General features: G+C 62.3%; 59 protein-coding genes, 1 tRNA gene and 1 other RNA gene (2 of these 61 running past the window's edge). 21 read left to right on the forward strand and 40 right to left on the reverse strand.

The genetic code is table 11. The features are described from left to right. From QMA15_RS32785 to ctaD, 4 genes are all read right to left on the reverse strand, one after another. Nucleotides 1-465, reverse strand: partial view of a membrane protein gene (locus tag QMA15_RS32785; protein WP_341464805.1) — the 5' portion only. It extends 330 nt beyond the left edge of the window; 465 of the gene's 795 nt are visible here — the first part of the coding sequence; it begins with the start codon at nucleotides 463-465; its stop codon lies off the left edge, out of view. Nucleotides 466-502: 37 nt separating this feature from the next. After that, entirely contained in the window at nucleotides 503-1,270 is a 768-nt protein-coding gene (locus QMA15_RS14900) for a peptidyl-tRNA hydrolase (RefSeq protein ID WP_195791150.1), read from the reverse strand. After that, complete coding sequence (serB, locus tag QMA15_RS14905; RefSeq protein WP_020969288.1) at nucleotides 1,267-2,487, reverse strand: phosphoserine phosphatase SerB; 1,221 nt, start codon at nucleotides 2,485-2,487, stop codon at nucleotides 1,267-1,269. The genes QMA15_RS14900 and serB overlap by 4 nt, the downstream gene beginning before the upstream one ends. A gap of 116 nt (nucleotides 2,488-2,603) precedes the next feature. Further along, nucleotides 2,604-4,394 (reverse strand): cytochrome c oxidase subunit I, encoded by a 1,791-nt coding sequence (ctaD, locus tag QMA15_RS14910; protein ID WP_020907234.1) that lies wholly within the window; start codon nucleotides 4,392-4,394, stop codon nucleotides 2,604-2,606. A gap of 349 nt (nucleotides 4,395-4,743) precedes the next feature. Between ctaD and QMA15_RS14915 the strand changes: the two genes are divergently transcribed. The 3 genes from QMA15_RS14915 (at nucleotide 4,744) to QMA15_RS14925 (ending at nucleotide 7,423) form a co-directional block, all read left to right on the forward strand. Beyond that, a complete protein-coding gene (locus QMA15_RS14915) occupies nucleotides 4,744-5,739 on the forward strand; it encodes an iron-siderophore ABC transporter substrate-binding protein (protein ID WP_279163828.1) in 996 nt (331 codons plus the stop codon). A 49-nt stretch (nucleotides 5,740-5,788) separates the two neighbouring features. Continuing rightward, entirely contained in the window at nucleotides 5,789-6,883 is a 1,095-nt protein-coding gene (locus tag QMA15_RS14920; RefSeq protein WP_279163829.1) for an iron-siderophore ABC transporter substrate-binding protein, read from the forward strand. Nucleotides 6,884-6,949: 66 nt separating this feature from the next. Further along, complete coding sequence (locus tag QMA15_RS14925) at nucleotides 6,950-7,423, forward strand: NUDIX domain-containing protein (protein WP_019747889.1); 474 nt, start codon at nucleotides 6,950-6,952, stop codon at nucleotides 7,421-7,423. Between the two features lie 98 nt (nucleotides 7,424-7,521). On the opposite strand, the gene nrdF is transcribed toward QMA15_RS14925, so the two are convergent. Beyond that, a complete protein-coding gene (gene nrdF / locus QMA15_RS14930) occupies nucleotides 7,522-8,487 on the reverse strand; it encodes a class 1b ribonucleoside-diphosphate reductase subunit beta (protein WP_003944744.1) in 966 nt (321 codons plus the stop codon). Nucleotides 8,488-8,657: 170 nt separating this feature from the next. Here nrdF and QMA15_RS14935 point away from each other — a divergent pair, with 170 nt between their 5' ends. The 3 genes from QMA15_RS14935 to QMA15_RS14945 all read left to right on the forward strand — a co-directional run bounded on the left by QMA15_RS14935 (nucleotide 8,658) and on the right by QMA15_RS14945 (nucleotide 10,118). Beyond that, nucleotides 8,658-9,575: an SPFH domain-containing protein gene (locus tag QMA15_RS14935; protein WP_003944699.1), complete on the forward strand. Its 918-nt coding sequence runs from the start codon at nucleotides 8,658-8,660 to the stop codon at nucleotides 9,573-9,575. 12 nt (nucleotides 9,576-9,587) lie between these two features. Further along, nucleotides 9,588-9,800, forward strand: coding sequence for a hypothetical protein (locus tag QMA15_RS14940; RefSeq protein WP_020969285.1), 213 nt, complete (start codon nucleotides 9,588-9,590; stop codon nucleotides 9,798-9,800). A 144-nt stretch (nucleotides 9,801-9,944) separates the two neighbouring features. Then, nucleotides 9,945-10,118 (forward strand): hypothetical protein, encoded by a 174-nt coding sequence (locus tag QMA15_RS14945; protein ID WP_279163830.1) that lies wholly within the window; start codon nucleotides 9,945-9,947, stop codon nucleotides 10,116-10,118. 182 nt (nucleotides 10,119-10,300) lie between these two features. Here the strand turns inward: QMA15_RS14945 and nrdE are convergent, their stop codons facing one another. From nrdE to nrdH, 3 genes are all read right to left on the reverse strand, one after another. Next, on the reverse strand, nucleotides 10,301-12,382 hold the full coding sequence (gene nrdE / locus QMA15_RS14950) for a class 1b ribonucleoside-diphosphate reductase subunit alpha (RefSeq protein ID WP_007736057.1): 2,082 nt from the start codon (nucleotides 12,380-12,382) through the stop codon (nucleotides 10,301-10,303). Nucleotides 12,383-12,441: 59 nt separating this feature from the next. After that, nucleotides 12,442-12,921, reverse strand: a complete 480-nt coding sequence (nrdI, locus tag QMA15_RS14955; RefSeq protein WP_003944767.1) for a class Ib ribonucleoside-diphosphate reductase assembly flavoprotein NrdI — start codon at nucleotides 12,919-12,921, stop codon at nucleotides 12,442-12,444. Nucleotides 12,922-13,003: 82 nt separating this feature from the next. Then, nucleotides 13,004-13,234 (reverse strand): glutaredoxin-like protein NrdH, encoded by a 231-nt coding sequence (gene nrdH / locus QMA15_RS14960; RefSeq protein WP_019747886.1) that lies wholly within the window; start codon nucleotides 13,232-13,234, stop codon nucleotides 13,004-13,006. A gap of 291 nt (nucleotides 13,235-13,525) precedes the next feature. Here nrdH and QMA15_RS14965 point away from each other — a divergent pair, with 291 nt between their 5' ends. Beyond that, entirely contained in the window at nucleotides 13,526-14,353 is an 828-nt protein-coding gene (locus tag QMA15_RS14965) for a siderophore-interacting protein (RefSeq protein WP_279163831.1), read from the forward strand. A gap of 72 nt (nucleotides 14,354-14,425) precedes the next feature. On the opposite strand, the gene QMA15_RS14970 is transcribed toward QMA15_RS14965, so the two are convergent. Further along, on the reverse strand, nucleotides 14,426-14,992 hold the full coding sequence (locus QMA15_RS14970; RefSeq protein WP_019747884.1) for an NAD(P)H-dependent oxidoreductase: 567 nt from the start codon (nucleotides 14,990-14,992) through the stop codon (nucleotides 14,426-14,428). 106 nt (nucleotides 14,993-15,098) lie between these two features. Here QMA15_RS14970 and QMA15_RS14975 point away from each other — a divergent pair, with 106 nt between their 5' ends. Then, a complete protein-coding gene (locus tag QMA15_RS14975; RefSeq protein WP_019747883.1) occupies nucleotides 15,099-15,698 on the forward strand; it encodes a TetR/AcrR family transcriptional regulator in 600 nt (199 codons plus the stop codon). Nucleotides 15,699-15,733: 35 nt separating this feature from the next. Next, the gene (locus QMA15_RS14980; protein ID WP_279163832.1) at nucleotides 15,734-16,513 is read left to right on the forward strand and encodes an META domain-containing protein; all 780 of its coding nucleotides are present in this window, start codon (nucleotides 15,734-15,736) and stop codon (nucleotides 16,511-16,513) included. A 19-nt stretch (nucleotides 16,514-16,532) separates the two neighbouring features. Here the strand turns inward: QMA15_RS14980 and QMA15_RS14985 are convergent, their stop codons facing one another. Then, nucleotides 16,533-17,087 (reverse strand): nucleosidase, encoded by a 555-nt coding sequence (locus QMA15_RS14985; RefSeq protein WP_019747881.1) that lies wholly within the window; start codon nucleotides 17,085-17,087, stop codon nucleotides 16,533-16,535. A 68-nt stretch (nucleotides 17,088-17,155) separates the two neighbouring features. On the opposite strand from QMA15_RS14985, the gene nadE reads away from it, so the two are divergent. After that, nucleotides 17,156-17,980, forward strand: a complete 825-nt coding sequence (gene nadE, locus QMA15_RS14990; protein ID WP_042951470.1) for an ammonia-dependent NAD(+) synthetase — start codon at nucleotides 17,156-17,158, stop codon at nucleotides 17,978-17,980. Between the two features lie 13 nt (nucleotides 17,981-17,993). On the opposite strand, the gene QMA15_RS14995 is transcribed toward nadE, so the two are convergent. From QMA15_RS14995 to moaA, 3 genes are all read right to left on the reverse strand, one after another. Next, the gene (locus QMA15_RS14995) at nucleotides 17,994-18,749 is read right to left on the reverse strand and encodes a hypothetical protein (protein WP_290285182.1); all 756 of its coding nucleotides are present in this window, start codon (nucleotides 18,747-18,749) and stop codon (nucleotides 17,994-17,996) included. Between the two features lie 314 nt (nucleotides 18,750-19,063). Then, a complete protein-coding gene (locus QMA15_RS15000; RefSeq protein WP_003944706.1) occupies nucleotides 19,064-19,321 on the reverse strand; it encodes a MoaD/ThiS family protein in 258 nt (85 codons plus the stop codon). Beyond that, entirely contained in the window at nucleotides 19,314-20,372 is a 1,059-nt protein-coding gene (gene moaA / locus QMA15_RS15005) for a GTP 3',8-cyclase MoaA (protein ID WP_019747878.1), read from the reverse strand. The genes QMA15_RS15000 and moaA overlap by 8 nt, the downstream gene beginning before the upstream one ends. 111 nt (nucleotides 20,373-20,483) lie before the next feature. On the opposite strand from moaA, the gene glp reads away from it, so the two are divergent. The 4 genes from glp (at nucleotide 20,484) to QMA15_RS15025 (ending at nucleotide 24,775) form a co-directional block, all read left to right on the forward strand. Beyond that, the gene (gene glp / locus QMA15_RS15010) at nucleotides 20,484-21,686 is read left to right on the forward strand and encodes a gephyrin-like molybdotransferase Glp (RefSeq protein ID WP_019747877.1); all 1,203 of its coding nucleotides are present in this window, start codon (nucleotides 20,484-20,486) and stop codon (nucleotides 21,684-21,686) included. A gap of 28 nt (nucleotides 21,687-21,714) precedes the next feature. Then, nucleotides 21,715-22,701 (forward strand): bifunctional molybdenum cofactor biosynthesis protein MoaC/MoaB, encoded by a 987-nt coding sequence (moaCB, locus tag QMA15_RS15015; protein ID WP_279163833.1) that lies wholly within the window; start codon nucleotides 21,715-21,717, stop codon nucleotides 22,699-22,701. After that, nucleotides 22,694-23,107, forward strand: coding sequence for a molybdenum cofactor biosynthesis protein MoaE (locus QMA15_RS15020; protein ID WP_003944730.1), 414 nt, complete (start codon nucleotides 22,694-22,696; stop codon nucleotides 23,105-23,107). Before moaCB ends, QMA15_RS15020 begins: the two co-directional genes overlap by 8 nt. Nucleotides 23,108-23,335: 228 nt before the next feature. Beyond that, the gene (locus QMA15_RS15025) at nucleotides 23,336-24,775 is read left to right on the forward strand and encodes a DEAD/DEAH box helicase (protein WP_019747875.1); all 1,440 of its coding nucleotides are present in this window, start codon (nucleotides 23,336-23,338) and stop codon (nucleotides 24,773-24,775) included. Between the two features lie 15 nt (nucleotides 24,776-24,790). Here the strand turns inward: QMA15_RS15025 and bluB are convergent, their stop codons facing one another. The 3 genes from bluB to QMA15_RS15040 all read right to left on the reverse strand — a co-directional run bounded on the left by bluB (nucleotide 24,791) and on the right by QMA15_RS15040 (nucleotide 27,153). Continuing rightward, nucleotides 24,791-25,420 (reverse strand): 5,6-dimethylbenzimidazole synthase, encoded by a 630-nt coding sequence (gene bluB / locus QMA15_RS15030; protein WP_019747874.1) that lies wholly within the window; start codon nucleotides 25,418-25,420, stop codon nucleotides 24,791-24,793. Next, nucleotides 25,417-26,469: a GTP-binding protein gene (locus QMA15_RS15035; RefSeq protein ID WP_029255081.1), complete on the reverse strand. Its 1,053-nt coding sequence runs from the start codon at nucleotides 26,467-26,469 to the stop codon at nucleotides 25,417-25,419. The genes bluB and QMA15_RS15035 overlap by 4 nt, the downstream gene beginning before the upstream one ends. A gap of 81 nt (nucleotides 26,470-26,550) precedes the next feature. Continuing rightward, complete coding sequence (locus QMA15_RS15040) at nucleotides 26,551-27,153, reverse strand: lipocalin family protein (RefSeq protein WP_259118689.1); 603 nt, start codon at nucleotides 27,151-27,153, stop codon at nucleotides 26,551-26,553. A 178-nt stretch (nucleotides 27,154-27,331) separates the two neighbouring features. On the opposite strand from QMA15_RS15040, the gene QMA15_RS15045 reads away from it, so the two are divergent. Then, nucleotides 27,332-29,866 carry an AMP-binding protein gene (locus QMA15_RS15045; RefSeq protein ID WP_290285192.1) on the forward strand — a complete coding sequence of 845 codons (2,535 nt, stop codon included), beginning with the start codon at nucleotides 27,332-27,334 and terminating at the stop codon, nucleotides 29,864-29,866. A gap of 11 nt (nucleotides 29,867-29,877) precedes the next feature. Here QMA15_RS15045 and QMA15_RS15050 read toward each other — a convergent pair whose 3' ends face one another. From QMA15_RS15050 to QMA15_RS15115, 14 genes are all read right to left on the reverse strand, one after another. Beyond that, complete coding sequence (locus QMA15_RS15050; protein WP_279163775.1) at nucleotides 29,878-30,852, reverse strand: FAD-dependent oxidoreductase; 975 nt, start codon at nucleotides 30,850-30,852, stop codon at nucleotides 29,878-29,880. A 295-nt stretch (nucleotides 30,853-31,147) separates the two neighbouring features. After that, nucleotides 31,148-31,220: transfer RNA gene (locus QMA15_RS15055), tRNA-Ala, on the reverse strand. Nucleotides 31,221-31,365: 145 nt separating this feature from the next. Continuing rightward, a complete protein-coding gene (locus tag QMA15_RS15060) occupies nucleotides 31,366-32,109 on the reverse strand; it encodes a DsbA family protein (RefSeq protein WP_007731305.1) in 744 nt (247 codons plus the stop codon). A 42-nt stretch (nucleotides 32,110-32,151) separates the two neighbouring features. Further along, nucleotides 32,152-32,640 carry a MauE/DoxX family redox-associated membrane protein gene (locus QMA15_RS15065; protein WP_019747868.1) on the reverse strand — a complete coding sequence of 163 codons (489 nt, stop codon included), beginning with the start codon at nucleotides 32,638-32,640 and terminating at the stop codon, nucleotides 32,152-32,154. Between the two features lie 25 nt (nucleotides 32,641-32,665). Further along, nucleotides 32,666-33,919 carry an MFS transporter gene (locus QMA15_RS15070; RefSeq protein ID WP_084326404.1) on the reverse strand — a complete coding sequence of 418 codons (1,254 nt, stop codon included), beginning with the start codon at nucleotides 33,917-33,919 and terminating at the stop codon, nucleotides 32,666-32,668. Nucleotides 33,920-33,961: 42 nt separating this feature from the next. Further along, nucleotides 33,962-35,599 (reverse strand): phosphoglucomutase (alpha-D-glucose-1,6-bisphosphate-dependent), encoded by a 1,638-nt coding sequence (pgm, locus tag QMA15_RS15075; RefSeq protein WP_046378364.1) that lies wholly within the window; start codon nucleotides 35,597-35,599, stop codon nucleotides 33,962-33,964. 97 nt (nucleotides 35,600-35,696) lie between these two features. Continuing rightward, on the reverse strand, nucleotides 35,697-36,041 hold the full coding sequence (gene crcB / locus QMA15_RS15080; protein ID WP_019747865.1) for a fluoride efflux transporter CrcB: 345 nt from the start codon (nucleotides 36,039-36,041) through the stop codon (nucleotides 35,697-35,699). Next, complete coding sequence (locus tag QMA15_RS15085) at nucleotides 36,038-36,415, reverse strand: CrcB family protein (RefSeq protein WP_019747864.1); 378 nt, start codon at nucleotides 36,413-36,415, stop codon at nucleotides 36,038-36,040. Before QMA15_RS15085 ends, crcB begins: the two co-directional genes overlap by 4 nt. 23 nt (nucleotides 36,416-36,438) lie before the next feature. Continuing rightward, nucleotides 36,439-37,242 (reverse strand): DUF1295 domain-containing protein, encoded by an 804-nt coding sequence (locus QMA15_RS15090; RefSeq protein ID WP_037130102.1) that lies wholly within the window; start codon nucleotides 37,240-37,242, stop codon nucleotides 36,439-36,441. Further along, complete coding sequence (locus QMA15_RS15095; protein ID WP_133728470.1) at nucleotides 37,239-38,555, reverse strand: cyclopropane-fatty-acyl-phospholipid synthase family protein; 1,317 nt, start codon at nucleotides 38,553-38,555, stop codon at nucleotides 37,239-37,241. Before QMA15_RS15095 ends, QMA15_RS15090 begins: the two co-directional genes overlap by 4 nt. Beyond that, on the reverse strand, nucleotides 38,552-39,841 hold the full coding sequence (locus QMA15_RS15100) for a cyclopropane-fatty-acyl-phospholipid synthase family protein (protein WP_019747861.1): 1,290 nt from the start codon (nucleotides 39,839-39,841) through the stop codon (nucleotides 38,552-38,554). The genes QMA15_RS15095 and QMA15_RS15100 overlap by 4 nt, the downstream gene beginning before the upstream one ends. After that, nucleotides 39,838-40,581: a DUF1365 domain-containing protein gene (locus QMA15_RS15105; protein ID WP_047889485.1), complete on the reverse strand. Its 744-nt coding sequence runs from the start codon at nucleotides 40,579-40,581 to the stop codon at nucleotides 39,838-39,840. The genes QMA15_RS15100 and QMA15_RS15105 overlap by 4 nt, the downstream gene beginning before the upstream one ends. Then, nucleotides 40,572-41,852: an FAD-dependent oxidoreductase gene (locus tag QMA15_RS15110; RefSeq protein ID WP_019747859.1), complete on the reverse strand. Its 1,281-nt coding sequence runs from the start codon at nucleotides 41,850-41,852 to the stop codon at nucleotides 40,572-40,574. Before QMA15_RS15110 ends, QMA15_RS15105 begins: the two co-directional genes overlap by 10 nt. After that, nucleotides 41,849-42,481 carry an alpha/beta hydrolase gene (locus QMA15_RS15115; protein WP_041814884.1) on the reverse strand — a complete coding sequence of 211 codons (633 nt, stop codon included), beginning with the start codon at nucleotides 42,479-42,481 and terminating at the stop codon, nucleotides 41,849-41,851. Before QMA15_RS15115 ends, QMA15_RS15110 begins: the two co-directional genes overlap by 4 nt. 53 nt (nucleotides 42,482-42,534) lie before the next feature. On the opposite strand from QMA15_RS15115, the gene QMA15_RS15120 reads away from it, so the two are divergent. The 3 genes from QMA15_RS15120 to QMA15_RS15130 all read left to right on the forward strand — a co-directional run bounded on the left by QMA15_RS15120 (nucleotide 42,535) and on the right by QMA15_RS15130 (nucleotide 45,824). Then, nucleotides 42,535-43,350, forward strand: coding sequence for a GNAT family N-acetyltransferase (locus QMA15_RS15120; protein ID WP_279163773.1), 816 nt, complete (start codon nucleotides 42,535-42,537; stop codon nucleotides 43,348-43,350). 108 nt (nucleotides 43,351-43,458) lie between these two features. After that, complete coding sequence (locus tag QMA15_RS15125; RefSeq protein WP_279163772.1) at nucleotides 43,459-44,742, forward strand: HNH endonuclease signature motif containing protein; 1,284 nt, start codon at nucleotides 43,459-43,461, stop codon at nucleotides 44,740-44,742. Between the two features lie 101 nt (nucleotides 44,743-44,843). Continuing rightward, nucleotides 44,844-45,824, forward strand: coding sequence for an alkaline phosphatase family protein (locus tag QMA15_RS15130; RefSeq protein ID WP_279163771.1), 981 nt, complete (start codon nucleotides 44,844-44,846; stop codon nucleotides 45,822-45,824). Between the two features lie 89 nt (nucleotides 45,825-45,913). Here QMA15_RS15130 and ssrA read toward each other — a convergent pair. The 3 genes from ssrA to QMA15_RS15145 form a co-directional block, all read right to left on the reverse strand. Then, nucleotides 45,914-46,284, reverse strand: a transfer-messenger RNA (tmRNA) gene (ssrA, locus tag QMA15_RS15135). A gap of 66 nt (nucleotides 46,285-46,350) precedes the next feature. Then, entirely contained in the window at nucleotides 46,351-47,889 is a 1,539-nt protein-coding gene (locus tag QMA15_RS15140; RefSeq protein ID WP_279163770.1) for an SDR family oxidoreductase, read from the reverse strand. A gap of 20 nt (nucleotides 47,890-47,909) precedes the next feature. Beyond that, nucleotides 47,910-48,857 carry an NAD(P)/FAD-dependent oxidoreductase gene (locus tag QMA15_RS15145; RefSeq protein WP_060938676.1) on the reverse strand — a complete coding sequence of 316 codons (948 nt, stop codon included), beginning with the start codon at nucleotides 48,855-48,857 and terminating at the stop codon, nucleotides 47,910-47,912. 65 nt (nucleotides 48,858-48,922) lie between these two features. Here QMA15_RS15145 and QMA15_RS15150 point away from each other — a divergent pair, with 65 nt between their 5' ends. Beyond that, entirely contained in the window at nucleotides 48,923-49,507 is a 585-nt protein-coding gene (locus QMA15_RS15150) for an XRE family transcriptional regulator (RefSeq protein ID WP_020969259.1), read from the forward strand. Nucleotides 49,508-49,543: 36 nt separating this feature from the next. On the opposite strand, the gene QMA15_RS15155 is transcribed toward QMA15_RS15150, so the two are convergent. The 7 genes from QMA15_RS15155 to prfB form a co-directional block, all read right to left on the reverse strand. After that, nucleotides 49,544-50,401: a DMT family transporter gene (locus tag QMA15_RS15155; RefSeq protein ID WP_075832889.1), complete on the reverse strand. Its 858-nt coding sequence runs from the start codon at nucleotides 50,399-50,401 to the stop codon at nucleotides 49,544-49,546. A gap of 8 nt (nucleotides 50,402-50,409) precedes the next feature. Continuing rightward, nucleotides 50,410-50,883, reverse strand: a complete 474-nt coding sequence (gene smpB, locus QMA15_RS15160) for an SsrA-binding protein SmpB (RefSeq protein WP_003942330.1) — start codon at nucleotides 50,881-50,883, stop codon at nucleotides 50,410-50,412. Between the two features lie 76 nt (nucleotides 50,884-50,959). After that, complete coding sequence (ftsX, locus tag QMA15_RS15165) at nucleotides 50,960-51,865, reverse strand: permease-like cell division protein FtsX (RefSeq protein WP_003942367.1); 906 nt, start codon at nucleotides 51,863-51,865, stop codon at nucleotides 50,960-50,962. 81 nt (nucleotides 51,866-51,946) lie between these two features. Beyond that, nucleotides 51,947-52,636 (reverse strand): cell division ATP-binding protein FtsE, encoded by a 690-nt coding sequence (ftsE, locus tag QMA15_RS15170; protein ID WP_003942294.1) that lies wholly within the window; start codon nucleotides 52,634-52,636, stop codon nucleotides 51,947-51,949. A 62-nt stretch (nucleotides 52,637-52,698) separates the two neighbouring features. Beyond that, on the reverse strand, nucleotides 52,699-53,184 hold the full coding sequence (locus QMA15_RS15175; protein ID WP_020907206.1) for a hypothetical protein: 486 nt from the start codon (nucleotides 53,182-53,184) through the stop codon (nucleotides 52,699-52,701). Then, nucleotides 53,181-54,065 (reverse strand): mechanosensitive ion channel family protein, encoded by an 885-nt coding sequence (locus QMA15_RS15180; protein ID WP_019747849.1) that lies wholly within the window; start codon nucleotides 54,063-54,065, stop codon nucleotides 53,181-53,183. The genes QMA15_RS15175 and QMA15_RS15180 overlap by 4 nt, the downstream gene beginning before the upstream one ends. 22 nt (nucleotides 54,066-54,087) lie before the next feature. Next, nucleotides 54,088-55,194 (reverse strand): peptide chain release factor 2, encoded by a 1,107-nt coding sequence (gene prfB / locus QMA15_RS15185; protein WP_003942364.1) that lies wholly within the window; start codon nucleotides 55,192-55,194, stop codon nucleotides 54,088-54,090. A 133-nt stretch (nucleotides 55,195-55,327) separates the two neighbouring features. Between prfB and QMA15_RS15190 the strand changes: the two genes are divergently transcribed. Then, nucleotides 55,328-55,822 carry a carbonic anhydrase gene (locus QMA15_RS15190; protein ID WP_019747848.1) on the forward strand — a complete coding sequence of 165 codons (495 nt, stop codon included), beginning with the start codon at nucleotides 55,328-55,330 and terminating at the stop codon, nucleotides 55,820-55,822. A gap of 19 nt (nucleotides 55,823-55,841) precedes the next feature. Beyond that, nucleotides 55,842-56,151, forward strand: partial view of a histidinol-phosphatase gene (hisN, locus tag QMA15_RS15195; RefSeq protein ID WP_019747847.1) — the beginning only. Its footprint extends 473 nt past the window's final position; 310 of the gene's 783 nt are visible here — the first part of the coding sequence; its start codon is at nucleotides 55,842-55,844; the stop codon falls past the right edge of the window.

Below are 56,151 nucleotides of genomic sequence, written 5' to 3' on the forward strand. Positions count from 1 at the left end.
CGACAAGCCGGTGCGCGCCACCAGTCCTGTCATCAACCCGTCGCGGGGACCGGGCCCCATGCCTGCCCCGATGTAGAGAACGCTGGCCAGTCCGTTGAGGAGGATTCCCGCGACCATGATCGCGGCGCGAACTGGCATGGAATTAAAGACCGGTAAGAAGGCCAGTGAAGTATCCACCGAGATTGCAATGACCACGACATTGGCGACCGTGCCGAACCCTGGCCGCTGACGGATCGGAATCCAGAGCAGCAGGACCACCGCACCGGTAATCGCAGTGATCACGCCGAAACTCAGCGAAACATGCTCGGCCACGCCCTGATGGAACACATCCCAGGGGTCCAGTCCGAGGCCGGCTGTGATCATCATGGCCATCGAGAAGCCGTACAACCACAGACCAACGAACAGCGAGGCGAATCTCCGTATCAACACTCGACTATCTTGAAGGCCACTGGACTGTTCATCCATAGCCAAGTTGTCGATACTGGACTGGTCGGTTAGGTCTCTACGGAACCGCGATGACTGTCATGGAGCCTGGTGCCACTTCCGTGAACCCTGCGTCGCGAACCGCGACAGCCTCCGACCGCTTCAATCGGTCTACTGCCTCGGCCCACTGTTTCGGACTTGCGTCGCGTACCGAGCAGCGAAAGTCGTTCTGCGCCCATACCCAGCACTGTTTCTCGGACATGGCCGCTGCCAACAACATCGAGGCATGCCCTACCTGTGCCGACGCCTTGCCTACCGTCATCTCGAGCGCCGAGTCGATCCACAGCACCGGAAGACCGGGCTCTGGCTGGCCAGGCTCGTCGTGCTCCAGGTCGGTGCCACCGATCTGCAACTTCTTGATTCGCGGGTCCAGTTCTCCGACCGGCCCGGGAACTAGAGCCCGCGCCTGGGCACCATCCACGTCGACGGTGATTCCCGGTACCTCTTGCGCGGCGAGCCACTGGGCTCCACGCGCTCGGCGAGACACTTTCCGGATCCGGGCACCCACCCACGCCGAATAGTCCTCGTGCCACGGGCCGGGCTCCCCGTCTTCGGTGAACCCGACGCGTTCGTCCAGGCAAAGCGCCACTGCCGCCGTTGCGGCAGCCTCGAGCAGTGCAGTGCGCTTCGGCGGGTCTGCCTTCGGGATGTGGAGAATGATCGGCATCGCCAACACCAGTGCCGGATCCGCGGGATCGTCTCGCCCACCGTACCCAGCGGCCAACACCGCGTGGCGCTCGCGCCAGCGAGAATCGGGATCGGAACTGACTGCTGGATCGGAACTCATGGAATCGGTACGCGTCGTACGCCACCGTCGACGGCGTCCGCAGCCTCGACCTCGTCGCGGGTCACACCGAGAATGAACAGCACAGCATCGAGGAAGGGATGCGACAAAGCCGCGTCCGCGACCTCCCGCAACGCGGGCTTGGCGTTGAACGCCACACCCAGTCCCGCGGCGTTGAGCATGTCGATGTCGTTGGCACCGTCACCGACGGCGACAGTCTGTTCCATCGGCACACCGACCTGATCGGCGAACTTGCGCAGCGCAACGGCCTTCGCAGCGCGGTCGACGATTTCACCGATCACACGTCCGGTCAGCTTGCCGTCGACGATCTCAAGGGTGTTGGCGTGCACGAAGTCCAGTTCGAGTTCGTGTGCGAGGCCTTCGATGACCTGGCGGAAACCCCCGGACACCACACCGCAGTGGAATCCGAGGCGACGCAGGGTGCGAATCGTGGTGCGCGCACCCGGCGTCAGTTCGATGCTCTCTGCCACCTCGTCGATGACGGAGGCGTCGAGACCGGCGAGTGTCGCCACACGCTGGTGCAGTGATTCGGTGAAGTCGATCTCGCCGCGCATCGCAGCTTCGGTGACGGCGCGGACCTCGTCCTCGACACCGGCCTTCGCGGCGAGCATCTCGATGACCTCGCCCTGTACGAGCGTCGAGTCCACGTCGAACACGATCAGTCGCTTGGCCCGGCGAGCCAGTCCTGCGCGCTCGACTGCGATGTCGACGTTTTCGAGCGCGGCGACCTCGGCGAGTCCGGTACGCAGCTTCGCGTCGCCGTCGACAGTATCGGCTGCGCTGACGCTGAGTTCGAGGCCGGTGACCGGATAGTCGGCGACACCACGGATGGAGTCGATGTTGGCGCCCTGCTTAGCGAGTTCGCGTGCCACCGAACGCATTGCGCGGGCATTGACGGGGCTGCCGAGAACAACGACCGCGTGAGTGGACACTGCAGGTCGACCTGGATCGGCACCGATTTCGATGTCGACGTTCATTCCGACCGTCGCCATCGCCTGTTCGAGCTCTTCCTGAAGGGCTTCGGGATCGTTCGGGCAGGCCACCATGACGCCGAGTGTCAGTCGACCTCGAATCACCACCTGCTCCACGTCGAGCAGACGCACATCGTGCCGCGACAGCGCCGCGAACAGTACCGAGGTGACGCCAGGGCGGTCCGGCCCGGTCACAGTCACCAGAACAGTGGTGTCAGAGGCACCCACCGAAAACTCCGATCGTTTCTTCGTTCGCGTCTTGATCGTCACTATTGTGCCAAGCGAAAGGCCCCACCCGTTACTCGGGCGGGGCCTTCGCTGATTACTTCAGTGTGTTACTTCGCTCAGGAGCGGCTGTCGGTGCCGGGGTCGCCTTCGTCCCCGACTGTGAGCGGCTCGTGACGAGCATCTTCGAGCACGGTGCTGGCGTTCTTCCCACCGTGACCGGGGCCGACGTGCGCTTCTGCGCGCATTCGCTCCACCATGTGCGGGTAGTGCAGCTCGAAGGCCGGACGCTCGCTGCGGATGCGCGGCAACTCGGTGAAGTTGTGACGCGGCGGCGGGCAAGTTGTCGCCCACTCGAGCGAGTTTCCGTAGCCCCACGGATCGTCGACGGTGACCACTTCGCCGTAGCGGTAACTCTTGAAGACGTTCCAGATGAACGGGAGCGTCGAGGCACCGAGTACGAACGCGAAGATCGTGGACACCGAGTTCAGAACCGTGAACCCGTCCGAGGGCAGGTAGTCGGCGTAACGACGCGGCATACCTTCGGCGCCGAGCCAGTGCTGGACGAGGAACGTGCCGTGGAAGCCGACGAACGTGGTCCAGAAGTGCCACTTGCCGAGGCGCTCGTCCATCATGCGGCCGGTCATCTTCGGGAACCAGAAGTAGATACCGGCGTACGTGGCGAACACGACCGTACCGAAGACCACGTAGTGGAAGTGGGCGACGACGAAGTAGCTGTCCGTGACGTGGAAGTCGAGCGGCGGGCTCGCGAGGATGACGCCCGACAGACCACCGAAGAGGAAGGTGATCAGGAAGCCGATCGAGAACAGCATCGGCGATTCGAAGGTCAATTGCCCCTTCCACATCGTGCCGATCCAGTTGAAGATCTTCACACCTGTCGGCACTGCGATCAGGAACGTCATGAACGAGAAGTACGGAAGGAGAACAGCGCCGGTCGCGTACATGTGGTGAGCCCACACTGCGATCGACAGAGCGGCGATGGCCAACGTTGCGTACACCAGGCCGCTGTAGCCGAAGATCGGCTTACGGCTGAAGACCGGGAAGATCTCCGAGACGATGCCGAAGAACGGCAGCGCGATGATGTACACCTCGGGGTGACCGAAGAACCAGAACAGGTGCTGCCACAGCAGCACACCTCCCGTTGCCGGGTCGAAGATGTGTCCACCGAGATGGCGGTCGACGAACAGGCCCATGAATGCAGCGGTCAGCAGCGGGAACGCCAGCAGGATCAGGATGCTGGTGATGAAGATGTTCCAGGTGAAGATCGGCATGCGGAACATGGTCATACCGGGTGCGCGCAGGCAAATCACGGTGGTGACCATGTTGACGCCACCGAGGATGGTGCCGAGGCCGGCGACAGCCAGACCCAAGACCCACAGGTCGGCGCCGACGCCGGGGCTGTGCAGCGCGCTGGTCAGCGGCGTGTATGCCGTCCAACCGAAGTCTGCTGCGCCACCAGGCGTGACGAATCCGGCCGTCGTGATGATCGCGCCGAACAGGTACAGCCAGTAGCTGAACGCGTTCAGACGCGGGAACGCGACGTCGGGTGCACCGATCTGGAGCGGAAGAATGTAGTTCGCGAAGCCGAAGACGATCGGGGTCGCGTACAGCAGCAGCATGATCGTGCCGTGCATGGTGAACAGCTGGTTGAACTGTTCGTTGGAAAGGAACTGCATGCCGGGTACAGCAAGTTCGGCACGCATCATCAGTGCCATGAGGCCACCGATGAGGAAGAAGGCGATGGAAGTCGCCAAGTACATGATTCCGAGCACCTTGGGATCGGTGGTCGTGATCATCTTGAAAATGAATGAGCCCTTGGGTCCCTGCCGCGGCGGGTAAGGCCTGGCCGGCGCTATCGTGGGGACTGGCTGGGGCGCTACGGCAGTCACTGATCCTCCTGAATGTGCCTTTGGTCGCTCCGCAGACTCCGTTAAAGAGCCCTTGGTTGCGCCCGCAGGGTCCGTCGCCCGGGCTGCGGACAACGGCTTCTGGCTTGCGCTCATCGAATCGTAGACCGTGACTCCGAGGCACCGCGACCCGGTCCTACTCTGCGTCGTACTCGAGCATCCGTTTTTGGGGGCACCAAACGAACGACCTGCGGTTTATGTTCCCTCGGGAGTCCGAACCCACATCCGAATCGGCGTGTCGTACCCGTCGAAGAATTCGGCCGGTGTCCGTTTTCGGCCATCTCCTCCACTGATAAGGTCACCCTCGCCTAACTCACCTCAGGAGTATTCAGTGAAATTCTTTCCCCGCCGCGCCGCGGTGGTAGCCGTCGCAGCCTCGATCGCCTTGGTCGTTCCAGCCTGCTCGAGTAACGACGAGCCCGCTGCAACCACCACCTCGACCGAGTCGGGCGCATTCCCCCGCACGATCGAACACTTCCGTGGAAGCACCGAAATCCCGGCAGCACCCCAGCGGATCGTCGCGCTCGACAACAGCTTCACCGACGCCGTCCTTCTCCTCGAATCCCCGCTCGTCGGCTACGTCGACTACCGCGAGCCCGGTCTGCCCGACTACCTCGGATCCTCCCGGGAGGAATTCGCCGCGGACGCCGTCTCGGTCGGCACGGTCAGCAGTGCAAGCCTCGAGAAGATCGCCGCACTGCAGCCAGACCTCATCATCTCCGCCGAGGTCCGCGACGGGAAGAACTACGAACAACTGTCCGCAATCGCACCCACCGTCTTCACTCAGACGACCGGCCCGACGTGGAAGGACAACATCCGCCTGGTCGGTCAAGCGCTGGGCAAGGAGTCACTGGCCGAGGCGAAGATCACCGAGTACGAAACCCGCGCAGCCACCGTCGGCAAGGAAATCAACGAGAAGGCGAACAACCCGGTCATCTCGGTAGTCCGATTCGCCGGTGAACCGACGGCACGCCTCTACCGCACCACCTCGTTCAGCGGCATCGTCCTCCAGGACGCCGGATTGAAGCGCCCGGACAACCAGGGACCTGACCCCGCCGATGCCGGAAACATCATGATGAAGATCAGCCCCGAGCTGATCAACGAAGCCGACGCGGACGTCATCTTCATCAGCACCTGGCAAGACGCCGAGGGCAAGAGCGCCGAAGCTGCGAAGCCGTTCCTCGAGAGCCCGCTGTGGCAGACCCTTCGAGGACGCAAGGTCGACGTGGACGATTCACGTTGGATGTCGCCGGTCAGCATCCAGGGCGCCCACATGATCCTCGACGACCTCTCGGACACGTTCGAGGTGGACAAGCAGAACAGCTGAGTCGAACAGCTAACCTGAACGGCGCCCGCTCACACAGGAAGCCGTCGACTTGTCTGTTCTCTCACGCACGTCTGTTCTCTCACGCACAACCGCCCGCACGTCCATTCGTCGTGTCTCGATCCTGGGGATCGCTGCCACGATGCTCGTCCTCGGTGGTTGCTCGTCCGGCTCGTCGGACGATCCCGCGAGCACCATCGTCCGGACCACTACGTCGATCGCCGGTGCCGGCGTGATGGGTATCGAACGCGACACCGCCACCGCGTGCCCGACGCCGACGCAAGCCGACCCGGGAGCGGGCCCCGGGGTGAAGCGTCGAGTCGTACACACTGCGGGTGAAACCGAGGTTCCTTCCGATCCCCAACGGATCGTGGTCCTCGACAGCGTCTCGATGGACGCCGTGTGCGCCCTCGGTCTGTGGGAGCGGGTAGTGGGCGCCGCGACCGGTGTCGACTCGCCTCAACCGTCGTACCTCGGTTTCGGCATCTCGGAGATTCCGAGCGTCGGCCCCGTGAGCGCACCCGACGTCAACGCCGTGAAGGCCGCCGCGCCGGACTTGATCCTCGGGTCCAGTCCGGCGTCCGACGGTTTGTACGGGCAACTCGACGCCATTGCCCCCACCGTGTTCGCCGGCTCGGATCCCGTGTACTGGAAAGCGCAGTTCGCCCTCGCCGGCCAGGCACTTGGCCGTTCGTCCGCGGCTGCGACGGAGCTGGACCGCTACCAGCAGGACGTCGTGCAGCTCGGCGACGCATTGAATGCATCACAGACGCAGGCATCAGTGGTTCGGTTCGGTTCGAAGGACCTGCAGATCGAGGGTCCCGCATCCTTCGCCGGACAGATCCTCAGCGACGTCGGCGTCCGGCGCCCACCGGCGCAGCGATTGACCGATGCGACCACAGCACCGATTCCGGCCGCCGATCTCAGCGCCGCCGAAGGTGACTTGATCTACGTACTCTTCGACGGGCCGAACGGCCGTACCTACGGCACCGAGATCATGAAGAGCGACCAGTGGCAGGACCTCGCCGCCGCCACCGACCGGCGTGTGTTCGTCGCTGAAGACGAAATCTGGAACGGAAACGGGATGACTGCCGCCCGTGCCGTATTGGCGGACTTGAAGGGAACCTTGAACGGATATGCGAGCTGACTGGAACGAACCACTACTCCCACATTCGAGGCGGCTCGCCACAACTGTGACGGTCGGGTTCTGATCATGCCGATCCCGGAATTCATTGTCGCTTTGCGCGAGAAGGTCGGTCATGCGCCGCTCTGGCTGTCCGGCGTGAGCGTCGTGATCCGCGACGACGACGGCCGGGTCCTGCTCACCCGCCGCGCCGACAACGGTCAGTGGGCCGTCGTGTCCGGCGTTCTCGAGCCCGGAGAGGAACCGTCGGCGGCGGCGGTGCGGGAGGCGAAGGAAGAAACCGGCGTCGACGCCGAATTGATTCGGATCACGAGTGTCGATGTCACAGAACCCATTACGTACCCCAATGGTGACGTGACCCAGTACCTCGACGTCTGCTTCCTGGCCAGGTGGACCGGCGGAGATGCACACGTGGCGGACGACGAAAACCTCGAGGTCGCGTGGTTCGCGCCGAGCGAATTGCCTTCGGACATGACGGAAACCTCGCGTCTGCGCCTCGCAAAAGCATTGCTGGACAAGCCGGAAGCGTGGTTTCTGCGCTGACCCACTCCCCCATCGACGACCGAAGCCCGATTCCCGCGTGTGCAGGAGTCGGGCTTCGTTGGGTGCAGGGTCGCTCTAGAAATCCCGAGCGGGTCGCTCTAGAAATCCCAGTCGTCGTCTTCGGTGTTGACTGCCTTGCCGATGACGTAGGAGCTTCCCGAGCCGGAGAAGAAGTCGTGATTCTCGTCCGCATTCGGTGAAAGTGCCGACAGGATAGCCGGATTGACGTCCGTCTCGTCCTTCGGGAAGAGGCCTTCGTAGCCGAGATTGTTGAGCGCCTTGTTGGCGTTGTAGCGCAGGAACTTCTTGACATCCTCGGTCAGGCCGACGCCGTCGTAGAGGTCCTGCGTGTAGTCGACCTCGTTCTCGTAGAGCTCGAAGAGCAGCTCGAACGTGTAGTTCTTGAGCTCTTCACGCTCGGCCTCGGTGAGCTGTTCGAGGCCCTTCTGGTACTTGTAGCCGATGTAGTACCCGTGCACGGCCTCGTCGCGGATGATGAGGCGGATGAGGTCTGCGGTGTTGGTGAGCTTGGCTCGCGAGGACCAGTACATCGGCAGGTAGAAGCCGGAGTAGAAGAGGAAGCTCTCGAGGAGCGTCGATGCGACCTTGCGCTTGAGCGGCGACTCGCCGTTGTAGTAGTCGAGAACGATCTGCGCCTTGCGCTGCAGGTTGGGGTTCTCCTCCGACCAGCGGAACGCGTCGTCGATGTCCGGGGTGGAGCACAGCGTCGAGAAGATCGAGCTGTAACTCTTCGCGTGCACCGATTCCATGAAGGCGATGTTGGTGTACACCGCTTCTTCGTGGGGAGTGATCGCGTCCGGGATGAGGCTGACGGCGCCGACCGTTCCCTGGATGGTGTCGAGCAGCGTCAGGCCCGTGAAGACGCGCATGGTGAGCTGCTGCTCCTGCGCGGTCAGCGTTCCCCAGGACGGGATGTCGTTGGAGACCGGCACCTTTTCGGGCAGCCAGAAGTTGCTGACGAGGCGATCCCATACCTCGGCGTCCTTCTCGTCCTGGACGCGATTCCAGTTGATGGCGGAAACGCGACTGACCAGCTTGACCATAATTCCTACCTAGCGAGAGAGATACTGCCGAATGTTGGCTTGCCTGAACACTACCCGTTGTGTCGGGTCCGCGATGCCAACACAACAACATGTGTCGCACGCGCCCCTCCACGAGTACAAAAAATGTGATATCAATTAAATATCACTTACCGATGGAAAGCGAGTCCCGCATGACCAGCACACCCACCGTGGCCGAGAAACCGACCGGAGTCGCCACCACAACGATCGCCGAACGCCCAGGCTGGGACCTGTCTGGCAGCTGGATGCTCCTCGGCGGCGTACTTCTCTTCCTGGCCGGAATCGCACTGTCCGTCGTTGGCGGAGTTCTGGGACTCTTCGCCCTGATTCCGGTCGGTGTGGTGCTGTTCATCGCGTCACTCCCCCTGCTGATGGGCCTGACCTTGGTGCAACCGAATCAAGCCCGAGTCCTTCAACTCCTGGGAAGCTCGTACAGCGGCACCCTGCGCACGCCGGGACTGCGATGGACAAATCCGCTGACTGTCCGTCGATCGATCTCGACGCGTATCCGAAACCACGAGACCGGTCAGGCGAAAGTGAACGACGCCGACGGAAATCCCATCGAGATCTCGGCGGTGGTCGTCTGGCAAGTTGCCGACACAGCGCTCGCCTCATTCCAGGTGGACGACTACGAGGAGTTCGTCTCGGTGCAGACCGAGGCGGCCGTCCGCCATATCGCCGGCAGCTACCCGTACGACGCCGAAGGCCGAGTCTCGTTGCGCGAGAACGCCGATATCATCACCACCACCTTGTCGGAGGAGGTTCACGCCCGCGTGCGTGCGGCGGGTGTCGAAGTTATCGAGACACGCATCAACAGGCTCTCGTATGCACCCGAGATTGCCAGCGCAATGCTTCGGCGCCAGCAAGCGGGTGCAGTGATCGCCGCCCGCAAGCAAATCGTCGAAGGTGCGGTGTCCATGGTCGACATGGCACTCAAGCAACTCGAGGAAAAGCACGTCGTCGAACTCGACGAGGAACGCAAGGCGACGATGATCAGTAACCTTCTGGTCGTGCTGTGCGGCGACCGCGACGCACAACCGGTGCTGAACACCGGTTCGCTCTACCAGTAAAGGAAAGGCCACATGGCCACGGATCCAGCTCCGAGATCGGAGCGTAAGAAGATCCTGCTTCGGTTGGACCCAGCGGTGCACGACGCGCTTGCCCGCTGGGCCGCCGACGATCTCCGAAGTACCAACGCCCAGATCGAGTTTCTCCTTCGGCGCGCACTCACCGAGCACGGTCGAATGCCGAAGAATGCCGGCAAGATGCACGGTCCAGGCCGCCCGCCCTCGTAGCAATCGAATGATCCCCGATTCGCATTTGCGCTACGGAAGAGCACAAACGCGATGGGTGGGCGGGGAACAGTCGCCCCGCCCACCGTCATCACTTAGACACGCTGCCGCATCGTGCCGCTAGGATTTCCATCACCATTTCGGCTGGTGACAAACCTTCCGGTCGAACTCGATCGAGTCACCGCTATGGCATTCGATGTTCCGTTGCCAACCGATTCACGGACCGTCGTTGCAGGCCAACGCGCAGCAGCTGCGTTGCTGATGAATCGGCCCGAGATGGTGCTGCGATTTACTTCTCCGGTCATTGCCAGTGCCTCCTAAAGGCTCTGCCCCGACCGAGCTCGTCCCACGAACAGGAACGATTCGAAACTCGTATAAGCTGAAGACCTCTTCCAGAGGTGCCTCGCTTGTCGGGGCGTGAGGGGCTCGATCGTTGACGCGATCGAGCCCCTCGTTTTCTCTGCTCCGTAGATGATTCCGTCGCAGGAAATCTTGTGTGCGACCTACAGCATGCAGGAAACGCAGCCCTCGACCTCGGTGCCTTCGAGTGCCATCTGACGCAGACGGATGTAGTACAGCGTCTTGATGCCCTTACGCCACGCGTAGATCTGCGCCTTGTTGATGTCGCGGGTGGTGGCGGTGTCCTTGAAGAACAGCGTCAGCGACAGGCCCTGGTCGACGTGTTGCGTTGCCGCAGCATAGGTGTCGACGATCTTCTCGTACCCGATTTCGTAGGCATCCTGGTAGTACTCCAGGTTGTCGTTGGTCAGGTAGGGCGCCGGGTAGTAGACGCGACCGATCTTGCCTTCCTTGCGGATCTCGATCTTCGACGCCACCGGGTGGATGGAGCTGGTGGAGTAGTTGATGTACGAGATCGAGCCGGTCGGCGGGACGGCCTGAAGGTTCTGGTTGTAGATACCGTGCTTCTGAACCGAAGCCTTCAGCTCACGCCAGTCGTCCTGGGTGGGGATGTGCAGCTTCGCATCGGCGAAGAGTCCGCGAACCTTGTCGGTTGCAGGCTCCCAGGCCTGGTCGGTGTACTTGTCGAAGAATTCACCCGAGGCGTACTTCGACTCCGGGAAACCCTTGAAGTACGAGCCGCGCTCGATGGCGATCTTGTTCGACGCACGCAGTGCGTGGAACAGCACGGTGTAGAAGTAGATGTTCGTGAAGTCGATGCCTTCTTCGCTGCCGTAGAAGATCCGCTCACGAGCGAGGTATCCGTGCAGGTTCATCTGACCGAGGCCGATGGCGTGAGAGTCGTTGTTGCCCTGCTCGATCGACGGCACCGAGTAGATGTGCGTCTGGTCGGACACGGCCGTCAATCCGCGGATCGACACTTCGATGGTCTTGGCGAAGTCGGGCGAGTCCATGGTCTTCGCGATGTTCAGCGAACCCAGGTTGCAGGAGATGTCCTTGCCGACCTTCGAGTAGGACAGGTCGTCGTTGAACAGTGAAGGCGTCGAAACCTGCAGGATCTCCGAGCACAGGTTCGAGTGAGTGATCTTGCCTTCGATCGGGTTTGCCCGGTTCACCGTGTCCTCGAACATGATGTAGGGGTAGCCCGATTCGAACTGCAATTCGGCGACGGTCTGGAAGAACTCGCGAGCCTTGATCTTGGACTTGCGAATTCGCTTGTCGTCGACCATCTCGTAGTACTTCTCGGAGACGTTGATGTCGGAGAACGGAACTCCGTAGATGCGCTCGACGTCGTACGGCGAGAACAGGTACATGTCCTCGTTCTTCTTCGCCAGTTCGAAAGTGATGTCCGGGATCACGACGCCGAGAGAGAGCGTCTTGATGCGGATCTTCTCGTCGGCGTTCTCACGCTTGGTGTCGAGGAAGCGGTAGATGTCGGGGTGGTGCGCATGCAGGTACACGGCGCCGGCGCCCTGACGCGCACCCAACTGGTTGGCGTAGGAGAACGAGTCCTCGAGAAGCTTCATGATCGGGATGACACCCGAACTCTGGTTCTCGATCTTCTTGATCGGGGCGCCGTGCTCACGAACATTGGTGAGCAGCAAGGCAACTCCGCCACCGCGCTTGGACAGCTGCAGTGCCGAGTTGATGGAGCGGCCGATGGACTCCATGTTGTCTTCGATACGAAGCAGGAAGCAGGACACGGGCTCACCGCGCTGCTTCTTGCCCGAGTTCAGGAACGTCGGGGTGGCGGGCTGGAAGCGTCCGGCGATGATCTCGTCGACGAGTTCGACGGCCAGGTCTTCGTTGCCTGCGGCCAGGGTGAGCGCAACCATGCAGACACGATCTTCGAAACGCTCGAGGTAGCGCTTACCGTCGAAGGTCTTGAGCGTGTAGGAGGTGTAGTACTTGAATGCACCCAGGAACGTCGGGAAGCGGAACTTCTTGGCGTACGCGTGATCGATCAGGAACTTCACGAAAGTACGTGAGTACTGATCGAGAACCTCGGGCTCGTAATAGTTTTCCTCGACGAGGTAGTCCAGCTTCTCGTCGAGGTTGTGGAAGAACACGGTGTTCTGGTTGACGTGCTGCAAGAAGTACTGACGGGCTGCAGCGACATCCATCTCGAACTGGATCTCACCGTTGGCGCCGTACAGGTTGAGCATGGCATTGAGTGCGTGGTAGTCGAGACCGTTGGTGGAATCGCCGCCGCGTGCATCACGCTCTACGCTTCCTGCCGCGATCGTGTCAGTGATGGTTGGCGCCACTGCCCGTGCTCCTTCTCTGTTTCGAGATGATTCCAGAACTCCCCCAAGCCTTCTCGTACTCGGTCGACATCTTCGGCAGTGCCCATGAGTTCGAACCGGTACAGAAAAGGAACGTGGCATTTCTGGGAAATGATGTTTCCTGCATAGCAAAAGGACTCACCGAAATTGGTGTTTCCCGCCGCGATCACTGCTCTGATCAACGACCTGTTGTGTGGATTGTTCAAAAAACGAATGACCGGCTTCGGCACATAACTGGTGTCGCGCCCTGTCACGGTGACCCCGCCACCATAGGTGGGCAGAATCAGCACATAGGGCTCGTCTACACGAAATGAGCCGTCACGGTCATGGATAGGTATACGTGTCGCAGGCAGGCCGAGACGTTGGACGAATCGGTGGGTGTTCTCCGACACGCTGGAAAAATAGACCAGCGAAGTCATCGGTTGTCACCATTTTCTTGTACGGTGCCCGGAACTACTCAGATGTGTCGGCGGAGGTGTCCACCGCCGACACTGCGGCGCTTCAAGCAGCGACGGTCAGGGTCTTGATGCGATCGGGACGGAAACCCGACCAGTGATCTTCACCGGCAACCACGATGGGCGCCTGGAGGTACCCGAGAGCCATGACGTAGTCGCGGGCTTCGGCATCCTCGGTGATGTCGATGATGTTGTATTCGAGACCGGCCTTGTCGAGGGCGCGGTAGGTGGCATTGCACTGAACGCAAGCGGGCTTGGTGTAGACGGTGATGCTCATGAGAGTCCCTCTTTCGCTTAGCCAACAAAGGCCGATGTAGTGATGTTCAGCACCGATTCGACCGATTGCCGGAGTCTCGCTCGAGGCGTTCCGCGTTGTGGTCTCTCAGTGCTCAAGACACTACACCTAGTGGCCGACAGAAACACATAACGCGAGATGTTGTGAGTCACATCGTTGAAATTCCCAGGTAGCCCCAGTTCAGCGCACACATCTTCCGGCGCGTCGGCGTGTCGCCCGTCACATTTCGGTCGCAGGCCTGACAGCATCTGAAAACCACTACTCGGACCTACCATGAGCGTCGTGGAAACACCCCCGAAGGACGAAGCTCCGCGCCACAAGGCAACCGTGACGAGAACGCAGCAGGTGACACCTAAGATGCGCAGAATCACCTTCGGCGGTGCGGGCCTGAGCGACTTCGAGACGAGCGGGAGCCCCGACGAACGGGTGCTCGTCAGATTCCCCCTCGATCCCCCTCACGCCCGTAGTTACACGGTCCGGCGCTGGCAGCCCTCGAAGAACGAACTGGAGATCGACTTCGCTCTCCACGGCCACGGCGGAGCTGCGCTCTGGGCCGAGAATGCGCAACCGGGCGAGACCGTAGATCTCTCGACAGCGAGCGGGTGGTTCAAGCCGCCGGCAGAGTGCGACTGGCTGCTACTCGTCGCCGATCACGCCGCGCTGCCTGCGATCGGGCGGATCTTGGAAGAAGCACCCGACGGTCTACCGATCCACGTCATTGCACAGGTGCCCGCGCCGAGCGAACAGCAGACGTTCACGACGCGCGCCGACGCTCACTACCGATGGATCGACGAAGCAGACTCTCTGCTCGCCGAATTGGCCGCCATTCCCCTGCCTCCCGGCGAGGGCTACATCTGGTGCGCAGTCGAGGCCGCGACCGCCAGACGCATCCGCGCCCATCTGCGTCGAACATCGGAAATCCCGGCACCCCGCATGCACGTGATGGGTTACTGGCGGGAGGACAAGGAGAACTGGGAGCGTCGGTACGCCGTCGTCGCCGACCGTATCGACGCCGCGATGGGCGAAGCGATGATGGCCGGCAAGGATTTCGAGTCGGTTCGCGACGCCGTCGACGATGCGATGGAACGCGAAGGGCTCTAGCGCACATATGGGCGTGACTCGCATACGAGTGAGGGCCATACCTTCCGGCATGGCCCTCGCTCGTGAAACGGATTACGCGTTGACGAGCTGCTTGCTGGCGTCGACGAGGTCGGAGACGACCTTGGAGACCTGCGCGAGCACCTCTGCGTTCTCGCGCGGGTGCAGCTCACCGAACAGTGCGCCGGTTCCCCCGATGCTCAGTGCGGTGTCCTCGACGACCTTGCCGCCGGCGATGCGGACTGCCTTGGTGGTGTCTTCGTGTGCCCACTTGGCGCCGTTGCCGCTGGGCGACGCGCTGATGACTGCGACAGCCTTGTCCTTGACGGCACCGACACCGTACGGACGCGAGATCCAGTCGATGGCGTTCTTCAGAACTGCGGGGATGGTGCCGTTGTATTCGGGGGTGACGAGCAGGAACGCGTCAGCGTCGCTCGCAGCGGCGCGCAGTGCGTCGACAGCGGGAATGGAAGCACCCTCGACGTCGATGTCTTCGTTGTAGAAGGGGACGTCGGCGAGGCCTTCGAAGACCGTCAGCGTTGCACCCTCGGGTGCGGCGGACACAGCCGTCTCGGCAAGCTGGCGATTGACGGATCCGGCGCGCAGGCTGCCGACGAGAACGAGAACATTGGTCTGTGACATAACGAGATTCCTTCGAGAGTGGTGCGGTTGGTGGCTCCGGTTGAAAGTTATATCAACTAAACGGACCGCGGTCCACTTACATTCCCCGGCCCTGTAACCTGATCCCGTGAGCGCAATCCCCCTCCCCCAGATCGGCGCCGTACCCGTCGAGCGCGGTGACGCAGCACGTAACCGCGTACTTCTGCTCGACGCCGCAGCCCTCCTCGTCGCCGAGCGAGGTGTCGACGCGGTCACGATGGATGCCGTCGCGTGCCGAGCCGGTGTGGGCAAGGGCACAGTTTTTCGGCGCTTCGGCAATCGATCGGGACTGATGCAGGCACTGCTCGATCACACCGAGCGAGAACTGCAGCAGGCATTCATGTTCGGCCCCCCACCGTTGGGTCCTGGCGCGCCGCCGATCGAGCGCCTCATCGCGTTCGGACGAGCCCGGATCGCCATGGTGGAAGTACAGGGCGAAGTCCTCCGTGCTGCGGAGAACGCTCCTGAATACCGCTTCGGCGGTCCGGCACGAGCACTCGGCATCGCTCACGTCATCGGACTTCTTCGAGGAGCCGGCGTCGAGGGCGACCTCGATCTGCTCGCTTCAGCGCTGTTGGCACCACTCGAAGCGTCGCTTGTCCTTCATCAGGTGCGCGATCTCGGGATGACCACCGAGCGCCTGGCCGCCGGCTGGGAAGACCTTGCCCGGCGCGTTACTCGATGTTGACTCCCCAGATCCGTCCCACCACTTAATGTGAGCCCATGCGCATCGCAGCTGCCGTCATCGGCCTCCTGACCATCGCCGCGGTAAGCGGTTGCTCCGCTTCGTCCGACTCCCCCGAGGACAAGACGGACCCCTCCGGCCGCGTCTTCATCTCGACCTCCGTCGACGGAACACAAATTCCCGGCGGCGGCCCGCTGACTCTCGATTTCAGCCAAGCGGGTCGAGTGTCCGCGAGCGCCGGATGCAACACGGCAAACGGCTCGATCGAGTTCACCGACGGCAAGCTGACCACCGGCACCATGGCATCGACCATGATGGGCTGCCCTCCCGGCATCGCCGAATCCGACACCTGGACAACAACATTGCTGACCTCCGCGCCGACGTGGAGCCTCGACGGCGACACCCTCACCCTGACATCGGACGACGCCACAGTGACTCTGCAGGACAAGAAGATCGTCACGCCGGATCGAGCGCTCCAGGGCACGACGTGGACCGTCACGTCGCTCATCAGTCCCGATGCGATCAGTACGAGCCTGGCTCTGGAGACGTCAGCTCCCGAACTCACGATTGCCGCAGACGGTTCTGTCAGCGGAACCACCGGATGCAATCGCATGACCGGAAGCGCCCAGGTATCCGACACCACAGTCACGTTCACGCCGATGGCAACCACGCGAATGGCCTGCCCCGAGGAGAACATGGACATCGAGCGTCAGATCCTGGCAGTACTCGACGGTGAAGTGAGCTACACCGTCGACGCCGACACGCTGACCCTGCGCAAGCCCGACAACACCGGATTGATACTGACTGCGCAGGCTTGACCAGACGCTGCAGGCTCGATCAGACGTTGTCGAGCAGCCAGCGCCCCAATTCGCGGGCGCTGGCATCGATCATCGCGGGCCAGTCCAAGGCCGAGTCGTCCGCGTGATCGCTGACATGTTTGACGAGTCGGCAGGTAGCACCCGCAGCCTGCGCGGCGAATGCGATGGCAAACCCCTCCATGTCGACCAGATCGGCTCGCTGAGCGAGAGCGTCCCGGGTCGCAGTGTCGGCGATGAATGCGTCGCCGGTCGCCAACACCGAGTCGTCACCGCCGGCGAGCACCAAACGGTCCGCGACGTCGTGCCCCAGCGCTCGGATCGCGGTGCTGCTGATGTCGTGATTGATGACAACCCCGGGAACATAGAGGCCACCGTGGTGCGCGTGCAGCGCACCGGCGGTCCCGATGTTGACGACCAGCGGCAGATTCTCCCGCTCGTACCGCGCGAGAGCAGAGGCGACTGCTGTTGCAGCACTGACCTTTCCAATCCCCGTGATCAGCAGTTCGTATCCTTGCGGCACGTATGCCGCTTCCGACTTCGTCGCACTGACCACCAGAACGTTGTTCGCACTCATGTGCGCGACCGTACCGCCCCGGATACGGTGGCACTGCACGCGCCTGCTCACATCGCTAGAGTCCATTCATGGCCACACTGCGTGAAAGCATCATCGAAGAACTCGGCACAAAGCCGACAATCGACGCCGCAGCGGAGGTTCGCGCGCGAGTCCAGTTCCTGAAGGACTACGTGCGCTCGACCCCCGCCAAAGGGTTCGTTCTGGGAATCAGCGGCGGTCAGGACAGCACGCTCGCCGGAGCCCTCGCCCAACGCGCGGTCACTGAACTTCGTGAAGAAGGCCACGAGGCCGAGTTCGTCGCCGTTCGACTCCCCTATGGCGCGCAGGCCGACGAATCCGATGCTCAGATCGCACTCGGCTTCATCAAGCCGGACCGCTCTCTCACGGTCAACGTCAAGCCTGGCGCCGACGCCACAGCCCGTGAGGCCTCCGAGGCGTTGGGGAACGGCGAACTGCGCGACTTCGTCCGCGGCAACATCAAGGCGCGCGAACGAATGGTCATTCAGTATGCGATTGCCGGTCAGCTCGGCTACTTGGTAATCGGTACCGACCACGCCGCAGAAGCGATTACCGGCTTCTTCACGAAATTCGGTGACGGCGGCGTCGACATCACGCCGCTCACCGGCCTGAGCAAACGTCAGGGCGCTGCGCTACTGCAGGAATTGGGCGCACCCGAGAGCACGTGGCGCAAGGTGCCGACCGCCGACCTCGAGGACGACCGACCCGCGCTGCCCGACGAAGTTGCCCTCGGCGTCACGTACTCACAGATAGACGACTACCTCGAAGGAAAGGACGTTTCCTCCGAGGTAGCCGAAAAGCTCGAGAAGATGTTCGCCAACACTCGTCACAAGCGCACGGTGCCGGTCACACCCCTGGATGACTGGTGGAAGTAACTCTTACCAGCGACTAGCTACCGAACAGGCTGCCGAACACGTCGCCCAGCGAACCCGTTCCCGAAGCCGGATCCTTCTTCGCGAAGTTGGTGGTGCATCCGTTGAACTGCACCGCATCGACCAGCGTCGAGGTGGCAGCGGAACCGGTCCCGACACTGACGCCGTAGTGGTCGACTACCGCTTCCGGGTTCGCGGCGACGATGTCAGCCAAAGGCACTGACACGCGGTCCTTGGCGCCGTCGATGTTCTGAGTGCTCCACCACACGCCCTTCTGGAGTTCCGCGTGAACGCCGCCGTCAGCCGTCGGCGTCGCGTCCGGTCCCGGGACCCACACCAAGGTGGTGAATCCGTTCTCGAACTTTCCGCCGGTGGTTCCGGTGAGGCGGAGCTGGAACGCCGCAGTCGGCGTGGCGGCGCGCTCGGCGAAACCGATCGCCTTGCTGACTGCGTCGGACAGCTTGATACCGCCGGCCGAATGGTAGGAAACCGAACGATCGCCGGTACCGTCGACGGCCAGCTTCAGTGAACCGTCCTTGTCGAGAACGTTGTCGGCCGAGTACGACGCGGTCTGATCCTTCTCGTCGGTGAACGGGATGCCCCACCCGTTCGGCGTCGCTTCGGTGGACAGGGTCGAGCACGAGGCTTCCGGCGCAGAAGAGCCGAGAGAACCGGTGGACGGAAGCGCAGTAGCAATTGCCGGAGCGGTGAGTGCAGCTGCCCCGAGGAGCGCTACGACGACTCCGACACGGCGCGTGGAATTAATCGACATTGAAATACCTTTCACATATCCCGAGTGGAATTGCGCCAAAATTAACACATGTCGACAATTACCAACAGCGAAGGTATTTCTTTTGTCATCCAAACAGATGACAATTCACCTGGGCAATTAGAAGTGCATTTACTCCCCCAAAAGTAGGAGAAACTAAACAAAACGACCAATGTTGGACAATTGACCAACAATGGAGAAAACGGAGATAGATGCCACTTGAGCTGGAGTGATCAAGATATAAATATTTGGACCGGGGAACCGAAAAAGGACAATACGACGGCAGCCCACAAATAGCTACGCCGGCAATTCTCGGACTAGCCTCCAGCGAAAGGCGGAAGAATATCGACAGCGCTACCGGAGGCTCGAGAGACGTCGCGGGTCAACTCGTCACCGACGAGGAAAGCCGAGACCGACAGCACTCGCTCCATCTCCGGTCCGTATCGCCCGACCAAGACCGCCACCAACTCGGCAAGTGTGTTGTCGGGCGAAATGGCGACTACCTCGCTACGGCAACCGGATACATCCGCTGCAGCAGCAAAGTAACGAACCGAGATCGAATGCGGATCAGCCACCAATCGCTCCCATACTTCTTTCCGGCGGAACGAAGTCCGCGGCGTCGATGCCGTGCCCTGCCCACTTGTTCCACATCGCACCGCGCCACAAATCCGCAAGTTCGTCGTCACTGGCTCCGGCCCTGAGCGCGGCACGCAGATCAACTTCACGGTCACTGAACAAACATGACCGAATTGTCCCCTCTGCAGTCATTCGCGTCCGATCGCAATCACTGCAGAACGAGCGCGTCACCGAAGCGATGATCCCCACCGTCATTTCAGTCCCGTTGACACGCCATTCTTCAGCAGGAGCCGACGGGTCTTCGCGACCGATTGCGGCCAATTCGAAACGCTCACTCAATACCGACAGCAATTCAGCCGCAGTCACCATGTTCTCGCGCGCCCAAGCATGGTCTGCATCGAGAGGCATTTGTTCGATGAACCGCAATTCGACTCCGGCGTCGAGGCACCACTGTAAAAGGTCCGCCGCGCCGTGGAGCGTTTCGCGCATGAGAACGGCATTTACCTTGAGCGGCGCAAGGCCAGCCACCGCGGCCGCTCGGATTCCCGCGAGAACCGAAGGCAACCTGTCTCGACGCGTCAATTCCGCGAAGTGCGCGCGATCAACCGAATCCAGGGAAACATTCACGCGGGTCAAACCAGCTGCAGCCAGCTTTGCGGCACGATGTTCGAGCCCAACGGCGTTGGTGGTCATGGCAAGTGGAATTCCTGGCACACGCGCGGCGCATCCCGCGATGATCTTTTCGAGGTCACTACGCATCAGCGGCTCGCCGCCGGTGAATCTCACCTCGCGAATACCGACTCGTTCGACACCGATTCCGACTACTCGAACGATCTCGTCGGCACTCAGAAGGTCTTCCGCGGCGATGGCCGGCAAGCCTTCCTCCGGCATGCAATACGTGCAACGAAGTGAACACTTCTCGGTGATCGAGACTCGCAGATCTCTGGCAACACGCCCGAACCTGTCGACCAGGAGATCCGTCTCGGGACGACCGGCGAGGGAGGCAGCGTCAAACCGCACGGTGGGAATTCCCATCGAGACCACTGTCATCACTTCACCAACTTCCGTATTGCTCCAGTATGACCGAAAGCCGTACTCCGTGTGTCGGACGGACCACACCGCCTAGGATCAAAACATGTCGAGGTTGTCGAGGTTACTGTCATGAGCGCGCGTTCGGTCGAGGAACACGCTGCGCACATCTCCGGATTGCTCACCGGCCTGCACACCCTCTCTCCGTCGGCGGTTCCGACGGCAGAAGCGTTGGGGCGCATAACTTGCTCGGATATCGCATCGCCGGTGGACCTGCCCCTCTTCCGCAACTCACAGATGGACGGATATGCGGTCGACGCCGCATCCGTTGCCTCGGTTCCCACGACACTGACGGTTCGAGGCGTGATCGCCGCCGGAAGCGGAAAACCACCGAAACACCTTCCAGGATCGGCATTTCGCATCATGACCGGTGCGCCGCTCCCCGAGGGTGCCGACGCCGTCGTTCCCGTCGAGGACACCACGGGCGTCACCGAACACGTGGTCACCATCGAACGGGGCAGGTCTGTAGGCGAATTCGTTCGCGAACGTGGCAGCGACATCACTGCCGGAATGCTACTGGTCACGGCCGGAACACACTTGGAACCTCGCCATATCGCCGCGCTGAGTGCTGTGGGCCTGGCCTCGCTCGACACGTACACGAAGCCACGGGTCGCGATAATTACGACGGGCGCCGAACTGAAAAGTGCCGGAACAACTCTCGAACCCGGCGAGATCTACGATTCCAACGGACCAGCTTTGGCAACATTGGCCGAAGCCAACGGCGCCGATGTCGTCTCCGTCGCCCGAAGCAGCGACGACCCGGCCGAGTTCCGCGAATTACTCTCGTACGCAACCTCGGTCGCCGATCTGGTTTTCACCTCCGGTGGGGTGTCCATGGGCGACTTCGAGGTGGTGAAGGAAACTCTCACCCCTCTGGGTGCACACTTCGGCCACGTCGCAATGCAACCTGGTGGCCCGCAAGGCACCGCCGTGGTGAACGAAGTGCCGGTACTGAGTTTCCCGGGCAACCCGGTCAGCACGATGGTCTCGTTCGAGGTCTTCGCCCGCGGCGAACTGCGCCGGGCCGCGGGTCTGCCCGAGATCCCGCGCGAACGGCTGCCACTGACTGCACCGCTGCGTTCGGTGGATGGCAAGCGCCAGTTCCTGCGCGCGCGTAGAACTGCGGACGGTATCGAACTCGTGGCCGGACCCGGCTCGCACCTCGTTGCAGCAATGGCGTGGGCCGACGTCCTGATCGACGTCCCCGCTGCCGTGACCGAACTCGGAGCGGGCGATCTCGTCGATGTCCTCCCGCTCTCGACTTCCTCGATTTGATTCACTCGATCTGATTCAAAGGACACTCATGACCGAATTGACCCACGTCGACAGCGAAGGCCGAGCGCGCATGGTCGACGTCAGCGCCAAGGCCGAGACGACGCGCATCGCCGTCGCTGCCGGTGAACTCGTCACGACCGCCGAGGTAGTTCGCCTCGTCCGCGCCGACGGCATGCCCAAGGCCGATGTCCTCACCACCGCGCGCATTGCCGGAATCGCCGGTGCAAAAAAGACGTCCGAGCTGATCCCGTTGTGTCATCAGCTCGCGCTTTCGTCGGTCAAGGTGGAATTCGGGTTCACCGAAACCTCGATCACCGTCGAAGCGACGGCAAAGACTCGCGGACAGACCGGCGTCGAGATGGAAGCACTCACCGCCGTCGCGGTAGCCGGCCTGACCTTGCACGACATGGTCAAGGCGGTCGATCCCGGAGCCACTATGAACGGTGTTCGCCTGCTCACCAAAGACGGTGGTAAACACGGACATTGGACCCGCGACACTCAGAACTCACAGACATCTCCGGCGCACGCCTTCGCCTCGCCACGGTCCGCAACCGTCCTCGTCGCTTCCACCGGCGGTGCCAACGGAACCAGACCCGACACCACCGGACCGACGATCGCAGCCTGGCTACGCGAGCGGGACTTCGAGGTGCGTGGACCGCTTGTGTACGCCGACGCAGACATCGCGGCAGGCATCGCTGACGCCGAGGAGGGCTCCCCGTCGCTTGTCATCAGCACCGGCGGCACCGGTGCTTCCCCCACGGATGCAACGCCGGAAGCTACCCGGGCAGTCTTGACCCGTGAGTTGCCCGGGGTCGCAGAAGCGATCCGAACCAAGGGCCTCGAGAAGACCCCGCACGCGTCACTGAGCCGTGGTGTGGCAGGTCTCACAGGTACGACGGTCATCGTCAATCTTCCGGGTTCTCCCGGTGGAGTGAAGGACGGTCTCGCCGTCCTCGAACCCATCATCGATCACCTGCTCGCGCAGGTCGCAGGCGGAGGAGCACACGATGAGTGAGCTACTGGCTCGGATCTCCGAGCAACCGATTCACGCAGACACCGTCGACGCCGCCGTTGCCGGTCCGAAGAACGGCGCTGTTGTGGTGTTCACGGGAACGGTGCGCAATCACGATGGAGGTCAAGCAGTTTCAGCGTTGGAGTACCAGGCACACCCGGACGCGGAACGCTTTCTCGAGACGTGCTGCCAAGAGGTTGCAGCCTCGACCGGCCTGCCGGTTGCCGCGATCCATCGCGTCGGCCACCTCGAGATCGGTGACCTCGCACTGGTCGCCGCCGTCGCCGCCCCGCATCGAGCGGAGGCGTTCGCCGCGTGCGCCGAACTGGTGGAGCGCATCAAGCACGAGGTACCGATCTGGAAGCGGCAACACTTCGCGAACGGCGTCTCCGAATGGGTCGGGTTGTAGGTCGAACGCTCCGAGAAGGTAGAGTTGCGATCACTAGGTGCCTGAAATCGGGCATCCAGCGTCGTAGAACGCAAATTTTCTTGCTGAGTGCTCAATGCACCCGCTCTTCTTACGGCGAAGAAGCCTGCCGACCGGCAGCGCCGCCACCACTGTGCTTGATTGTTCGACCGGTTAATTCCCGTGTCGGCATCCGGGCACGAACACGTGCCCGAAAGGCTCTGAACACACTTGTCTGACATCTCTACGCCCGCTACCACCTTCGCAGCCCTCGGTGTGCGCGCACCGCTGGTGAAAGCTCTCGAAGACGGCGGAATCACTTCTCCGTTCCCGATCCAGATCGACACCCTCCCCGACACTCTTTCGGGGCGCGACGTACTGGGCCGCGGAAAGACCGGAAGCGGCAAGACCCTCGCGTTCTCCATCCCCATGGTCTCCCGCCTCGCCGGCGAACTGTCCGGAGGCAAGCGTCGTCCGGGTCGACCGCTCGGCCTGGTGCTCGCACCGACGCGTGAGCTCGCCACCCAGATCACCGCAACCCTCGAACCGTTGGCCGCCGCATACGACTTGCGCGTGACCACCATCTTCGGTGGCGTCTCGCAGCACCGCCAGGTTCAGGCTCTCAAGGCCGGAGTCGACATCGTCGTCGCCTGCCCCGGTCGCCTCGAAGACCTCATGAAGCAGAAATTCGTCAGCCTCGACGCCGTCGAGATCACCGTGCTCGACGAGGCCGACCACATGGCCGACCTCGGCTTCCTGCCCGTCGTCACCCGCATCCTCTCGTCCACCCCGCAGGACGGGCAGCGCCTTCTGTTCTCGGCAACGCTGGACAACGGCGTCGACAAGCTCGTCAAGCGTTTCCTCAAGAACGAGGTCATGCATTCGGTCGACGAGGCCAACTCCCCCGTCGCCGCGATGACGCACCACGTGTTCGACGTCGACGGCGTCGAAGCCAAGAAGGCTCTGGTCGAGAAGCTCGCTTCCGGTACCGGTCGTCGCATCCTGTTCATGCGCACCAAGCACCAGGCACGCAAGTTGGCTCGCCAGCTCACCGAGTCGGGCATCCCGTCAGTGGACCTGCACGGCAACCTCTCTCAGGCCGCTCGCGACCGTAACCTGGCGGCATTCTCCGCCGGTGAAGCGCGCGTCCTCGTCGCCACCGACGTCGCAGCGCGCGGCGTCCACGTCGACGACGTCGAGTTGGTCGTCCATGTCGATCCGCCGGCCGAGCACAAGGCGTACCTGCACCGCAGTGGTCGCACCGCTCGCGCAGGCAGCGCCGGCGACGTGGTCACCGTGGTTCTGCCCGAGCAGCGTAAGGATCTCGCGATCCTCATGCGTAAGGCAGCCATCAAGGTGACCCCGGTTCGTTCGACTGCCAACTCCGAGCACGTCGTCAAGTTGGTCGGCGACATCGCACCGCACGTCACGCCAGCTCCGAAGGCTCCGGCCCAGCCGAACGGTGGACGCGGACAGCGTCCCGCCGGCCAGGGTGGACGCGGCGGCGCAGCACGTTCGGGTCAGGCTCGCTCCGGACAGGGCGGTCAGTCACGCGGTGCTCGCACCGGCGGAGTTGCCCGTCAGGAACATGCAGGCGGCGGCGCTCGCCGTCCCCGCACCGGCGGCGGCGCTCGCACCGCAGGCTCCACCGGGGGCCGTCCCGCGCGCTAGGCCACCCGGTACAACTCAATAGGTTTCGTAGTGGACAGCGTCGGCCAATGGCCGGCGCTGTCGCCATCCGAAGCGCTCGAGATCCGGAACCTGTTGAAACTCAGTCACCTTCCCGACGCACAGCCACGCAATGGGGCGTACGGGCGACGGAATGCCCATGAGTTCGGTGAGGTACTTCTCGTCGTAGAACGAAACCCAGCCGATGCCGATCTCCTCGGCCACTGCGGCGAGCCACAAATTCTGAATGGCGAGTACCGCCGAGAACAGTCCGGTGTCGTCGACGGTATGACGGCCGAGGATGTTCGGGCCACCGCGTGACGGGTCGTAAGTGACGACGATGCCGGTACCGCTCTCGGCGATTCCCTCGATCTTGATGGGGTCGAACGTCGATCGGCGATCCTCGGGCAAAGACTGCGCGAACTTCAGCCGGGCATCGGCGACGTGTGCCGCGAAGGTATTGAGCGTCTCCGGATTACGAACGACGACAAAATCCCACGGTTGCGTGTTTCCCACGCTCGGCGCGCGATGGGCGGCGTCGAGAATGCGCATCAGAGTTTCGTCGGGGATGACCTCTCCCGAGAACTCGGCGCGAACGTCTCGCCGTCGCCGAATCGCTTCGTACACGGATACATCTGATTCACTCACGCCCCGACGGTATAGCGGTGCAATCCCAGCATGGCGTCGGGGTGCGGTTCGACCGTTTCCTCGCGCACGCAGGCGCGGAGTGCGCTGCCGACCACTCCCGAATCCATCCCGGTACCGATCACAACCAGTTGCGTGGTTCGAGGTTCGCCCGACTTCCACCGCAGCGGCGTGATCCGAACATGATCACCCACCGATTGGATCTCGAATTTTCCTGTGTAACCCGGAATCTCGAAGTTCACGAATCCTTTGATGCGGTACACCCCCGGCGGTTGATTCTCGAGGAAATGCGTCAGAGCCCTGGCATCGAGTGGCATCTCCGACGTGAAATCAACCGATTCGTAGCGGTGGTGCAGGTGATCGTGGTGACACGAGCCGTCCTCGTGATCGTCGTCGTGCCCCTCGCGCAGGAGCTCGTCGAGGCTCAGTTGATCGCCCGGAGCGGGAGGGGTCACCTCACCGGAATCGAACAGCAGAGCAGGGTCTATCCGTGAATGCGCCGTCTCCACTATCGGCGCTCGCGGATTCAACTCGCGAATTCCGGCCGTGAATCTCTCACGCTCGGAGACCGGAACGCTGTCGATCTTGTTGACTACCACCAGGTCTGCCAGGCGGACATGTTGATCGAGCTCGGGATGTTCGCGGCGAACGGTGGAGAAATTGGCTCCGTCGACCAGGACCACCAGGCCGCCGTAGACGACAGACGGGTTCTCACTTCCGAGGACGAGTCGAATCATGTTCCGCGGCTCAGCAAGCCCGCTCGCCTCGATGACGATGACGTCGATCCCGGATTGCCGGTGCGCCAACTTGTTCAGCATCTCGTCCATGTCCGAGACGTCGACAGCGCAGCACAAACAGCCGTTACTGAGAGAGACCATCGAATCGACCTGACCGGCGACCATCATCGAGTCGATGTTGACGGAGCCGAAGTCGTTGACGATCACGCCGATGCGTACACCGTCGTTGTTGCGCAGAAGATGGTTGAGCAGCGTCGTCTTTCCCGAACCGAGAAAGCCTGCGACGACTATTACGGGAATCTGCTTCTTCGCCACCACGCAACCTTCCGAAACCACACGTACCGATCAGTGATCGTAGTGGAGTGTGGCTCCGGAAGGTTCACGCTGACAGCAGACTCACACCGTGCAGAGCGGACGGATGTCCGACGTGCCCTCGGTGGTCGGTGACGTCAAGATCGTGCACGCGTTGTATCCACGGGATTCGGCGACCCGACGGATCTCACTCCAGCCGGCCGCGTCGACAATCGGGGACCGTGAGAGCACGAACCCGGAAAGCCTGAGTGGATCGCCCACCAGTGCCCACGAATAATCGTCGGCGATATACGTGACGATGTAGTTGGGCGGACCGTCCAAACTCTCCTGCGAGGGCACCCCGGGGAAGCTCACATGCAACTGGGCACCCGTTGCTGGATCGGTAACTCGGGCATTCCCGACGATCTCGTTGGTTTGGCCGGTCCACGTCGTACACGTGTTCTTCACGCTCACGTTCGACGAATCGACGATCCCGTAACTCGCCCGGGTGTCCTTCGCGCACGCGAGGTTGAAGGGCTGAGGAATCGCCGCCACCTGGTTCCATTCCCCTACGTAGCGCGCGGCGTCCAGGTTCGCCACCGGCTGCAGAGGTTCCCAGAGTGGGCTCGCCTGCGCGGTTCCCGAAAACAGCGTCGCTGCGGCGCACACTCCCGCAATCGCAATCGCACTTCGCCCCGACCACTTCATGTCATTGCTCCTCGTCTGTACAACGCTCGATCGGCATTGGTTCCTCAAGGTATTCGGAGCTGACGGACTGGAGGATGGGGACGTATGTAAAACTACTTTCGGTTTGTTATGGACCTACTTCACAAACCTTATGTAGTCTTTGCTCAAAGATAGCTGAAAGTCGGACGGAGCTACTGTGATGAAGGTTGTCGACTTAGGTCTCGAGCGCACTCGCTATGCAGTCATCGACGAGACGATCGAGTCGAGGTGGCGCCGAGTCACCTCGATGCAGCACGACAGCGTTGCCGTCGTGACTCCACACGACCGGATCACTTTCGCCGAACTCGAACTCCGGACCGATGCATTGGTCCGCGAACTTCGCCTGCGTGGGTCACACGGGGCTCGCCCGGTTGCGGTCGATCTCGAACCAACCGCCGAGTCGGTGCCCGCCATCCTCGCTACTCTGATTTCCGGTCGGCCCTTGGTCATGATCGACCCACAACTCCCCGAGGCCCGGCGAGCGCACATCATGAGCGCCTCGGGCGCCGTCGCGCTGCAGTCGATCCTCGACGAATCGGCCGCAACCGGCTTCCGTTTCGACAACGCGCTGGAACCATCGAGTTCCGACCCTGCCATGATCGCGTTCACATCAGGGACCAGTGGAGCGCCCAAGGGAGTCGTGTTGAGCCACTCCATGTGCCTGAACAAAGCCGACGAACTTGCCGCAGCAATCGACCTGCGCCCCGATGATCACATCGGAAACCTGTTGCCCGTCAGTTTCGGAGCCGGAATCACGGCCCTGATCATGGGACTGATGAACGGCGTCACGGTCTTCTGCTGGGATCCACGCGTAGACGGAGTTTCGGGAATCGACGACTGGCTGATCGAGAATTCGATCACGACCGCGCACTGCGCGCCGTCATTCCTGCGGGCATGGTCAAGCCTCGAATCCGATGAAGCACCGGATAATTCGCTCGGATCGCTGCGGGTCGTCGTGACGTACGGGGAAGCAGTTCACGGCGAGGACTACGCGCGCCATCGCAGTCACGGCTTCGCTCGCGTCACGTACGTCAACTGGCTGGCCACCACCGAGACCGGTGTCGTCGCGTACAACGCGTTCCCACCACATTCCGAACTACCCGTCGGAGTGGTTCCGGCCGGACGTGCTCGCGACGGCAAGGACGTACAGATCGTCGATGTGAACGGCGTGCCTCTTCCCGACGGAGAGATCGGCGAGATACAGGTTGTCTCGAGCGATCTTGCCGATGGATACCACGGTGACCCGGATCGCACTGCGGCACGATTCACGCGCCTCGGCGACGGAGTGAGCATCTACCGGACCGGTGACCGGGGCCGTATCGACGAACGCGGCGAGCTACAACTGCGGGGACGCGTCGACGACGCCGTCAAGATTCGGGGCTATCTGGTAGAGCCGATGGAAGTCGAGGCGCATATTCGTCGAATTCCCGGCGTCGCCGATGTTTTCGTGGCTGTCGTCCTCGAGAACGATCGACCGGAGATTGTCGCCTACGTGGTCCTGACCAAAGCCGTGATGGCACGGTCGGGCGCCGAGATGCGGCGCGAATTGGCGACATATCTGCCGGCCTGGATGCTCCCCCGACATTTTGTTCTGATGCCAGCGTTGCCGCGCAACGAAAGAGGAAAGGTCGATCGAACAGCGCTGCCCTCCGTCGAGGTGCGGTCCACTCCACCGACTCTCGCCGGGCCCGCCGAATTGTGGTTGTCCTCGATCTGGGAGTCGATTCTCGGTATCGACTCCATCGACCGTGAGGACGACTTCTTCGAACTCGGTGGCGATTCGCTTGCTTCAACCGAAGTGGTGGCAAAGATTCACGACATGTTCCGGATCCGGATCACAGCGGCGGAGTTCGCGGCCGCCAGCACCGTCAAAGACCTTGCAGCGCTGTTGGATCGGTGCAGAATCGATCCCGATGATCGTGTCTGTCACAACACGACGGTTCCGCTGAAGCTCGAAGGGTCCGGGCGACCGCTGTTCATCATGAACGGAGCGGGGTGCCCATCGACGACGCTGTCCACCTTGTCGAAAGCGCTTCACACCGATCGGCCGGTTTACGCACTTCAGCCACATGGCTTCGAATCTCGCGGACTACCCGACCGGTCAGTGAAAGCAAGCGCCCGCCGTTTCATATTCGAAATCAAGAAGATTCAGCCCACCGGGCCATACCTCCTCGCCGGCTACTCGTACGGCGGCTACGTGGCGCTGGAGATGGCGTCACAGCTGTCCGAGTCCGGTGACAATGTCGAGCACGTCACCGTTCTCGACACCAGAATCTCCACCGAGACTGCCACACGACTGGCCGGTCGAGCGGGCATCAGCTTGGATCCGTCGATCGTCGACCTCGCACCACAACCATCCACCAATACCCGGTGGAAGCCGACCAGGCGCACCGTCGCGGCGATGTGGATCCGCACGCTCTTCGCCGGCATTCTGCAATACCCACCGGCCACCCAGTGGACGGTGTTCCTCTACATCGGCGGCCAGGCGCTCCGGAAGCATCGGATGCGAACGTGCGCCGCGCCTGTCACGGTGATCCGTGGAGCCACCAACAACCGTGGACGTGAGATATGGTCACTCATCGCCACGGGCTCCCTCGAATTCGACGACGTCGACGCGTGTCACGAAGACATCGTCCGTCAACCGTACGTCCGCAAGACTGCGGCGATCATCGATCGAGTCTGCGATCGAGCGTGACCAACTGCGGCTCACGTCCAGCTGTAGAAGGGAGAGCGGCGTGGAGTGACAGCCCATTCGGTCGTCGACGAACAGACCCTTTCCTTGACGAATGCACCCGCCCTGCCTGCAATAAACATGCCCGTTGCTTCGTCGACACGAGTGGTCCGCTGGAACACACCTCGCCGCCTCCCGAGACTGATGCACCGGCCTGCGAACTTCGGAGTCACCGGGCGCGGCGCGGAACCTTCGAGTCGATGCAGGATCGTTTCGGCCGCATGGACTCCCAAGGGGATCGCGGCCTGACAACTCATCCTCAGTGAAAGATCACCGACTGCGACCGCATCACCCGCACCAAAGATGTTGGGGTGGGACGAGCATTCCAGTCGATCGTCGACCTTCAGACGACCGAGATCGTCGACCGGGAGGCCACTTCGGCGCGCCAGCTCGGGGACACCGAATTCTGTCGCGAGAATCGTGCAATCGGCCTCAACCCGTACACCTCCCGCTAGCTCGCAGGACGAACCGTCGATCCGAGTCACCCGGGATTCGGTGACAATATCAACCCCAAGGTCGGTCAATGTTCTGAGAATTGCCGATCGAGCACGATCTGACAGATCCGGGGCCAAGATTCCTCCGGTCACCAAAGTGATTCGGCTGCTTCGCTGCTCAGCCAATTCTGCAGCAGTCTCGATCCCGGTGAGACCGCCGCCGACAACGCAGACCGCAGCCTTCTCATCGAGAGTCGCCAGCCTGGACGAGAGGCGATCCGCGTCCTCGAATTCGGCGACGCCGAACCCGTGCTCGTCCGCCCCGGCGATCGTGCTGGGTAACTGCCTACTTCCGACTGCGTAGACCAAGTAGTCGTAGTCGAGCACGCTTCCGTCGTCGAGGGTGAGCCTGCCGCGCGCCGCCTCGATCGTCGTCACCTCTCCGAAGACTCGGTGTGCCGCACGCGGTAGCGCCCTGTCGAACGAGACCGTCGCGTCGTAGCCAGCCGCAATCATCTGATGGAGGCCGCTTCGCTGCCATGACGCCCGCATATCCTGCCCCGACTATCACCACGTGTGCACTCATGGTTCTCCGTTCCGCCAACGGTCCCCATGCTGAGAATGCACGGGATGATCAGGCCTCATCGCGGACGTTATTGAACATTGACGCCCTGGCGTTATGGCGGTCGACACATCTAGGCAGAACTGTGCTGCATGCAATAGAGACTCGAAAAACACAGGGTCGACAACACAACACTGGCTCGAAAGCAACAAATGCTCTGCACCGATTGGTGCAGAGCATTTGTTCGGGTGGAGCTAAGGGGACTCGAACCCCTGACCCCCACACTGCCAGTGTGGTGCGCTACCAGCTGCGCCATAGCCCCGTATTCAATTAACTCTAACAGTCGAACTCGCAGCGGCTTTTCTGCTTTCCGCTTGCTGGAAGAAAGTTACACCACTTGACTCCTGGGCAACAAATCGCCTGGTCAGAGCGAAGCGGCCGCTCCTCGTCCGAGCGGCCGCTTCAACTCAGGAGGAGAGCTTGGAAACCCAGTCGCTACTGCCCGTGTCAACGATCTTGCCGTTCGCCACTACCGTGGGCGTCCCGTTCGACCCGACATCCTTGAGCGCCTGGCTGGCGGCTGCAGCATTGGCCGCGGCTGCTTCGACGTTGGTACCGGAAGAGATGCAGGTTGCCACGTCCTCGGATGCGCCCGCATCACGAGCGATCTGGGCGAGGTCGTCGTTGGTGTGATCGCTGCTGCCGCCCTCGGCAGGCTGCGTGTCGGTCGCGAAAAGCTTGTTGTGGAATGCGGAGTACGCGATCGCGTCACCACCCTGAGCGACGCAGAGCAGAGCGGCGCCGGCCCGTGTGGAGTAGTCACCACTGCCCGACGCCCGGTTGAGGAAGTTCAGCATGTGGTACCGCACGGCGACGTCACCGTTGTCGACGGCGGCCGCGAGAGCCTGGCCACTGAGGTGCTCGAGAGCAGCGCAGGCCGGGCACAGCGGATCCTCGAAGAGATCAATGGTCGTCGCGGCGGAGGGCTTGCCGAGCAGCACCACTCCGTTGTCCTGCACCGTGACGGCAACTTCGGAACTCTGCACGGAGCCGTAGCCGTCGTTCTGGGGCTTGTTCTTGCTGTTCGTCCACAAGACACCGCCGATGACGAGGGCCGCGATCACGAGCACCGCGAGGCCACCGATGATGTAGGTGGAGCGGCTCGAGACCGGTTCCGGCGAGTATTTGTTCTTGCTGCTCTTGGTGCTCACGCTGATGCAGTCCTTCGTGCGTCGAAACGATTTACCGATTGCTTACCTTGCCACTGAAGACTGAGTATCCACTGAGAACGCCGCGCGTGATCCGGGCCCCAATGCGAGCGGCGAACGCGGGAACACGAGCAGCCAGACGGCAAGTGCCAAGAAGCCGAGGTCCCGGAGAATCTCCTTCAAATAGTCCCAAGCGCCGACGTCGGCTGCACCTCCGCCGCCGAAACATCCGCAGTCGATGGACAATCCCCTGGCCCACACCGAAATGATCACCGCAATGAGAACCGTGAGGATGACCACCGAGACCGCAGCGGATACTCGCACCGCCAGCCCGACGAGGATCAGCAGGCCCAGCACTATTTCGACCAGGGGAAGAGCCGTCGCCACCGGACCTACCAGCGACTCGGGCAACAGTTGATAGGCGCGCACCGCGATCTTCGTCTGCACGGGATCAAAGAACTTGAGTCCCCCGGAAATCAGCCAAACGGCCGCCAAACCCAATCGGGCCACAAGACTCACGATGCGAATTGCCACCCGATCGAGAGTACAGAATGCCCGGTCAGTCCAGGTTTGTCCGCGCAGGAGTATCCGTTAGCACCGTCACATCAGTCAGATCTTCGACGACGGATTCGACGGGCTTCGTTCGCGACGGAACGAACAACCAACCCGTCGCCGACACGACGACTACGGCTCCCATCACCGCGAAGGCCGCCGAGTACGACACATGCTGGGCGATCAGCCCGGCACAAATCGGCGCCACTACCCCACCGATGTCGGACATCATCTGGAATACCGCCAGAACGGGTCCGCCTCGGGCCGTCGATCCGACAACATCGGCAACCGCGGCCTGCTGGGCCGGACTCATGAGCCCGGAGCCGACACCAGTCACTGCGGCGATGGCGAAGAACACCACAAGGTTGTCGGTGAATCCCATTGCGATGGTTCCCAGACCGCAGATGAGCAGACCGCTCACCACAAAGGGCTTGCGTCCGAAGCGGTCCGAGAGTCGTCCGGACACGATCAACACCAACGCGTTTCCGACGGCAAAGATCGTGAGAGCGTAGGCCGCTATCGACGGGTCTCGGTCGAGGAACTCCACGACGAACAGAGGGACCATGGCAACGCGAACTCCGAAGATCACCCCGCCGAAGGCGAGGTTCGATCCGAGCGCTGCCCGGTACACCGGCGACTGGAGCCCTTCGGTGAGAGTCATCGACTTCACATCGACAGCCTTGTCCGGTGACGCCAGGTGAGATCCACGCAGGCTCACGAAGACAACGAGCGCGGCGATCACCAGCGCAACTGCGTAGATGATGAACGGCATCCGCAGACCGAACTGCAACAGCGCACCGCCGACCAGCGGGCCGCCGATCGATCCCATGAGAAAGCTTGTCGCGTACAGCCCCGAGACGCGGCCGCGACTGTCCGGCGGTGACATGCGAATGATCAGCCCGAGAGCCGACACCGTGAACATCGTCGACCCGATACCGCCCAACGACCGGAACAGCAGAAGTTGCCAGTACTCCCCGGCGAAAGCGCACGCACCGGTCGAGACCGCGACGATCAAAAGGCCGACGATGTAGACCGGACGCTCACCGAGTTTCTGTACCAAAGTGCCGCTCATCGGCGCGAACACCAATCGCATGAATGCGAAAGACGAGATCACGATCGTGGCGGCGGTGACCGATACGTCGAAGCTGCGCGCGAACTGCGGTAGAGCCGGAGCGACCAACCCGAACCCGAGGGCGATGACGAAGCTGGCGGCGACCAGTACCCAAATTTCCTGTGGCAGCTTGGCTGCACGAGTTTTCATGTCGCCCGGAATTCTAGCCGGGCGACACGAGCGGTCCGCGAGCTAGTTCGCCTTCAAGACGCCGGACACCAGGTCCTTGGCCGCTGCCTGAACCTGAGCCAGATGATCGGCGCCCTTCATCGACTCGGCATAAATCTTGTACACGTCCTCCGTGCCGGACGGCCTCGCTGCAAACCACGCGTTCTCTGTCGTCACCTTGAGACCACCGATCGCCGCGCCGTTTCCGGGCGCCGCGGTCAGTGTCGCCGTGATCGGTTCACCCGCCAGTTCGGTCGCACTCACCTGATCGGGAGACAGTTTCGCCAAGACTGCCTTCTGTGCGCGTGTCGCGGGCGCATCGATCCGCGCGTACGCCGGGCTCCCGAACTTCTCGGCCAACGCGTCGTAATGCGCTGACGGAGACTTTCCCGTCACCGCGGTGATTTCCGACGCGAGCAACGCAAGGATGATGCCGTCCTTGTCCGTCGTCCAGACGGAACCGTCGTGGCGGAGGAAGGATGCACCGGCGCTTTCCTCGCCGCCGAATCCCACCGACCCGTCGAGCAGACCGGGAACGAACCACTTGAAACCGACTGGAACCTCGAGCAATTCGCGGCCCACACTGCTGACCACGCGGTCGATCATCGAGGAACTCACGAGTGTCTTGCCCACCTTGGTGTCTGCGCGCCACCCTGGCCGGTTCGCGAAGAGATACTCGATGGCAACGGCGAGATAGTGATTCGGGTTCATCAAACCGCCGTCGGGCGTGACGATGCCATGGCGGTCGGAGTCTGCATCGTTTCCGGTCGCGATGTCGTAGCGATCCCGAATTCCGATCAGCGACGCCATCGCGTCGGGCGACGAGCAGTCCATGCGGATCTTGCCGTCAGTGTCGAGCGTCATGAATCGCCAGGTCGGATCGACGAGCGGATTCACCACTTCGAGGTCGAGTCGATGAGTTTCGGCAATCGCGCCCCAGTAGTCGACGCTTGCCCCGCCGAGGGGATCTGCACCGATCCTGATTCCGGCATCGCGGATTGCATCGAGGTTGAGGACAGAGGGGAGGTCTTCGACGTAGTACCGGAGGAAGTCGTAGCGTTCAACGCGGTCCAGTGCCTGCGCCGCCGTGACACGCCGTACCCCGGAAAGCCCCTTGCGCAGTAGCTCGTTCGCTCGATCGGCGATAACCGACGTCGCATCCGTATCCGCGGGTCCGCCGTGTGGCGGGTTGTATTTGAAGCCGCCGTCACGCGGCGGATTGTGTGAAGGCGTCACGACGATGCCGTCGGCCTTTGCCTCCGGTCCCGTCGAGTTGTACCGCAAGATCGCGTGACTGACCGCCGGGGTGGGCGTGTAGGCATCACGTGAATCGACGAGGACGACGACGTCGTTGGCGACCAGGACCTCCAAGGCCGACAGCCAGGCAGGCTCCGAGAGCGCATGTGTATCGCGGCCGATGAACAGTGGTCCGTCGATGCCCTGCGAAGCACGGTACTCGACAATCGCCTGGGTTGTCGCCAGGATGTGAGCTTCGTTGAACGCCGCGTCGAGACTGGAACCGCGATGTCCCGAAGTGCCGAAAAGTACCTGCTGCATCGGGTTCTCGGGATCCGGGATGCGCGTGTAATACGCGGTGACCAGATGAGGAACGTCGATCAGATCCTCTGGCAGAGCCACTTGTCCTGCTCGTTCGTGCGCCACGAATCCCCCTCGGCCCGGTGGTCGACCACTGTGTCGACGCGACTGTGGACAATTGTCTACCCTGGTCGCGTGGCGTGCACGCTCGACGCCGGATCGGTCAATCCGTGATCTGGATTCCCAACCACGCAGCGGACAGTCCGACGATCAAACTGACGACGATGTAGATCAGCGAGAGGGCCGTCTGGCGCCTCTCGACCATCCCGACATTTTCGTTCGCAAAGGTCGAGTAGGTGGACAAGCCACCGCAGAATCCGGTCGCCAGAAGTGCAGCCATCTCGGTGGAAAGAGCTGCCCCGGTGAATAATCCAAGGAGGAAGCAGCCGATCACGTTGGCGGCGAACGTCGCAGCCGGGAATCCCTTGTACGCGGGCACATACCGCGCCAACAGGTACCGGCCACTCGCACCAGCGCCGCCGCCGAGTGCCACCAGGAGAACTGTCATGCCGACGCTCCGTCCCGCGCGCGGATCCAGCGTTCACCGAGCCCTTTGCCCAGTGCAGCGGCGAGGATCGCGGGAATCAGTGTCCCGAGTACATAGAGAATCGATCGCCACGGACTCTCCGTCACGGCGTGAACCGCGAAGGACGAGAAAGTGGTGAAGCCGCCACAGAACCCGGTGCCGAGAAAGAGGTACCCAACCTTGTTGTGGACGAGCAGGGCCGCGAGAACACCGAGAACGAACGAGCCGACGACGTTGATGACCAGCGTCGTCCAGATGTGGGGAAAGAGCTCCCCCAGCCCGTATCGACTCAGTGCCCCCAATGCTCCGCCGACGGCAACCGCTCCCACCGCACCCGGCAGCTTCAGATCACCCATGCTCTCGCCTCACCCGAAAGAGCCTACGTCCCGGATCGGGCTTTCGGCGGGCGCGGAATGAAGTAACTTGTCCGCTGCTGATACTCGCGATAACCCGGACGCTGTTCCATATGTCGCTCGAGCAACCGCGCACCGGTGGCGAAGACCAGGAAGTATGTCATGGCGATCGGCGAGAGGACAGTCAACACTCCCGGCCACACGGACGCCGAGACGAGGAAGATCCCCCACCAGACGCATGCGTCGCCGAAATAGTTGGGATGCCGCGTCCACGCCCACAACCCTTGATCCATGATGTGGCCACGGCTACCCGGATCGGATTTGAATTCCTCCATCTGCCGGTCGCCGACCGTCTCGAACGTGACGCCGACAATCCACAGCGCGATACCGAGCACAACAAGAAGCCCGAAGCTGCCGTTCGATACTGCTGCGACCTGGATAGGCAGGGAGACGAACCACAACGAAATCCCCTGCGTGAGATAAATCTTGCGGATCGCATACAGCGTTCGATTACCCGTCGCTCGTCCGAGCATTTCTTCGTACCGCGGGTCTTCACCCTTGCCGCGGGATCTGATCGCCATGTGCGTCGCCAACCGCAGACCCCAGATCGCCACCAGCGCAAGCATCAGCAACCGGCGCCAGAGGTCGCCGGTTCCCACTATCGCGGACACGAGCGCGATCAGAACGAAGCCGGCGCCCCACGACACGTCGACAACATTGTGCCGCCCGATCCGTACACCGATGGTGGCTGTCACTGCCATTCCGACGGCGATCGCCAACAGGCTCGTGAGCGTGACCACTCCGAATGCGCCCCAGTCGAATCCGTTCATCGCCGCGACACCCACTGCGGCCGGACCGGTTCCATGCCCGATCGACCATCACCGTGCGGCCGGACCGACAGAATCTGATCGACGCCCATCCTGCCGTCCCGAAATGCCATTCCTCCGCCGACGAGGTAGAGACGCCACACCCGAGCGACTTCGACACCCACGAGATCCACGACGCGATCCCAGTTCGATTCGAAAGTCTCGATCCACGCGTCGACTGTCCGCACGTAGTGCTCACGCAGGGCGTGCACGTCCCGGACTTCGAGTCCACCTTCCTCGATCATCGCAACAGTGCGACCGACCGGCCGCATGTACATGTCCGGCGCGATGAACGACTCGATGAACGGACCTCCTCCGGGGTGCGCACCGGTGCGTGACATCTGCTGAATCAGCACACGGCCGCCGGCAATAACGTTGTCGTGGAGCGCTTTCACGTATGTCGGATAGTTGTCCTCACCGACGTGCTCACCCATCTCGATCGACGCGACCGCATCGAAGGGCCCGTCCGGAATCTCACGATAATCTTGGAGCCGGATCTCGACCCAGTCTTCCAAACCGAGTGCGCGGATCTTCGCGTCGACAAAAGCTTTCTGCTCCGCCGAGATCGTGATGCCGACAACCCGAGCGCCGTACTCACGCGCTGCATGCAGGCTCAGCGAGCCCCAACCACAGCCGACATCGAGAAACCGCAGGCCTCGCGCCCGATCGAGACCGACCTTGCGGCACACCAGATCCAGCTTGTCTGTCTGTGAGTCTTCGAGCGTGTATTCCGGCGCGTCGGAAGTCCAATAGCCCGAGGAGTACGCCATGTTCTCATCGAGGATCAGTTGGTAGAAATCGTTCGACAAATCGTAGTGGTGCCCGATCGCCTCGCGGTCGCGCGCGAGACTGTGCAAGCGGCCCTTCACCTGAGCCTGCGACGACGGTGGAGCCAAAGGTCTCCCGAAAGCACCGAAGGATCGCGCAGCCTTGACCGCGGCCAGGACGAGAGACGGGGTCGGGGTGATCGACCCGAGCCCCCGCTCGGCAGAGACCTTCCACACGTGTGTGAGCGCATCACCGAGATCGCCTTCGACGTCGAGTTCACCGAGAACATATGCCTGCGCCGCTCCCAACTCGCCGGGATTCCAGAGCAAGCGTCGCAGCACATTCGGGCTGTAGAGCGTCACTTTCGGAGCATCTTCCGGACCTGCTGTGCTGCCGTCCCAAGCAGTCAATCTCACCGGAAGTTCGCCGCCGACAAGTGGACTGAGGATGTCCGAGAGACGGCCCGCAACGCCGGTACCTTGTGCCGTTCGATCCATCGTGGCGGTCATCGCTGGTTCCTCCGATCGAGAACAATTTGCTGGACGTCGAGATACCCCGAGCGAAACCCCGCCTCGGAGTAGCAGAGATAGAAATGCCACATGCGCGCGAACACTGCGTCGAACCCGAGCGCGGACGCTTCGTCGGTGCGAGCACTGAAACGCTCGTCCCACAGCCGCAACGTCTGCGCGTAGTGATCGCCCATCGACATCCGCTCACGCACCCGAAGGGTTGTCATGCGTTCGGTGACGTCCTCTATCGCCCGCACCGACGGGAGAAATCCGCCGGGGAAGATGTACTTGTGCACCCAGGTGTACGTGTTGCGGGTCGCGAGCATCCGATCGTGCGGCATCGTGATGGCTTGGATCGCCGCGCGCCCACCCGGCGCCAGCAGGGCGTCGATCGTCTGGAAGTAGCTTCCCCAGTACTGGTGGCCGACAGCCTCGATCATCTCGACCGACACGACGGCGTCGTACTCCCCCTGTACCTGCCGATAGTCGAGAAGGTCGACTTGAACGCGATCTGCCAGTCCCGCAGCGCTTATCCGCTTCGCTGCCAATTCCTGCTGTTCGACCGACAGTGTCACTGAGCGCACCGTTGCTCCGCGCTCGGCTGCTCGGATCGCCAATTCTCCCCAGCCGGTGCCGATTTCGAGTACTCGCGAACCGGGACCGACACCCGCACCGTCCAGCAGACGATCGATCTTCCGATGCTGAGCCGCTGCGAACGCGTCCCACGACGGGGTAGCTCCTACCGACAGATCCTCGAAGAGAGCACTGGAATACGTCATGGTGTCGTCGAGGAACAGTTCGAACATCTCGTTCGAGAGGTCGTAGTGCCGGGAGATGTTCGAGCGCGTGTTCTGCGTCGAATTCCGCTCACTGCGAGGCTGCTTCGGAATGTAGAGGCCTCGTAGCCGCTGCAGGAAGTCGGGAATCAGCGTCGCCACCCGGGAGGCGAAGACTTCCAGGACCGCGGTGAGATCGGAGGCTTCCCAATCGCCCGCCATGTACGACTCGCCGAATCCGATCAACCCACTGTCGCCCACACGAGCAGCGAAGTCGTCTGGACGGTGGATGACCATCAACGGCGAATCCGGACTGCCTCCACCGGAGAACTCACCGTTGGGCATCTGAACGCGCAGCGGCAAGCGCGCGACCGCCTTGTGGAACAGAGCGCGGGCAACCGGCGACGCAACCCTCACTTTGAAACCGCTGGGCACCGTGGCAACGCCCGGCCACCGCTCGGATTCGATCGTGTGAGCGGAAGGTTCGGTGCCGAGAGTGGTCGTGGTCATTGCACTGCCTCCTGCGGGTGATGTTGCGGTCGGGGAACGATAGGTAAGCGCCTGGCCCACAGCCGGATTCCTTGAAATCTGATCTGCGCGGCGACTCGGAGCGGAGCCAGCGGGATGGAGAGCGCACTGCGGACGATCTCGCGCGTCGTCGCCGGCACACAACGACCGGACACCGTGGCTACGAATGGCGCCTTGCCGTCACGGGCCAGAACTATCGAGAGCGCGAGCGCGGTGTCGGGTAGCGGTAATCGCATCCGGTACTCGCCGTCCAGATCGTTGAATGGAGACACGTAGAACTCTTTGGACGTGCGAGCCCCGCCGCGTTCGTCGGTTTCGAGCAGGTAGCAATGCCGCTCGCCGTAGGTGTTGTGAACCTCGGCAACGACGCACCGCTGACTGCCGTCGTCGTTCAGACACCAGAACACACTCAGTGGGTTGAACACATGCCCGAGAACACGTGCGTTCGCAAGCATGAGGATGCGGCCGCCGGCGAACTCCAATCCGTTAGTTGCCAGAAAAGACTCGACGTTGGCACGAATCGATCGGGTGGGGTCGCCGAGGTGATCTCCGGCGTCGAACTTCGCCAAGGGTCGCAAAGCCTTCGGGAGCTCGGGCAGATCGTCGACGTCGACGAGCCAGCTGTAGCTTCGGTACTCGAACTCGTTGTGCAACGGCTCCGTTCGTACGTGCCGGATGCTCGTATGAACGATGGACGGCGTGATGGGTGCAGTCACGGCCACCGACCTCCGACGCGTTCGGCGGCACGCAGGCCAGACAGTGCACCGTCCTCGTGGAAGCCCCATCCGTGGTACGCACCGGCAAACGCGAGCACGTCCGAGTCCAACTCGGGAAGCCGCGCTTGAGCGGCGACGGAGGTGGGTGTGTACTGCGGATGCTCGTAGGTCATCTGATCGATCACCGAGTCCGGGGACACCATTTCGTCTCCCCCCAACGTCACCAGGTAGCGCCGACCGGTCTCCGGCAGCCGCTGCAACCTCGTCATGTCGTAGCTGACCAGAACGTGATCTGGCTTCGCGTTGCATTCAGGGATGTAGTAGTTCCACGACGCGCGCGCATTGGTGTTGCCGGGCAGCACATTTTCGTCCGTGTGAAGTTGGGTGTGGTTGACGGAGTACGGCATTGCGCCGAGGACCTGGGATTCGGCAGGCGTCGGATCCGCCAAAATCTTCAGTGCTTGCTGCGGATGCGTTGCGACCACAACTGCGTCGAAGGTCTGGATCTGGTCGTCGCCGTCACGAATGTCGACGCGATCGTCAAACCGGTGGACGGCGCGAACTGGCGTGTTCAGGCGGATATCCCCGATACTTTTGGCGACGAGACGAACGTATTCGCCCGATCCACCGGTGACTGTTCGCCAGGTCGGCGATCCAGTGACGCTCAGCATTCCGTGGTGATCGAGGAACGAGAACAGGTACCGCGCGGGATACTTCAGCGCCGAGCCGGGATCACACGACCAGACTGCCGACACGAGCGGAGTCATGAAGTGAGCGGTGAAGTAGTCGGAGAACCGGCCGCTGCGCAGAAACACTCCCAGTGTCTGGTCGGGTGCCGACGGATCCGTGTTGTCGAGCAGGGCGCGGGCACGGCGATGGAAGCGCTTGACCTCCATCAACATGGACAGAAAGCTGCCGTTGACAAGGAGCCCCGGCGTCGGGAGAACGCCGCGCAACCCTTGGCCCCCCGAGTACTCGAGACCGCAACCCCCACACCTGACCGACATACTCATGTCGGATTCCTGCGTAGGCACATCGAGTTCTGCGAACAATCGCAACAATGTCGGATAGGTGCGATCGTTGTGAACGATGAACCCCGTGTCGATGGCGAGGCTTCGCCCTTCCGGGTCGGTGACCGAATGGGTGTCCGCGTGCCCGCCGAGCCGTGAATCCGCTTCGTAGAGGGTGACGTCACTGTCCTTACTGAGCACCCACGCCGCTGTCAGACCTGCGACACCACTACCGACGACGGCCACCTTGCGCTTGTCGGAACTCATCGTCGTTCTCCCATCTTTGTTGCGGCTACCCCGCGACTCATTCGTGCGATTGCATCCGCGACGAGGCGATGCCAGGTCGCCGCCCGACGGAGCATGAAGTGGCCTGCGCCGTCGATGCCGATCCATTCAGCGCTGTTACCCGACTTCTGCAGTTCGTCAACTTTCCGACGAGACGCTGCCGGGTCGGTCCACGAGTCGGCCGTGCCGTGGAGCACAACCAGTGGTGTGTCCGAACGCAGATTCACCGACGTTCCATCGGGCCACCACGGCGCCAGCGCAACCACACCGACCACCGCCGGATCGCCACACAGTTCGGCGGCGACCCGTCCGCCCATCGAGTGGCCCAGCAAAATCACCCGAGCTTGTGCATTACGTTTCGTTATCGCGTCGAGTGCGGCTCGCGCGTCGGCGACCGGACTGCGCTCGGCACCGTTCCAACCACGCACCCGATAGCGAGCCTGCACCGCTCTCACACCGGAGCGGCGAAGCTGAGCGGTGAACGGGCGCATCCGAAGGTTGGACAGATGCCAGGCGCGAGCCGGGCGATGGCTCGAGACCTTTCCTCCAGGCAGCACGAGCACCACCAGGTGCTGGTCACCGTCCTGCTGTTGCCGTCGGTTGGGCGTCATGCATGGCATTCGGAGCCGAAAACCATTTGGATGGGGTTCGTAGAATTTCTTTTGTGAATCGTGAAGCACTCGTCGGTGACGTCCTCGACGCCATGGACGCCAACTTGGTTTCCCATGCCTGCCACCTGCATGAACACTTGCCGACTGCATCGGTCACGGTCACTGCGGACGTTGTCGTCGCAGACAGCGGCCTCGCCGACGACACTTTCAACATCATCGCTGGTGCTCGCTTCGCCGTACCTGCCGACGGGCCCGAAGATCGGCGACTGATCGACATCCTCGCCTCGATTCGGGCAACCGGACGTCCGTTCTCCTGGTGGACCGGACCCCGCGATAATCCCTCTGACCTCGGGGCTCGCCTGTCCACCCTCGGCTGCGTGCGCTCCGAGGAAGAACGAGCGATGACGGCGGACCTTGACGTCGTCCCTCATCCGACGCCTGTCCCAGAACTCTCCGTTCATCGGGTGACTACTCGTACCCAGCTCGCCGACTACGCCGCCGTGATGGCCGCCAACTGGTCGCCGCCCTCGGCCGCAGTAATTGGATTCTTCGAAGACACCGCTGATGCCGCCCTCGATGAGCGTTCGCGGAGTTCGTTTGTCGTGGCGTACGCGAACTCCCAGCCTGTCGCCGGAGCCGAGGTCCACTTTGCCGCCGGCGTCGCCGGCCTGTATGGCGTCGTCACACTCGAAACGGCTCGCCGACGCGGATTCGGCTCGGCGGTCACCCTTGCCGGACTCGACATCGCCCGCGAGCGAGGTGCCCGAACAGCAGTACTTCAGGCGTCCAGCGACGGCGCACAGCTCTATCGAAACCTCGGCTTCAAGGATGTCGGCACCTACGCCGAGTACTCGATCGGAAGCAGTTAGACGTCCCCGCGGGGACGCTTTCACCCCGTATCCGTGAAGGTGTCGGCACCCACATCTATCATCGAACGTACATTCGAAACGATGTCGGACGCGAGCCGGGGGGCAACCATGAACGCAGCATTAATCGAGAACGCACCACTGATCGATGAAGAAACGCAGGGTTCCGCCCGAGACGACGTGGATCAGCTCGGCCCGGAAATCTGCGCCCTCGCCGGCCAGATCGCCGCGGCCACGGCTCGATTCCTTACCCTCCTGTCGAAATTCGACGAAGACCGCGGATGGACCGGTCCGGGACTTCACTCGTGCGCCCACTGGTTGTCGTGGAAGTGCGGAATGAGCCTGCACACCGGCCGTGAATACGTTCGCGTCGCCAAAGCGCTCCGACCTTTGCCCGAGATGCGGAAGGCCTTCGAGCAAGGCCGCCTGTCCTACTCGAAGGTTCGCGCCCTCACCCGGGTCACCACGCCCTCCAACGAAAAGCAGATGGTTCGGTTCGGATGTGAGGCGCCCGCAGCCCAGATCGATCGTCTCGCCGCAGGTCTGCGTAAAGCAACCGACAACGAATCCGGCAAAACCAAAGCGGTCGAACATCTTCAGGTCCGCTGGCATTGGGACCCGGATACGGGCGAATTTGTCATCAAAGGACGCCTGCCTGCGCAGGACGGCGCCCGAATCCTCGCAGCGTTAGGTGTGGCGGAAGGCGAACGCACCCGAATCGCCGCCATCCGCCCCGTCGACGAGAAGGGCGCAAAGAACCCGGTCGGAAATATCGGGCCAGGTCTCGTCGCGATGGCAGAGCTCGCCACCGCCGCAGTCACGGACCGCACGCCCAAGGCCGCCGCGAACGAAGTTGTGTTCTTCCACGAAGCGAACACCGTCCGAGTGCCGAGCGGACCCGCATTGCCTCAAAATGCCGCTGAGGAAGTGCTCTGCAACGCCAAGCTTCGCCTGGGAACGACCAAGGAAGGATGCGTTCTGAATCTGGGTCGGCGGACTCGCGTCGTCAGCGCTAAACAAATGTTGGCATTGAACTACCGCGACGGATGCTGCCGCATACCAGGATGCGGACGGACCCGCTTCCTGCACGCACATCACGTGAAATTCTGGGGACGCGGCGGCAATACGGACTTGGACAATTTGATCATGCTTTGCGGTACCTGCCACCGCGCGCTGCACGACGGCAGGTTCACGATCTCTGCACTCGGCGAGCAGAAGTTCGAGTTCCACTACACCAATGGAGACGTCATCGACACAGCACCGCCAACAGAGGGGTTCGCCGATGACCTATTGCGCGGAGAGGTACCCGACGACGCGATCGTGCCGGCGTGGAGCGGGGAGCCCCTCCACCTCGATCACGCGGTCAGCGCCATCCTCGACGGCTGGGCCGCGTGAGCAAACATTGGTCTAGTCCAATCTGAATCCGTCGTGAACAATCGGACAACCCTCGCATTCAGGTAGTGCAATTGGTCTAGTCCTATCGCAATATCTTTAGCGTGACCAAGAAAATCGCACGCACCTCAGCCGCTATCACACTCCTCCTCGCCGGCGCTGTTACTGCCGGAACTGCAACTGCTGCAGCAATTCCCGGATCGTCCGACCTCAATCCGTCGGCCGCCGAGAAGACAGTTGTCATCGGCCTCGACGGCACCATGCTCAGCCACATCAAGACCGCCGACGCTCCCCGTCTCCAGAAGCTGATCGCCGAAGGAACCAGCGGAGAATCTTCCATCCTCGGCCACACCACCATCTCCGGACCGTCGTGGTCGACCATCCTGACCGGAGTCTGGGACACCAAGCACGGTGTCAAGGACAACACGTACGCAGGCGCCCGCTTCGACCTGTACCCGAGCGTGTTCACACGGTTGGAAACTGCACAGCCCTCTCTGCTCACCGAGTCGATCTCCACCTGGGGCGGCATCGACAACATCGCATCCAGCGGCACGCCGAAAGCCGACGTTGTCGTCACCACTGCCGATGCAGGTTCCGGAGCGGCCACCGATGCTGCGACCGCTGACGCCGTCGCCCGCGACATCACCGACAAGGGACCTGACCTGATCTTCACCCAACTCGATCAGGTGGACGGCGCGGGGCACAGCGGCGGCACCAACGGCGCTGCGTACGAAGAGTCCATTGCCTCGGTCGACGCTCAGGTGGGCAAGATTGTCGATGCCGTTGATCAACGCGCAGCGAAGACCGGTGAGAAGTGGACGGTTCTGGTCACTGCGGATCACGGCCACAAGCCTGCTGGAGGGCACGGTGGCCAGACGCCGGCGGAAGCAACGACATTCGTCATTGCACGCGGTGCGGGATACGCGGCCGGCAAGACCACCGACGCGTACACGATCGCCGACATCACGCCGACCATCCTCCAAAGCCTGGGCGTTGCATTGCCTGCCGATCTGGACGGAAAGCCGCTGGCCAAGGAAGCTCCCGGCTTCGTCGGCTCGGTCGACCTGGGATTCTTCGGCTCCTGATCGCAAGAAGACCCGGGCGCTCAGCAGAGTGCCGCAGCAAGACCGCAAAAAGGTCGGGCCGGAGAGCGTGTGCTCTCCGGCCCGACCTGTTGTGGAGCTGCCGGGAATTGAACCCGGGTCCTACGTTGAATCGCTAGGGCTTCTCCGTGTGCAGTTCGCTAAGTCTCTACTTGGATCTCCCAGTCTCGCGAACAAGCCAGGATGACGATCCCAGTCACTGTTTGGTGTCCCATTCGACTCCGTGACCGAGCCGAACAGTAAAGCCCTCTAGCTGATGCCAGGAACCGGGTCGAGGGCAACCCCGGGCTGACAGACACGCTTCGCTACTTAGGCAGCGAGAGCGTAGTCGCGCTGATTGGAATCGGCGCTTATAGGTTTGCAGCGACGCTTACGGTGGTCTCTTGCCTGCACCGACACGCTTCCCCTAACTCAACACACGCAGTCGAAACCGTTCAGCCCCGTGTGTGCCCCGCGTCTTTCGTGGGGCTATTCACTATAACGCGCCGAAGTTCGGAAGTCATACCAATTAATCGGCGGCACTTTCCGTGTCCTGCGCCGCAGCTGATTCCCTGATTGCTGCGGTCTCACGCTCTGCAGCACCGGTGATGTTGGTGATCATCCCCTGGAAGACCACTCCGTGGAAAGGCAGGATCGAGTACCAGTACGCCCGGCCGGCGAGCCCGCGAGGGAAGAAGACCGCACGCTGATCGAGATGCGAACCCACCGGCCGTCCATCCGCACCCGCCGGACCTTCCGACACTCGCAACTCCAACCATGCTCCGCCCGGGACCTTCATCTCGGCGCGCAATCGGAGCAACTTGCCTCGATCGATTTCTTCGACCCGCCAGAAGTCCAGGGCTTCACCGGTGTTGAGCCGACGTGGATCCCGCCTACCCCGGCGCAGTCCGACCCCGCCGACCGCGCGGTCCATCCACCCCCGGATGGCCCACGCCAAAGGGAATGAATACCAACCATTCTCGCCGCCGATCGACTCGACGACCGACCAGAGGGTTTTCGGATCCGCAGCACAGTCACGTTCGCGGTGGTCTACGTAAACTGCCTCCCCTGCCCAGTCCGGGTCGGACGGAAGAGGATCGGACGGCGCTCCCGCGATCGTCGCACCGGACCACGCCGTCTCCACCTCACCGGTCTCGATCTTGCGAAGCGCCAAACGCACAGCTTCCCGGTACGGTGTGAGGCCACCGGCCGGAGGCGGGATGAAGTCGTCGATGTCGTGGTCGTGCATCACCGCGTCGTTCTGCAGTGATTCGATCAGTGGCATCGCCAAGCCCCGCGGGATCGGCGTGACCAATCCCACCCAGTGACCTGCCAGACGCGGGGTGAGGACGGGCAAGACGAGGATGCGTCGGCGTACCAATCCTGCGACGTCGGCGTAGGTGTTCATCATCTCGCCGTACTGCATGACATCTGGCCCACCGATGTCGAAGGCGCGGTTGACCTCCGGCGTTGTCGCCGCGGCTGCGATCAAATAGTGGAGTACGTCACGCACCGCGATCGGCTGAATGTTGTTGTGCACCCACTTGGGTGTGGTCATCACCGGAAGCCGATTGGTCAAGTGGCGCACCATTTCGAAGGACGCCGAACCCGATCCGATCACCACCCCAGCTTGAAATACAACGGTCGGAACCTCGGAGTCGAGGAGGATCCGACCGACTTCGAGCCGAGACTGCAAGTGAGTCGACAACTCTCGGTCGGACGGATGAAGCCCGCCCAGGTACACGATCCGGCGCACCCCCGCATCGCGGGCAGCGGCGGCGACGTTCTCCGCGCTTCGCTTGTCGATATCCGAGAACGACCCTCCACCGCCCATGGCGTGAACGAGGTAGTAGACCACGTCGATATCGTCGAAAACACCTGAGAGGGAGGCACTGTCGGTCAGATCCCCACGCTTGATCTCCACGGAATCATGCCAGGGAACATCGCGTAGTTTCTCCGGGCTGCGCACCACAACTCGAACTAGATGGCCCTCTTCGACCAGACGAGGGGCAAGACGTCCGCCGATGTATCCGGTCGCACCCGTGATCAACACTCTCACTGCGTCCATCACCCCACGCTACGCACAATTCAACTGCGAAGCGCCAGTGCAACCTCGAGGTCGTCGTTGGTCAACATCATGTTGATCCCCGCTCCAGCCTTCGCCCCGGCGGCTGCGGCCATGATGACCTGGGCACCCGGGTCGACGACGTTGCCCGCAGCGAACACGCCGGGCACGCTCGTCGCCCCCATCATGTCGACTGTGACGAAATCGCCCATCATCGTCTCAGCGCGCTGCGCGCCGAATGCGCGCAAGATCGCATCGTTGGGGTCCATCGTGAGAGCGCCACCGACAAAGACCGCCGAACGCGCGACCACAGTGCCGTCTGCCAACCGCACGCCCACCAACCGATCATCCTCGACGACGGGACCAGCGACCTCACCCTCGACGATCGAAATATCGCGAGCTGCAAGCTTTTCCCGATCTTCGGAACTCAGTTCGGTGATTCGATGGAGGAAGAGAACTACGTCGTCGGACCACTGGCGAACCATGAGGGCCTGGTGCATCGCAAATTCCGCGCTCTTGGCGATCACGCCAAGCGGCTGATCGCGCACGCTGTACCCGTGGCAGTACGGGCAGTGCAACACGTCGCGGCCCCAACGCTCGCCGAAGACTTCGAGTTCGTCCGGCAGGCGGTCCGTCAGACCCGTTGCAACGAGGACCTTGCGCACCTGAATCTTGCTGCCGTCAGCCAGTTCTACCGAGAACTTCTCGCCGTCCCGTGTCACGGAGACAACGGTGCCGTCATGGAACTCGCCGCCGAATTTGCGGACCTCACCTCGGCCGATGGTCAACAATTCGGCGGGGTTCATGCCGTCGCGGGAGAGGAATCCGTTCATGTGATCGGCGGCCGCGTTCCGTGGTGATCCGTTGTCGAAGACGATCACGGACCTGCGTGCCTGACCAAGGATGAGTGCGGCGTTCAGCCCTGCCGCGCCGGCTCCGATTACTGCTACGTCGAATGAGTTCTGCGTCATGAATCCAGAATGACAAGAGACCGCGTTCTTGACAAACACTGTTGCCGCTTTGGCAAAATAGATCCATGACCGAAACATCGTTCGAAGCCGTTCTAGCCGGCATCGGCCCTCGCCTACGTGCGTTGCGCCAGCAGTCCGACATGACCCTGGCCGACCTGTCGGAGACCACCGACATCAGCGTAAGCACACTCTCGAGACTCGAATCCGGTACTCGCCGAGCCAACTTGGAGTTGCTGCTGCCGATCGCCAAGGCACACGGCGTCCCGTTGGACGACCTGGTGAACAGCAAGATCAAGGACCCCCGCGTTCGAGAAGAACCGCGAACGGTCGGATGTATGACGGTCATTCCGCTGACCAGTCAGCCCGGCAACCTCCAGGCCTACAAGATGATCATCTCCCCCACCGACGACGATCGCGAACCGGGATCCCACGAGGGCTACGAGTGGGTCTACGTTCTGTCCGGGCGCATCCGACTCCAACTCGGCGACCGAGATTTCATCATGGGGGCAGGTGAGGCCGCCGAGTTCGACACCCACATTCCGCACCGCATCAGCGCTGCCGACGGCCGGCCAGCGGAGGCGATCAGTCTCTTCGGGAAACAGGGCGAGCGTGTTCACCTACGCGCAGCGCCGGCCGACAGACGCAGCTGAAACACTAGGACTGAAAACGCTGGAACTCGAAAAAATCTAGGCACCCGCGACGGCAATCATGCCGACTGCCGCCAGCGCCAACAGCATTCCTGCTTGTTGCACGCGGCTTACTCGCTCGCCCAGCATCACCATGGCGAGCAGAACCGTCGCAGCCGGATACAGCGAACCGATCACGCTGACCAGTGAGAGCATTCCGCCTTGGAAGGCGTAGATCATCGTCCCGTTCGCGACGACGTCGAGGACGCTGACGTACACCGCGAGTTTGAGTGGCTCGCCTCGTGGGAGAACGAAGTGACCGGCCGCCAGCGCGACCAACCACACCACGACGGTCGCGGCGCCGCGAGATACGGCCAACGCCCAAAGCCCGCTGCCCTCGCCGATCTGGTGAAGTGCGATGAACGAGAGAGCAAATGCGCCGCCGCTTCCGACGGTCAGAAGCGCCACTTGCCTGGTGAAGCGGAGAGTGATTCCGCCGGCAACCTCACCCGCGGTGTCGTCAGGCGACTCGCGGCTGACCAGGACGACGGCGACCAGCGCGACGGCAATACCCAGGTACGCGATCAACCCCGGCCGCTCACCGAAAGCGAATCCGACGAGGACCGGAATACCCGCCACCAGAACAGCTGTCAGCGGCGAGACCACCGACATTGGGCCAGTTGCCAGCGCGAGATAGAACCACCACACCGCCAGACCACTCGTGACGCCCGCGATCGCGCCCCAGATCAAACCGTTCAGCGTCAGCGTCCCGGAAACGAAAGGTGCTGCGATCAGAACGATGACGAGCGAGAGCGGATACGAGACGATCACCACACGCAGTGCGGCAACTCGTCGTGATGCAACTCCCCCGACGAAGTCGCTGACTCCGTAGGCAACTGCCGCCACGAGGGCAAGCAGGATGGAGGTCAGCGCATGCCCTTGATACGACGACCGAGCTCGCGAGTCACCTCGCGCTCGGCGGTCCGCTTGGCCATGTCCTGGCGCTTGTCGTAGTCCTGCTTACCCTTTGCCAGCGCGAGTTCGACCTTGACCTTGCCGTCGTTGAAGTACATCGACAGCGGAACCAGTGTCTGGTTTCCCTCGCGGGTCTTGCCGACGAGGTGCTCGATCTCACGCTTGTGCAGCAGGAGCTTTCGGGTGCGACGCGGTGAGTGGTTGTTCCACGTGCCTTGCGTGTACTCCGGAATGTGCAACGAGCGCAACCACACTTCGCCGTTGTCCACGGTGGCGAACGCATCAACGAGCGACGCCTTGCCTTCACGCAGACTCTTGACCTCGGTCCCGACGAGCGCGATACCGGCCTCGTAGGTGTCGATGATCGTGTAGTTGTGGCGTGCTTTGCGATTGGTCGCAATGACCTTGCGGCCCTTTTCCTTCACTGTCCGGGCCTCTCAGTCCGCTGTCTTGCTGTCGAATGGTTCTTGCTGTTCCAGCATAGAAGCTCGTGCAAACCGATTATTCGCGGACGTACAGACGCAGTGTCACGTACGCCGTCACCGCGGCCATTCCGACGCCGGCAAGTACGAGGATCGGCGAGACGAACAGCACGTCACTGTTGGAGATCCGCGCCACGATATTGGCTTCGTAGACATCGGACAGGACCCCGTCGATGAAGACGTTCTTCGCCGTGAACAGTCCGGCAATGGCGAGCACCGCACCGATCAAGGCCGCCACGACGGCTTCGAGGAGGAACGGAAGCTGGGTGTACCACCGCGTCGCGCCGACCAACCGCATGATGTTGACCTCGGTACGACGCGTGAACGCGGCGATCTGGACCATGTTGGCGATCAGCAGGATGGCCGCGATCGCCTGGACGATCGCGATCGCGAACGCTGCGTTGCGCACTCCACCGAGCACACTGAACAGTCGGTCCACCAACTCGCGCTGATTGAGCACACTCTCGACGCCGGGCCTCGAACCGAAGGTGTCGTTGATGACGCCGAACCGCTCCGGGTCACTGAGCTTGACCTTGAACGACGCCGGGAAGCTGTCCGGGCTCACCAGCGCTGCCAGCTCGGGCTGGTCCTTGAACACGCGCTCGGTGGCGTCCTTCACGGCGTCTTCGCGGTTGAGGTACTGAACCGCGACGACGGACGGAGTCTGCTCGAGTTCCTTGCGCAACGAACTGCAGATCTCCTGCTCGCAACCGGGATCAGCCGAAGAGATGTCGTCGGTCAGGAAGATCTGCACCTCGACGCGTTCGAGGAAGATCTGCTGGGTCTTGCCTGCCATCTGCACGACCAGCAGACCACCGCCGAAGAGACCGAGGGAGATCGCCGTCGTCAAGATCATGGCGATGGTCATCGTGATGTTGCGGCGTAGGCCGGTCAGTACTTCGCTGAAAATAAAGCTGGCGCGCATCGGGGAATCCGATTCCTTTTCGAGAGGCCGGTTGTTTCACGACAACCGGTGGGCGTACGGGACGTGTGGTCGTAGTCGGCGCTACCTGCCGACGCCGTACACACCCCGCGCTTCGTCTCTGGTCACCTTGCCGAGATCGAGTTCGATGACGCGTCGACGCATGGAGTCGACGATGTGGTGATCGTGGGTCGCCATGACGACGGTGGTGCCTGTGCGGTTGATCCGCTCGAGCAGCAGCATGATGTCCTGGCTCGTTTCGGGGTCCAGGTTGCCGGTGGGCTCGTCGGCGAGCAGCACGAGCGGGCGGTTCACGAATGCGCGGGCGATGGCGACGCGCTGCTGCTCACCGCCGGAGAGTTCGGTGGGCAGTCGATCGGCTTTGCCGGCCAGACCGACCATGTCGAGAACCTCGGGCACAGTGCGCGCGATGACGTTGCGGGGTTTGCCGATGACTTCCAACGCAAAGGCGACGTTCTCGGACACCGTCTTCTGCTGAAGCAGGCGGAAGTCCTGGAAAACACAACCCATGCTCTGGCGAAGCTTCGGCACGCGGCGGGCCGCCAACTTGTTGACGTGGAAATCCGCGACCTCGATGTCACCGGACGTGGGCGACTCCATCTTGAGCAGCAACCGCATGAACGTCGACTTGCCGGAGCCGGAGGGGCCGATGAGGAAGACGAACTCCCCCTTCTCCACCTCCACGCTGACTTTGTCGAGCGCCGGCCTGGTGGAGGCCTTGTAGGACTTCGACACATTCTTCATGCTGATCACAACTAGCCAGTCTAGCCGTTATCTAACGGTGACCTTGGCGCCACGCGCGAGCACCCTCGTCCTTATCCGGTACCGGTGGTCGCAGGTGACTGTGGCACCGACGTCGGTGCCTGCATTGCCGCGCCAGGTTGCGGGACGGTCGTCGTCGCAGGAGTCGTCGGCACTGTGGTCGCAGACTGTTCGGCGTTTCCCGGAGCAGGCGCTGGACCAGAAGTCGGCGTCGGAGAACCGGAGCTGCCCGTACTCGATTCCGAGGACGGAGCCTCGGAGGTGGTCGTCTGCTCGGTCGAGGACGGCACGGGGGTCGTCGTCGACGGTTGTTTGACCGAAGGCGCGACGTACGGCTCGGTCTGCGACGTGTCGACGCTCGGCGGCGGGTTTGCTGCCGTTTCTTCCGGATTGAGGTACGTGTGCAGCAGATACGTGAGGATCCAGGCGACCACGAGAATGAACGTCGAGGTGCGCATCCGGCCACCGAAGATCCGTGACGGAAGCCAGTCCAGGTGAATCAGGCGGTCGAGTCCGCGGCGCGGTTCCTGATCGGTCATTCGCTCGCCTCCTCGGTCCGTGCGGTGTGCAGATCCGGTGACACCGTGATCCCCTGACGTCGCAGTGCTGCGGCGACGCGGACACGAAGTGCTCGCCCGACCTGGAATTGTTTGCCAGGCAGCGTGCGCGCAACCATCCGCACGTTGACCTGATCGACCTCGAGGCTTTCGACGCCCATGACAGTGGGCTCGTCGAGCAGCAGTTTCTTGAGTCCACGGTCAGCCATCGCGTCGACTCCGACCTGACGAAGTACCTCGTTGACCCGGGTGAGGTCGGCAGTCGCCGGAACCGGAACGTCGATGACGGCGCGTGCCCAGTCCTTGGACAGGTTGGTCGCTTTCACGATCTGGCCGTTGGGAACGGTGATGACCTCGCCGTCGGAGTTTCTCATCCGCGTCACGCGCAGGGTCACGTCCTCGATGACACCTTCGGCGTCGTCGGAGGAGCCGGTGATCGCAAGCCGGACGGTGTCACCGAAGCCGTACTGGCGTTCGGTGATGATGAAGAAACCGGCAAGAATGTCCTGCACGACGCGCTGTGCACCGAAACCGAGCGCCGCACCGAGCACAGTCGCCGGCGCCACCAGACTTCCGATCGGCAAGTTCAGTTGGTCGAGAACCTTCAGCGTCGCGATCACGTAGATGAACGTGATGACCACCCAGGTGATGACCTGCGCGACCGAGTGGCGATGCTTGGTCGCCTCGGAGCGAACCAGCGCATCGCCCAACTGATAGTTGGAGTCGATCTGGTCGGTGACCTTGTTGCCGCCCCAACTGACCAACCGGGCGAGAATCATCGCGCCGAGCACGGTCATGAGGACGGACAAACCGGTGGTTTGAAGCCAATCGAGCAGGTTCTGCCCAGGTCGAAGTAAAGTCATCGTGCCTTTCGGTATCCGAACGCTATGCGGACTGGTTCTCGCTCATGCGCCAGCGGATGCCGGCCTCGAGGAACCCGTCGATGTCGCCGTCGAGCACTGCCGACGGGTTGTTGACCTCGTACTCGGTACGCAGGTCCTTGACCATCTGGTACGGATGCAGAACGTAGGAACGCATCTGGTTGCCCCACGAGCTGCCGCTGTCGCCCTTGAGCGCATCCATCTCGGCGCGCTCTTCCTGACGCTTGACCGCGAGCAGCTTGGCCTGCAGGACGCGCATCGCCGACACCTTGTTCTGGAGCTGCGACTTCTCGTTCTGACAGGTGACGACGATTCCCGTCGGGATGTGTGTGAGTCGAACGGCGGAGTCAGTGGTGTTCACGGACTGACCACCCGGACCGGACGAGCGGTAGACGTCGACGCGGATGTCGTTCTCGTTGATCTCGATGTGGTCGGTCGTCTCGACGACCGGCAGGACCTCGACCTCGGCGAACGACGTCTGGCGACGCCCCTGGTTGTCGAACGGGCTGATTCGGACGAGCCGGTGGGTGCCCATCTCGACGGACAGCGTTCCGTAGGTGTACGGGCCCTTGATCGCGAACGTCGCGCTCTTGAGTCCGGCTTCTTCGGCGTACGACGTGTCGTAGACCTCGACGCCGTAGTCGTGCTTCTCTGCCCAGCGGATGTACATACGCATCAGCATCTCGGCCCAGTCTGCGGCGTCGATACCGCCGGCGCCGGAGCGGATGTTGATGAGTGCGTCGCGCTCGTCGTACTCGCCCGACAGCATGGTCTTGACTTCCATCGCCGCGATGTCGTCACGCAGGCTCGCCCGCTCGGCGTCGGCATCGGCCACCGCGTCGGGGCCTTCGTCTTCTGCCAGTTCGTAGAGGATCGGCATCTCGTCGAGCCGCTCGCGCAGTGCAACGATGCGGCGAAGCTCCGCCTGGGCGTGGGAGAGCTGGCTGGTGACCTGCTGGGCGTGTTCCTGGTCGTTCCACAGACCGGGGTCGGCCGCCTGGTGCTCGAGCTCGTCGATGCGTCGGCGCAGCTCCTCGACGTCCACAACCGATTCGCAGGTGCGAAGGGTGGTGTCGAGGGCGTTCAGGTCTGCAATTACGTCGGGATGCACGGTTCTCAAGGCTACCGGGTGCCGACCTGGGCTCTGCTGTGCGTCACCCTGTCCGCTCCCCCGTGCGTCACCTATTGGGATCACCGCGACTGGAAGCCTTGCCAACCAGGGTCCGAGGGAACCTACTGGAGTGATGACTGTCACCGACGAATACCTGCAGAACAACGCCGCCTACGCCGAGCAGTTCACCGGTCCGCTCCCCCTCCCACCCAGCAAGCACGTTGCCGTTCTCGCCTGCATGGACGCCCGCATCGACGTCTATCGGGTGCTGGGGATCCAGGAAGGTGAATCGCACGTCATCCGCAATGCGGGTGGAGTCGTCACCGACGACGAGATCCGATCCCTCGCCATCAGCCAGCGTCTGCTGGGAACTACCGAGATCATCCTCATCCACCACACCGACTGCGGAATGCTGACGTTCACCGACGACGACTTCAAGCGATCCATCCAGGACGAGATCGGCATCAAACCCAACTGGGCTGCCGAATCGTTCCCCGACATCGACGAGGACGTCCGTCAGTCGTTGAAGCGCATCGAGAACAGTCCGTTCGTCACCGCGACGACCTCCCTACGCGGATTCGTCTTCGACGTCGCCACCGGAAAGCTGAACGAAGTCCTCCCCGTTTGAGCCGGTAGGTTGTGTACCCGTGACCGATCGCGCATCCGACCTCGCACTCGCCCTCCGTATCGCCGACGAGGCTGACGCGATCACTCGCGCCCGCTTCGGTGCGCTCGATCTTCGAGTCGACGACAAGCCGGACCTCACCCCTGTCTCGGACGCCGACCTCGCTGTCGAGCGTGCAGTGCGCGCGACACTCGGTGAGCACCGACCGGAGGATTCCGTACTGGGCGAAGAATTCGGCGGCGACGCAGTCTTCGAGGGCAGGCAGTGGGTGGTCGACCCCATCGACGGGACCAAGAACTTCGTCCGCAACGTACCGGTGTGGGCCACGCTGA

This window comes from Rhodococcus sp. APC 3903, from assembly GCF_030407755.1.
GTDB classification, from domain to species: Bacteria; Actinomycetota; Actinomycetes; order Mycobacteriales; family Mycobacteriaceae; genus Rhodococcus_F; species Rhodococcus_F erythropolis.

What these genes read in the sequence shown, in the direction of transcription:
- QMA15_RS15040 (WP_259118689.1), bottom strand. Translation starts at nt 27,153, where the DNA reads ATGAAGTGGTCGGGGCGAAGTGCGATTGCGATTGCGGGAGTGTGCGCC.
- moaCB (WP_279163833.1), top strand. Translation starts at nt 21,715, where the DNA reads ATGACCGAATTGACCCACGTCGACAGCGAAGGCCGAGCGCGCATGGTC.
- QMA15_RS15125 (WP_279163772.1), top strand. Translation starts at nt 43,459, where the DNA reads ATGAACGCAGCATTAATCGAGAACGCACCACTGATCGATGAAGAAACG.
- QMA15_RS15115 (WP_041814884.1), bottom strand. Translation starts at nt 42,481, where the DNA reads ATGACGCCCAACCGACGGCAACAGCAGGACGGTGACCAGCACCTGGTG.
- QMA15_RS14980 (WP_279163832.1), top strand. Translation starts at nt 15,734, where the DNA reads ATGCGCATCGCAGCTGCCGTCATCGGCCTCCTGACCATCGCCGCGGTA.
- ftsX (WP_003942367.1), bottom strand. Translation starts at nt 51,865, where the DNA reads ATGCGCGCCAGCTTTATTTTCAGCGAAGTACTGACCGGCCTACGCCGC.
- QMA15_RS14995 (WP_290285182.1), bottom strand. Translation starts at nt 18,749, where the DNA reads ATGTCGATTAATTCCACGCGCCGTGTCGGAGTCGTCGTAGCGCTCCTC.
- QMA15_RS15090 (WP_037130102.1), bottom strand. Translation starts at nt 37,242, where the DNA reads ATGAACGGATTCGACTGGGGCGCATTCGGAGTGGTCACGCTCACGAGC.
- QMA15_RS15145 (WP_060938676.1), bottom strand. Translation starts at nt 48,857, where the DNA reads ATGACGCAGAACTCATTCGACGTAGCAGTAATCGGAGCCGGCGCGGCA.
- QMA15_RS15050 (WP_279163775.1), bottom strand. Translation starts at nt 30,852, where the DNA reads ATGATTGCGGCTGGCTACGACGCGACGGTCTCGTTCGACAGGGCGCTA.
- nrdI (WP_003944767.1), bottom strand. Translation starts at nt 12,921, where the DNA reads ATGACTTCGCTGGTCTATTTTTCCAGCGTGTCGGAGAACACCCACCGA.
- QMA15_RS14985 (WP_019747881.1), bottom strand. Translation starts at nt 17,087, where the DNA reads ATGAGTGCGAACAACGTTCTGGTGGTCAGTGCGACGAAGTCGGAAGCG.
- QMA15_RS15140 (WP_279163770.1), bottom strand. Translation starts at nt 47,889, where the DNA reads ATGGACGCAGTGAGAGTGTTGATCACGGGTGCGACCGGATACATCGGC.
- QMA15_RS15150 (WP_020969259.1), top strand. Translation starts at nt 48,923, where the DNA reads ATGACCGAAACATCGTTCGAAGCCGTTCTAGCCGGCATCGGCCCTCGC.
- nrdE (WP_007736057.1), bottom strand. Translation starts at nt 12,382, where the DNA reads ATGCTCAACCTGTACGGCGCCAACGGTGAGATCCAGTTCGAGATGGAT.
- QMA15_RS15190 (WP_019747848.1), top strand. Translation starts at nt 55,328, where the DNA reads ATGACTGTCACCGACGAATACCTGCAGAACAACGCCGCCTACGCCGAG.
- nrdF (WP_003944744.1), bottom strand. Translation starts at nt 8,487, where the DNA reads ATGGTCAAGCTGGTCAGTCGCGTTTCCGCCATCAACTGGAATCGCGTC.
- QMA15_RS15020 (WP_003944730.1), top strand. Translation starts at nt 22,694, where the DNA reads ATGAGTGAGCTACTGGCTCGGATCTCCGAGCAACCGATTCACGCAGAC.
- nadE (WP_042951470.1), top strand. Translation starts at nt 17,156, where the DNA reads ATGGCCACACTGCGTGAAAGCATCATCGAAGAACTCGGCACAAAGCCG.
- moaA (WP_019747878.1), bottom strand. Translation starts at nt 20,372, where the DNA reads ATGACAGTGGTCTCGATGGGAATTCCCACCGTGCGGTTTGACGCTGCC.
- QMA15_RS14925 (WP_019747889.1), top strand. Translation starts at nt 6,950, where the DNA reads ATGCCGATCCCGGAATTCATTGTCGCTTTGCGCGAGAAGGTCGGTCAT.
- QMA15_RS14900 (WP_195791150.1), bottom strand. Translation starts at nt 1,270, where the DNA reads ATGAGTTCCGATCCAGCAGTCAGTTCCGATCCCGATTCTCGCTGGCGC.
- crcB (WP_019747865.1), bottom strand. Translation starts at nt 36,041, where the DNA reads ATGACAGTTCTCCTGGTGGCACTCGGCGGCGGCGCTGGTGCGAGTGGC.
- QMA15_RS15100 (WP_019747861.1), bottom strand. Translation starts at nt 39,841, where the DNA reads ATGACCACGACCACTCTCGGCACCGAACCTTCCGCTCACACGATCGAA.
- glp (WP_019747877.1), top strand. Translation starts at nt 20,484, where the DNA reads ATGAGCGCGCGTTCGGTCGAGGAACACGCTGCGCACATCTCCGGATTG.
- QMA15_RS15070 (WP_084326404.1), bottom strand. Translation starts at nt 33,919, where the DNA reads ATGAAAACTCGTGCAGCCAAGCTGCCACAGGAAATTTGGGTACTGGTC.
- QMA15_RS14970 (WP_019747884.1), bottom strand. Translation starts at nt 14,992, where the DNA reads ATGTCACAGACCAATGTTCTCGTTCTCGTCGGCAGCCTGCGCGCCGGA.
- nrdH (WP_019747886.1), bottom strand. Translation starts at nt 13,234, where the DNA reads ATGAGCATCACCGTCTACACCAAGCCCGCTTGCGTTCAGTGCAATGCC.
- QMA15_RS15045 (WP_290285192.1), top strand. Translation starts at nt 27,332, where the DNA reads ATGAAGGTTGTCGACTTAGGTCTCGAGCGCACTCGCTATGCAGTCATC.
- QMA15_RS15180 (WP_019747849.1), bottom strand. Translation starts at nt 54,065, where the DNA reads ATGACTTTACTTCGACCTGGGCAGAACCTGCTCGATTGGCTTCAAACC.
- QMA15_RS15175 (WP_020907206.1), bottom strand. Translation starts at nt 53,184, where the DNA reads ATGACCGATCAGGAACCGCGCCGCGGACTCGACCGCCTGATTCACCTG.
- QMA15_RS15095 (WP_133728470.1), bottom strand. Translation starts at nt 38,555, where the DNA reads ATGACCGCCACGATGGATCGAACGGCACAAGGTACCGGCGTTGCGGGC.
- QMA15_RS14935 (WP_003944699.1), top strand. Translation starts at nt 8,658, where the DNA reads ATGACCAGCACACCCACCGTGGCCGAGAAACCGACCGGAGTCGCCACC.
- QMA15_RS15085 (WP_019747864.1), bottom strand. Translation starts at nt 36,415, where the DNA reads ATGGGTGATCTGAAGCTGCCGGGTGCGGTGGGAGCGGTTGCCGTCGGC.
- QMA15_RS14940 (WP_020969285.1), top strand. Translation starts at nt 9,588, where the DNA reads ATGGCCACGGATCCAGCTCCGAGATCGGAGCGTAAGAAGATCCTGCTT.
- QMA15_RS15110 (WP_019747859.1), bottom strand. Translation starts at nt 41,852, where the DNA reads ATGAGTTCCGACAAGCGCAAGGTGGCCGTCGTCGGTAGTGGTGTCGCA.
- QMA15_RS14965 (WP_279163831.1), top strand. Translation starts at nt 13,526, where the DNA reads ATGAGCGTCGTGGAAACACCCCCGAAGGACGAAGCTCCGCGCCACAAG.